Annotated in this window: 37 protein-coding genes and 1 pseudogene (1 of these 38 cut by a window edge); 20 read left to right on the forward strand and 18 right to left on the reverse strand. The window is 62.9% G+C overall.

Annotated features, from left to right (window positions below; all coding sequences use genetic code 11):
• The 5 genes from DBV08_RS09420 to DBV08_RS09440 all read left to right on the forward strand — a co-directional run.
• On the forward strand, window positions 1–790 hold the 3' portion of the coding sequence (locus tag DBV08_RS09420) for a DUF1707 domain-containing protein (protein WP_124567271.1). The gene continues 32 nt to the left of window position 1, outside the view; 790 of the gene's 822 nt are visible here — the last part of the coding sequence; the start codon falls outside the window, past its left edge; it ends in the stop codon at window positions 788–790.
• A 9-nt stretch (window positions 791–799) separates the two neighbouring features.
• Window positions 800–1,570, forward strand: a complete 771-nt coding sequence (locus DBV08_RS09425) for a DUF1707 domain-containing protein (RefSeq protein WP_124567272.1) — start codon at window positions 800–802, stop codon at window positions 1,568–1,570.
• Window positions 1,571–1,686: 116 nt separating this feature from the next.
• The gene (locus DBV08_RS09430) at window positions 1,687–2,250 is read left to right on the forward strand and encodes a PadR family transcriptional regulator (protein ID WP_003946014.1); all 564 of its coding nucleotides are present in this window, start codon (window positions 1,687–1,689) and stop codon (window positions 2,248–2,250) included.
• A complete protein-coding gene (locus DBV08_RS09435; RefSeq protein ID WP_003945979.1) occupies window positions 2,243–3,346 on the forward strand; it encodes an inositol-3-phosphate synthase in 1,104 nt (367 codons plus the stop codon). Before DBV08_RS09430 ends, DBV08_RS09435 begins: the two co-directional genes overlap by 8 nt.
• Before the next feature lie 144 nt (window positions 3,347–3,490).
• A complete protein-coding gene (locus DBV08_RS09440; protein WP_234036602.1) occupies window positions 3,491–4,549 on the forward strand; it encodes an isopenicillin N synthase family oxygenase in 1,059 nt (352 codons plus the stop codon).
• A 7-nt stretch (window positions 4,550–4,556) separates the two neighbouring features.
• On the opposite strand, the gene DBV08_RS09445 is transcribed toward DBV08_RS09440, so the two are convergent.
• Both DBV08_RS09445 and DBV08_RS09450 read right to left on the reverse strand, forming a co-directional pair.
• Window positions 4,557–6,674, reverse strand: coding sequence for an FAD-dependent oxidoreductase (locus tag DBV08_RS09445; RefSeq protein ID WP_124567273.1), 2,118 nt, complete (start codon window positions 6,672–6,674; stop codon window positions 4,557–4,559).
• Between the two features lie 59 nt (window positions 6,675–6,733).
• Window positions 6,734–8,119: a PLP-dependent aminotransferase family protein gene (locus tag DBV08_RS09450; protein WP_124567274.1), complete on the reverse strand. Its 1,386-nt coding sequence runs from the start codon at window positions 8,117–8,119 to the stop codon at window positions 6,734–6,736.
• Between the two features lie 97 nt (window positions 8,120–8,216).
• On the opposite strand from DBV08_RS09450, the gene DBV08_RS09455 reads away from it, so the two are divergent.
• Window positions 8,217–8,924 carry a pyridoxamine 5'-phosphate oxidase family protein gene (locus DBV08_RS09455; RefSeq protein ID WP_124567275.1) on the forward strand — a complete coding sequence of 236 codons (708 nt, stop codon included), beginning with the start codon at window positions 8,217–8,219 and terminating at the stop codon, window positions 8,922–8,924.
• Between the two features lie 74 nt (window positions 8,925–8,998).
• Here DBV08_RS09455 and DBV08_RS09460 read toward each other — a convergent pair.
• From DBV08_RS09460 to DBV08_RS09475, 4 genes and pseudogenes are all read right to left on the reverse strand, one after another.
• Window positions 8,999–10,244, reverse strand: a pseudogene (locus DBV08_RS09460) (DUF222 domain-containing protein).
• Between the two features lie 119 nt (window positions 10,245–10,363).
• Window positions 10,364–11,257, reverse strand: a complete 894-nt coding sequence (locus DBV08_RS09465; RefSeq protein WP_257209822.1) for a slipin family protein — start codon at window positions 11,255–11,257, stop codon at window positions 10,364–10,366.
• The gene (locus DBV08_RS09470; RefSeq protein WP_124567276.1) at window positions 11,254–11,724 is read right to left on the reverse strand and encodes an NfeD family protein; all 471 of its coding nucleotides are present in this window, start codon (window positions 11,722–11,724) and stop codon (window positions 11,254–11,256) included. Before DBV08_RS09470 ends, DBV08_RS09465 begins: the two co-directional genes overlap by 4 nt.
• A gap of 117 nt (window positions 11,725–11,841) precedes the next feature.
• A complete protein-coding gene (locus DBV08_RS09475) occupies window positions 11,842–12,591 on the reverse strand; it encodes an IclR family transcriptional regulator (RefSeq protein ID WP_030537941.1) in 750 nt (249 codons plus the stop codon).
• A 247-nt stretch (window positions 12,592–12,838) separates the two neighbouring features.
• On the opposite strand from DBV08_RS09475, the gene DBV08_RS09480 reads away from it, so the two are divergent.
• From DBV08_RS09480 to DBV08_RS09520, 9 genes are all read left to right on the forward strand, one after another.
• Window positions 12,839–13,891 (forward strand): NrtA/SsuA/CpmA family ABC transporter substrate-binding protein, encoded by a 1,053-nt coding sequence (locus DBV08_RS09480; protein ID WP_124567277.1) that lies wholly within the window; start codon window positions 12,839–12,841, stop codon window positions 13,889–13,891.
• A gap of 4 nt (window positions 13,892–13,895) precedes the next feature.
• Entirely contained in the window at window positions 13,896–14,753 is an 858-nt protein-coding gene (locus DBV08_RS09485; protein ID WP_124567278.1) for an ABC transporter permease, read from the forward strand.
• A complete protein-coding gene (locus DBV08_RS09490; protein WP_095971774.1) occupies window positions 14,750–15,592 on the forward strand; it encodes an ABC transporter ATP-binding protein in 843 nt (280 codons plus the stop codon). Before DBV08_RS09485 ends, DBV08_RS09490 begins: the two co-directional genes overlap by 4 nt.
• On the forward strand, window positions 15,576–16,619 hold the full coding sequence (locus DBV08_RS09495; protein ID WP_124567279.1) for an ABC transporter substrate-binding protein: 1,044 nt from the start codon (window positions 15,576–15,578) through the stop codon (window positions 16,617–16,619). The genes DBV08_RS09490 and DBV08_RS09495 overlap by 17 nt, the downstream gene beginning before the upstream one ends.
• Complete coding sequence (locus tag DBV08_RS09500; protein ID WP_124567280.1) at window positions 16,616–17,725, forward strand: LLM class flavin-dependent oxidoreductase; 1,110 nt, start codon at window positions 16,616–16,618, stop codon at window positions 17,723–17,725. The genes DBV08_RS09495 and DBV08_RS09500 overlap by 4 nt, the downstream gene beginning before the upstream one ends.
• Complete coding sequence (locus DBV08_RS09505; protein WP_003946051.1) at window positions 17,722–18,876, forward strand: LLM class flavin-dependent oxidoreductase; 1,155 nt, start codon at window positions 17,722–17,724, stop codon at window positions 18,874–18,876. Before DBV08_RS09500 ends, DBV08_RS09505 begins: the two co-directional genes overlap by 4 nt.
• The gene (locus tag DBV08_RS09510) at window positions 18,873–19,580 is read left to right on the forward strand and encodes a class II aldolase/adducin family protein (protein ID WP_124567281.1); all 708 of its coding nucleotides are present in this window, start codon (window positions 18,873–18,875) and stop codon (window positions 19,578–19,580) included. Before DBV08_RS09505 ends, DBV08_RS09510 begins: the two co-directional genes overlap by 4 nt.
• 41 nt (window positions 19,581–19,621) lie before the next feature.
• Window positions 19,622–20,563, forward strand: a complete 942-nt coding sequence (locus tag DBV08_RS09515; RefSeq protein WP_124567282.1) for an ABC transporter substrate-binding protein — start codon at window positions 19,622–19,624, stop codon at window positions 20,561–20,563.
• Between the two features lie 240 nt (window positions 20,564–20,803).
• Window positions 20,804–22,054 carry a reverse transcriptase family protein gene (locus DBV08_RS09520; RefSeq protein WP_124567283.1) on the forward strand — a complete coding sequence of 417 codons (1,251 nt, stop codon included), beginning with the start codon at window positions 20,804–20,806 and terminating at the stop codon, window positions 22,052–22,054.
• A gap of 13 nt (window positions 22,055–22,067) precedes the next feature.
• Here the strand turns inward: DBV08_RS09520 and DBV08_RS09525 are convergent, their stop codons facing one another.
• From DBV08_RS09525 to DBV08_RS09535, 3 genes are read right to left on the reverse strand one after another with little or no spacing between them, the layout of a single operon-like run.
• A complete protein-coding gene (locus tag DBV08_RS09525) occupies window positions 22,068–22,454 on the reverse strand; it encodes a RidA family protein (protein WP_003946047.1) in 387 nt (128 codons plus the stop codon).
• 42 nt (window positions 22,455–22,496) lie between these two features.
• Entirely contained in the window at window positions 22,497–23,309 is an 813-nt protein-coding gene (locus tag DBV08_RS09530) for an alpha/beta fold hydrolase (RefSeq protein ID WP_124567284.1), read from the reverse strand.
• Window positions 23,306–24,088 carry an IclR family transcriptional regulator gene (locus DBV08_RS09535; RefSeq protein ID WP_095971653.1) on the reverse strand — a complete coding sequence of 261 codons (783 nt, stop codon included), beginning with the start codon at window positions 24,086–24,088 and terminating at the stop codon, window positions 23,306–23,308. The genes DBV08_RS09530 and DBV08_RS09535 overlap by 4 nt, the downstream gene beginning before the upstream one ends.
• Before the next feature lie 195 nt (window positions 24,089–24,283).
• On the opposite strand from DBV08_RS09535, the gene DBV08_RS09540 reads away from it, so the two are divergent.
• The 5 genes from DBV08_RS09540 to DBV08_RS09560 are packed head-to-tail and all read left to right on the forward strand — an operon-like array spanning window position 24,284 to window position 28,708.
• Window positions 24,284–25,288, forward strand: coding sequence for an ABC transporter substrate-binding protein (locus tag DBV08_RS09540; RefSeq protein WP_124567285.1), 1,005 nt, complete (start codon window positions 24,284–24,286; stop codon window positions 25,286–25,288).
• A 10-nt stretch (window positions 25,289–25,298) separates the two neighbouring features.
• Entirely contained in the window at window positions 25,299–26,081 is a 783-nt protein-coding gene (locus tag DBV08_RS09545; RefSeq protein ID WP_185564559.1) for an ABC transporter permease, read from the forward strand.
• Window positions 26,082–26,083: 2 nt separating this feature from the next.
• On the forward strand, window positions 26,084–26,866 hold the full coding sequence (locus tag DBV08_RS09550; RefSeq protein ID WP_260395442.1) for an ABC transporter permease: 783 nt from the start codon (window positions 26,084–26,086) through the stop codon (window positions 26,864–26,866).
• The gene (locus DBV08_RS09555; protein WP_124567288.1) at window positions 26,866–27,672 is read left to right on the forward strand and encodes an ABC transporter ATP-binding protein; all 807 of its coding nucleotides are present in this window, start codon (window positions 26,866–26,868) and stop codon (window positions 27,670–27,672) included. The genes DBV08_RS09550 and DBV08_RS09555 overlap by 1 nt, the downstream gene beginning before the upstream one ends.
• Before the next feature lie 25 nt (window positions 27,673–27,697).
• Window positions 27,698–28,708, forward strand: a complete 1,011-nt coding sequence (locus DBV08_RS09560) for a YdcF family protein (RefSeq protein WP_095971648.1) — start codon at window positions 27,698–27,700, stop codon at window positions 28,706–28,708.
• 6 nt (window positions 28,709–28,714) lie between these two features.
• On the opposite strand, the gene DBV08_RS09565 is transcribed toward DBV08_RS09560, so the two are convergent.
• From DBV08_RS09565 to DBV08_RS09605, 9 genes are all read right to left on the reverse strand, one after another.
• Window positions 28,715–29,548 (reverse strand): NmrA family NAD(P)-binding protein, encoded by an 834-nt coding sequence (locus tag DBV08_RS09565; RefSeq protein WP_124567289.1) that lies wholly within the window; start codon window positions 29,546–29,548, stop codon window positions 28,715–28,717.
• A 14-nt stretch (window positions 29,549–29,562) separates the two neighbouring features.
• Window positions 29,563–31,503, reverse strand: a complete 1,941-nt coding sequence (locus DBV08_RS09570) for a hydantoinase B/oxoprolinase family protein (RefSeq protein WP_124567290.1) — start codon at window positions 31,501–31,503, stop codon at window positions 29,563–29,565.
• Window positions 31,503–33,602: a hydantoinase/oxoprolinase family protein gene (locus DBV08_RS09575; protein ID WP_124567291.1), complete on the reverse strand. Its 2,100-nt coding sequence runs from the start codon at window positions 33,600–33,602 to the stop codon at window positions 31,503–31,505. Before DBV08_RS09575 ends, DBV08_RS09570 begins: the two co-directional genes overlap by 1 nt.
• Window positions 33,603–33,883: 281 nt before the next feature.
• Window positions 33,884–34,555 carry a carbon monoxide dehydrogenase subunit G gene (locus tag DBV08_RS09580; protein WP_124567292.1) on the reverse strand — a complete coding sequence of 224 codons (672 nt, stop codon included), beginning with the start codon at window positions 34,553–34,555 and terminating at the stop codon, window positions 33,884–33,886.
• On the reverse strand, window positions 34,552–37,074 hold the full coding sequence (cutA, locus tag DBV08_RS09585) for an aerobic carbon-monoxide dehydrogenase large subunit (RefSeq protein WP_095971643.1): 2,523 nt from the start codon (window positions 37,072–37,074) through the stop codon (window positions 34,552–34,554). Before cutA ends, DBV08_RS09580 begins: the two co-directional genes overlap by 4 nt.
• On the reverse strand, window positions 37,071–37,715 hold the full coding sequence (locus DBV08_RS09590) for a (2Fe-2S)-binding protein (RefSeq protein WP_029256750.1): 645 nt from the start codon (window positions 37,713–37,715) through the stop codon (window positions 37,071–37,073). The genes cutA and DBV08_RS09590 overlap by 4 nt, the downstream gene beginning before the upstream one ends.
• A 2-nt stretch (window positions 37,716–37,717) precedes the next feature.
• Window positions 37,718–38,620: a xanthine dehydrogenase family protein subunit M gene (locus DBV08_RS09595; RefSeq protein ID WP_095971642.1), complete on the reverse strand. Its 903-nt coding sequence runs from the start codon at window positions 38,618–38,620 to the stop codon at window positions 37,718–37,720.
• An 89-nt stretch (window positions 38,621–38,709) separates the two neighbouring features.
• Window positions 38,710–40,149, reverse strand: coding sequence for a uracil-xanthine permease family protein (locus tag DBV08_RS09600; protein WP_095971641.1), 1,440 nt, complete (start codon window positions 40,147–40,149; stop codon window positions 38,710–38,712).
• 292 nt (window positions 40,150–40,441) lie between these two features.
• A partial coding sequence (locus DBV08_RS09605; protein ID WP_148090784.1) for an aminotransferase class III-fold pyridoxal phosphate-dependent enzyme occupies window positions 40,442–41,303 on the reverse strand: 862 nt, incomplete at its 5' end.

Below are 41,303 nucleotides of genomic sequence, written 5' to 3' on the forward strand. Positions count from 1 at the left end.
CACCCGTGCGCGCGACGTCGACCGTTCCGATACCTGCGCCGTTCTCGATACGGCTCTGTCCGACGGACAGATCACGGTCGACGAGCACGCGAACCGGACGGCTGCGGCCATGACCGCGACCACCCTCGGCCAGCTCGATCTACTGGTCCGCGATCTGCAGAAAGCGACGCTGCGGAACGCCGTCGCGAAAGTTCGTCGTATCGACAAGATCTGGTACCTCGCGGCCGCGTCGGCTGTCTTCGCAACCCTGATCGGGTTCCTCACCTTGTCCGCCGACGATTCACCCTCACCGCCTCCACCGGCGGCAGCCGAACCGGTCGGACCGCTTGCCCCCATTGTTAGTTCGACGCTGAACACGCTCACCGCAAGCGGGATCGGGGAATTCATCATCAGATACAGCGCCAAGTACGGCACGACGACAATCGATTCCGTCAACTTCTACGACGGCTATGCAAGCGTTACTCGCGCCGCCACTATCTCGCCGAATCTGGAGGAAGACATCGACTTTCGAGGCGGCTTCACACCACGCGACAGCACCTCGACTCGAGCAGCCAGCACTGTCACCTTCGACCTCGCTGCCGTCGACATCGACAAACTCGCCGGGTATCTGGCGGGAGCGTCCGCAAATCTCAACGTCCCCGAAGCCAAGGTCACACACATCAGCATGAGCTCATCGGGTCAGGATCCACGCGTTTCCATCTACGTGAGCAACGACCTCGGCGCGAGCGGCTCGATGGAGTTGAGCCCGGATGGCCGCCCGATCCGCTTGTCTCCCTTCACTCCTCGATAGGCCCCGGACATGCCGAACGATCTGACCAGGACCACCCGCGCTCGCAATGCCGATCGCGAGGCCACCTGCGCCGTGCTGGACTCCGCCTTCGCCGACGGGCAACTCACGGCGACCGAGCACGACGAATTGACCGAACTCGCCTCGGTGGCAGTCACTCTCGGCGATCTCGAAGACTTGACGTCGGATCTGCAGACCGAGGCGTCTCTGCCCATCCTGCGGAAGGAACCTTCGCTCGACAGCCGTTGGATCGCCCTTGCGATCATCGCTCTGTCACTGGTGTCGGCAATCGGCTTCGGAATCAAATATGTGGCGTCGGACGTCACGATCTTCTCAAGCCCCGAGCCACAGCTGCACACCGTCGACGGCCTGGGGGCGATGTTCCGTGCCATCGAAACGGAGTACGGCAGCGGACTGGTCGACGAGATGACCATCTATCCCACTTATGCACGCATAACGCGCGCCGATCCTGCCGCACCGCGCAAGGCCCTCGACAGCTACTACCGAGGCGACCTCGAGGACACGACTTCGGGAGGATCGCGCGAACTCGACGTGGCACAGATCGACGTCACACAGCTCGATCCTCGCATCGTGATCGCCCTGCTCGACGGCGCCGGAACCACGACGTCGGTGCAGAATCCGACCACACGATACGTCTCTGTCGAGAGCACCGACACCGTGCCGACCATCGAGATTCACGTCGGCAACGACCTCGAAGAGAGCGGGTACCTGACAGCCGGCCTCGACGGGGAAATCATGTCGATCTACCCGTTCACCCCCTGATCTAGCCGTGACACCTTGGTACACGTATCGGGCCGCAGTGTGGTTTTATATATCGGCGCGATATAGTTGGTTATCGCATCAGGCGGTTAGGTTCAACGACTCGGGAGGTTTGTCAGTTGCTCGAACTCGCAATCCTCGGGCTGCTCCTCGAGTCACCGATGCACGGATACGAGCTGCGTAAGCGGCTCACTGGTCTGCTCGGCGCATTCCGCGCGTTCTCGTACGGATCGCTGTACCCGGCACTGCGGCGCATGCAAGCCGACGGATTGATCTCGGAAGACGTCGACACTGCCACCGGCACTCTCAAGCGTCGGGCGCGTCGCGTCTACCAGCTCACTCCGGAAGGTCGGCAACGGTTCACCGAACTGGTCGCCGACACCGGGCCGCAGAACTACACCGACGACGGTTTCGGCGTTCACCTCGCCTTCTTCAGCCGCACCCCCGCAGAAGCGCGGATGCGGATCCTCGAAGGCAGGCGACGCCAGGTCGAGGAGCGCCGTGAGGGGCTCCGCGAGGCCGTCGGTCGGGCCAGCGGATCGCTGGACCGCTATACCCGTCAGCTCCATCAGCTCGGACTCGAATCGAGTGAACGCGAAGTGCGTTGGCTCAACGAATTGATCGCAGCCGAGCAATCGACAACAGGAACATCCCGGAAAGAAGGAGAACCCGACCATGGGTGAGAACAGCACCGCGGTGCGCGTAGCCATTGTGGGCGTGGGTAACTGCGCCTCGTCCCTGGTTCAGGGCGTCCACTACTACAAGGATGCCGACGAGACCCAGACGGTCCCCGGCCTCATGCACGTCAAGTTCGGTAAGTACCACGTCCGCGACGTGCAGTTCGTCGCTGCGTTCGACGTCGACGCCAAGAAGGTCGGCTTCGACCTCTCCGAGGCGATCCTCGCGAGCGAGAACAACACCATCAAGATCGCCGACGTCCCGCCCCTGGACGTTCCCGTTCAGCGTGGCCCGACCCTCGACGGCATCGGCAAGTACTACGCCGAGACCATCGAGCTGTCCGACGCCGAGCCCGTCGACGTCGTCAAGGCACTCAAGGACGCTCAGGTCGACGTCCTCGTCTCCTACCTGCCCGTCGGTTCCGACGACGCTGACAAGTTCTACGCACAGTGCGCGATCGACGCGGGCGTTGCATTCGTCAACGCCCTGCCCGTCTTCATCGCTTCCGATCCGGAGTGGGCTGCCAAGTTCAAGGACGCCGGCGTCCCGATCGTCGGCGACGACATCAAGAGCCAGGTCGGCGCCACCATCACCCACCGCGTGATGGCGAAACTGTTCGAAGACCGCGGCGTCGTGCTGGACCGCACCTACCAGCTCAACGTCGGTGGAAACATGGACTTCAAGAACATGCTCGAGCGTGATCGCCTGGAGTCCAAGAAGGTTTCCAAGACCCAGGCCGTGACGTCCAACCTGACCGGCGCACTTGCCGGCAAGGTTCACGACCGCAACGTCCACATCGGTCCCTCGGACTACGTGGAGTGGCTCGACGACCGCAAGTGGGCATACGTCCGCCTCGAAGGCCGCGCCTTCGGTGACGCTCCCCTGAACCTGGAGTACAAGCTCGAGGTCTGGGATTCGCCCAACTCTGCCGGCATCATCATCGACGCCGTCCGCGCCGCCAAGATCGCCAAGGACCGCGGCATCGGTGGACCGGTTTACCCGGCTTCCGCTTACCTGATGAAGTCCCCGCCGGTCCAGATGGCCGACGACAAAGCTCGCATCGAGCTCGAAGCGTTCATCATCGGAGCCGACGAGGCCTGATTTAGGTTCACGCTGATTCGGGGTCTTGCGCCAACGGCGCAAGGCCCCGATTCTGTTATCCGCAGGGTGTTTCCGCATCCGCGCGGGTAGTCACGCCTGCGGCTGCCGAATCGCCGTGCGGGTCCGGGTGCCGATCAGCGTGGAATGATGGACATCAGAACCATCACACGGATCGAGGACCCCATGTCGATTACGTCGCTGCCAGTGCTCGATCTGTCGCTGGCGCAGAACCCCGACACCGCCGAGCAGTTCCGCACTCAGCTCCGCGAGGCCACCCACGAGGTCGGATTCTTCTATCTGGTGGGCCACGGAATTCCTGACGACCTGCAGCGACGCCTCCTCTCCGTCGCACGCGAGTTCTTCGCGCTTCCGACTGCCGAGAAGCTCGCGATCGAGAACGTCCGCAGCCCGCACTTCCGTGGGTACACCAGGCTCGGCGGCGAACTGACCGAAGGCAAGCAGGACTGGCGCGAGCAGATCGACATCGGCGCCGAACAGCCCGCGGCCGAGCGCACCGACACCTCACCGGCCTGGGAGATCCTGCAGGGCCCCAACCAGTGGCCCGATGCCCTTCCCGAACTCCGCGACGTCATCACCGAGTGGAACGACACGCTCACCTCGATCGCATTGAGCCTCCTGCGCGAGTGGGCGGTAGCCCTGGGGCAGGATGCGAACATCTTCGACGACGCGTTCGCTCACGATCCGTCGATCCTCATCAAGGTCGTGCGTTACCCGGGCCGCCCGAAAGGTGCCGGCTCCCAGGGCGTCGGCGGGCACAAGGACGCGGGTGTGCTGACTCTGCTCTATGTCGAACCGGGCAAGGGCGGTCTGCAGGTCGAGCACGACGGCGACTGGATCGACGCACCGCCGATCGACGGGGCGCTGGTGGTCAACATCGGCGAACTGCTCGAGGTCGCTACCGGCGGTTACTTGAAAGCGACTGTGCACCGGGTAGTTTCACCGGAGGGCGACGGCGAACGTATCTCGGTGCCGTTCTTCTTCAACCCGAACTACGCAGCGCAGATCCCGGAGTTCGACCTACCGCCCGAGCTGGCGGCGCGCGCCACCGGCGTCACCGTGGACGCGAACAACCCGATCCACGATTCCTACGGGGCGAACGCCCTCAAGAGTCGACTACGCGCGCACCCCGATGTCGCGGCCCGATGGTGGCCGGACATCGTTGCGGCACAAAGCGCTACCTGAAGCTGAACTACAGGTCCATCGCAACTTTCCACGCCGTGTGCATCGCACCCTCGATGTAGTCGACGTTCACCGCGTCACCGACCACGTGCACGTCCGAGACGACGCCGATCAGTGCGTCGGCCAGAGGCGCTTGTGCCGACACTCCCGACGCGACGACAACCATGTCGGCCGGAGCTGTCAGTGTCTTGTCTCCGGAACGGAATTCGACGTGCTCCTTGGTGATTCGCTGCACCGTTGATTTGCGGTGAATGTTCACACCGACATGCTTGGCGTGGCGCACAGCCGTCCAGCGGCGCGGCATCGCCATCGGAATGCCCAACTGCTGGCCTTCTTCGATCAGCGTCACAGTGCGACCGCGCTCGGCCAGGAACTCCGCAAGCTCGAGTCCGACAAGCGAACCACCGATCACGACGACGTTCTTGCCCATGGGCAGAAACTTGCGGGTCACCGCTCGGATCGCGGCGGGACTCTTGGTGATACCGGACAGCTTGCCCAACTTGGCCATCGTACGAAGAAACGGCGGCACTTGGGAGACGTCGCCGACTCCGGTCATCAAGGCGCGCAACGAGTCGCCGGTATGTACGTGCGGGAGATCGCCGCCCGGAACGCTCGGCCGCCCGCGGACTGCACCGGTAGCCACTACTACGGCGTCGGGGTTCAGTGCCCGGATCGACGCAACCGAGGCTTCGGTCTTCAGTCGAACATCGACACCGAGACGCTCGATTTCCACTTTCAACCAGTTGAGCAGACGCCCGTTGTCCGGGGTAGTGAGGCTCGAGAACCACAGGGTGCCGCCGAGGCGATCGGACTTGTCCAACAACGTGACTCGGTGCCCACGTTCAGCTGCCACACGAGCCGTCTCGAGACCGCCGGGGCCCGCTCCGACCACAACAACGTGTTTCGGAGTGCTCGTCCGAACGAAGGGGAGAAGCGCTTCGTTGCCCAGAGCAGGGTTCACCGCGCACAGCGGGGTCTCGTCCCAGAAGTTCTCCTGCACACAGACGTAGCAATTGATGCATGGCCGAACCCGCTCGGGTGCACCGTCTTTGAGTTTGTTCACCAGCTGTGGGTCGGCCAGGAGCTGACGGCCCATTGCGGCGAAGTCCGTGCGACCTTCCGCGATCATCTTCTCGCCGACCTCGGGAAGCATACGGCCGACCGTGATCACGGGGATCGATATCGCCTGCTTGATTCGCGTTGCATTGTCGGTGTAGTAGCCGACCTTGTCGGGCAGAGGTCCGTCGGTGAAGTTGGCAAAAGCATTCAGTGCGGTACCGGTGACGTGGATGGCGTCAGCGCCGGCCTCTTCGAACATCGTGGCGGCCGCAGCAGCCTCGTCGACGGTCAGCCCGTCGGTCTCGCCATACTCTTGACCGGCCAGACGCACGATGACGGCAAGCGAACCGCCAACCTCCGCCTTGACTGCTCGAATGACCTCACAAGCCAGGCGAGCACGATTCTCCATGGAACCGCCGTACTCGTCGCTGCGCTGATTCGTGTACCGACTCAGGAACGCCCCGAGGACGTAGTTGTGGGCGCAGTGAATCTCGACGGCGTCACCGCCCGCCGCCTTCACCCGTCCGGCAGCCTCGGCGAACATGCGGACCAGCCAATCGAGATCTTCCTGGTCGGCCTCGTGGTAGGTCGCCTTCTTGCCCTCGTTGATGGCAGCCATCTTGCCCAGTTCTTCGGGTGTGCAATCGGCCATCGCACTCATGTCACCCGGCGGCTTCGGCATGGACGGCACCAGCTGCGGTCGGCCGTCGAGAGTATCGATGCGCGCCACCTTGCCGTGGTGTGTCATCTGCACACAGAGCTTGCTGCCTGCGTCGTGCACCGCGTCGGCCAACGCTTTCAGTCCGGGGATGAACCGGTCTTCCGAGAGCCCCGGTTCCTTGCGGCTGGTGCAGCCCAGCGGATATGCAACAGCGCAGCAACCGGTGATGATCAGACCCGTTCCACCGGCCGCGCGCGCCACGAAATGGTCGATGTCGCCCTTTTCGATTTCCCCGTCTTCACACAGATTCATGTCCATGGCAGGGAGAACGACGCGATTGGGCACGGTCATCGGGCCGATGGTGCCTGGTGCGAGCAGGTGCGGAAAGGTCTGGCTTCGGATCGTCACGAGTGGACGCTAGAACTGGACGACGCCCATCCGTTGACGCACTCCCGATCAACGAGACTTCACGCGCTGTGACGTGCGAGGCACTCGGCTACCACCTCGAGCGCATATTCGAGGTCTGCGGAATCCACTCGCCCGTAGCCGATGACCAATCCGCCGGGGTCTCCGTGCGTTCGGGTGGACTCGACCAGGGTGGGCACTTCGACGCCGTGCTGGAGTGCCTCGCGAGCGACGGTGGCTGCCAGATCCGCGTCGAGCATGAGCGTCGTGTGCATGCCGGCGCCGAGACCCCGCAGTTCACCGAACGGTGACAGCGCTTCCTCGACCGCCCGATCGCGCTCGCGGTACCGGCGCCGGGCGGTACGTACCGCCCGATCCCATTCGCCGTCACGGAGCAGGGACACGAGTGCTTGCTGCAGCGGAACCGACGGGAAGTCGCCGATTCGCTTGCGGTGTACTGCTATGCGATCGACCAGGTCGAGAGGAGCCACCAACCAGCCCAATCGAATTCCGGCGCCGAGCGTCTTGGCAACCGTTCCGAGATACACCACCCGGTCAGGAGCCAGCTGCGCAAGCGCAGGCAAAGGCGCTACGTCGTAACGGAATTCGGAGTCGTAATCGTCCTCGAACAGGACGACGTCGCGGGCGCGTGCGAACTCGATCAACTGGTTGCGCCGACCTACTGGAAGCAGCCCACCCGTCGGATACTGATGGGAAGGTGTCACGTACACGCCGCGAACATTCTCCGGCGCGGATCCGAGTTGGTCTACACGGAGACCGTGCGCATCGACCGGTACGTCCAGCAGAGACCATCCACACGCTGTTGCAGCCGAGGACGCATACCGGTACCCGGGGTCCTCCATCGCCAGGACTGCGCCACTGGTACGCAGCGCCGACAACGCCAGTCCGAGGCCGTGGGTCGCACCCGAGGTGATCAGGATTCTCTCGGGCCCAACCGACATTCCGCGGGCTCTTGCCAGCAATTCCGATAGTGCCGAACGCAATTCGTAGTCGCCCGCAGAATCGGGATCCTCGAATGGTGGCGGTTTGGCCCCGACGTCACGCCACGCCCGCCGCCACGCTGCCGATGCACGCGGCGGCGTCCACGGCACGCCCGGCCGGAGCTGCACCCTGGGCGACATCTTGTCGGCGGGCTTCGCAGGTGTAGTCGTGGGAGTCACCACGGGGGAGGGCGCCTCGGCCACGAAGGTGCCCGAGCCGTGCACAGCGACAAGCCAGCCCTCGGCGATCAACTGCTCATATGCCCGTTCCACGACGCCCCTCGCCACCGCGAGTTCCGCCGCCAGCTTCCGGGAACTGGGTAACCTCAGTCCCACTGCCGCCTTACCACTGCGGATATCAGCTCTGAGGTGGTCGGCAATCTGGATCGGGAGCGCCCGCCGATCTGTCCGGTCGAGGACGACGGCTACCGCCGAAGGAAGAAACATTCAGAACCCTCTCGGAAGTGGCAAATCGAAGTGGCCTATCGAAGTCTCCCTTGATTGGACCATGACTTGAAGCCACTTTGCCAGCAGCATTGTCTGCATGACAGATTCCGTTGTCTTTGCTGCCCCTGCTCCTGCCCCCACCGCACCTGTTCCGCTGTCCCCGACAGCACGCACGACGCACAAGCGCGCCCGCCACCACGGCGTCGCAGAACGCGCGGCACTCGTCGACGTCTTGCAGTCCGCGAAGCTGTGCCACATGGGCGTGACCGTCGGCGGAGTTCCCATGGTGTTTCCTACCGCCTACGGGTTCGACCTCGCCGGCCCTGACCGTGGCGGGTCTATCTACGTCCATGGTTCGGTGGCCTCACGGAGCTTGGCTCCCGACAGCGAAATCTGCATCACCATCACGATCCTCGACGGGCTCGTGCTGGCTCGGTCGGGGTTCCATCACTCGATGAACTACCGCAGCGGTGTCATTGTCGGATCACCTCGAGTCGTGACCGACAACGACGAGCGGGTGAAGGCTTTGGATCTGATCGTCGACCAGGTGGTCCCCGGACGTTCCCAACACTTGCGGGATCACACGCGCAAGGAAATGGCGGCAACCGTCGTTCTTGCACTGCCGTTGTACGAGGCTTCCGTCAAGGCCCGCACCGGCGGGCCCGGTGACGATGCCGCCGACATTGGTGTCGAAACCGTTTGGGCTGGAGTAGTTCCCGCAGCTACGCACTTCGGTGAACCGATCCCGTCCGAGGATCTCGACTCAGGTGTCGCGCTTCCGGACCATATCTCGACGATGCTCTGACCGCACGCACCGCACGCACCGCACGCACCGGGGCATGGTGATTCCCCGGCGCGTGCGTATCCAGTTGTCGCGGTTCAGGCTGCTGTGTGTGGGCTGTTCCCGCCGATCGGGTGCTGATACGGGTCGATCGACATGGGTGGATAGAACACCGTCTTTCGATCGGAGCAGATTTCCACTCTCCACTCGGTGTGGTGCAGCGTCCGGTGATGGTGTCCGCACAACAAGATCAGATTATCGAGATCTGTTGGGCCACCATCATTCCAATGAACGATATGGTGAGCATCGCACCACCCCGATGGTGTTCCACACCCCGGAAACGCGCACCCACCATCCTGAACGGCCAATGCTCGCCTTTGCGGCACCGTCGCCGTTCTCGCTTCCTTACCGCAGTCGAGCGGAACACCATTCTCATCCAACAAGATCCGGGTGACCGTGCAGTCGCAGGCCAGCATCCGAGCCGTGTCGATACTGATCGGGCCCACCCAATCCGTCCACGCGAACCCCAGTTCCTGAGTCGACGGCAACAGATCCTTCAACGCTTTCAGGTCGGTCATGTCTTTGGCGCTGGCGGTGACCGTGATGTGCGGTTTCACCCCACCCTCGATCGGACCCAACCCCGCTCGCTCGTAACTCGTAACGGCGCAGTAGTTCGCAAAACCCGTCGGCCCGTCGTAATGCCGGCGTGCGGGTGTCTTTGACGCCGTCTTTTTCCGGTGTCGGAGCCGACAGACTCGAGAGCAGCGTGATCAACCGGGCCCCGTTGACCGCATCCAAATCACCCTTGACTGTCACCCGCCCGTACAGGCCTTTCGAAGCGTAGAACTCATTGCGCTCCGAGTCTTCCCCGACCGGGACCCCGTCCTCACGGTTTCCGTACTGCTTCTCGATCCGCCGAATCGCCGCCCGCACCGCATCACAATCCGCGATGTTCTTCGACGCCAGATCAAGCAGAATCCTGCGGGCCTTCTCCACATCCGCCGGGGTCATGTTCTTCGGTGGATGCTGACAAAACGACGCCACCTGACGGGCCTTCAACGCATCGACATCGCCGCGGTGAAACGCATCCGCGACAACAGGTTCGAGCATCAACAACCGCGCCAACCCGACCAGCAGGCTGCACTCACCGATCTCCAGATTCGTCGAACCGTGCAACCACTGCGTGATCGCCCGAAAACCCTTCCCGCCGAGAACCTCACGGGAAAACATTTCCACGATCAGCAACACCATCCGCGACTGCAACTCGTGCCGGGCGCGCACCAGATCCAGAACCTCACTCTTGAGGCCCTCGCCATCCAGTTGCCACGCTTCCCGACTGTCCATGCTCAAAGTTAAATCGAACATACTTTCGATAGCCAGAGACAAAACGGACAACTTCGAAGAGAAGTGGACTCGAGACCTACTGAAATACATGGCCTTTCAGGACACTGGTGATAATCGTTCTACCCGAGTCGCTCGCCGATCTCTCGATCGCTAACACGATCGTTCACACCGACATCACCGTTCACTGCCGTCGAACCTGTAGCAAAGTGGCCAAAGGCTCCGGTCGGGCGGACACGTTCCTCGGCGGCCGGAGTTGCCGCAACTCCGCCGCCCATGAAGGGCCGGACAAGATCCAGAGGCAAGGGGAAGACAACGGTGGAGTTGTTCTCACTACCGATCTCGTGAAGCGTCTGCAGATAACGCAATTGCAGAGTGGTCGGATTGCGGCTGATCACCTCGGCCGCCTCGGCGAGCTTGGCCGAAGCCTGAAATTCGGCGTCGGCGTTGATGATCTTGGCTCGCCGTTCACGTTCGGCCTCAGCCTGCCGGGCGATGGCGCGCTGCATGTTGGCTGGGATCTCGACGTCCTTGATCTCCACGGTGGTGACTTTGACTCCCCACGGCTCGGTCTGCTGGTCGATGACCTTCTGCAAGTCCTCGTTGAGGCGTTCACGTTCGGATAGCAGCGAGTCCAACTCGGCCTTACCGAGAATGGAGCGCAGTGTGGTCTGGGCGATCTGCGAGGTGGCGGCCAGAAAGTCCTCGACCTCGACTATCGAACGGTCGGCGTCGACGACCCGAAAGTACGTGACGGCGGTAACCTTCACCGGAACGTTGTCGCGGGTGATCACTTCTTGGACCGGTATTTTCAGCGTGACGGTTCGCAGACTGACCCGCTCCATGCGATCGATCGCCGGCACCAGAATGACCAGGCCAGGACCCTTCAAGGTGATCAGTCGACCGAGGCGGAACACCACCGCGCGCTCGTACTCACGCAGGACTCTCACCGACATACCCACAAGGACTGCAATCAGCACGACAAACACGGACAAGACGACAAGCACGGTGGTCATAGCGGCAGCTCCCACGGTTCACGACGGCGCACTTTCAGAGTCAGGCCTCGAACCTGCTCTACGACGACGGATTCACCCACGGCGGGAACAGAATCGTCGTACCCGAATTCCATTCGAGCACGCCATAATCCGCCGTCAAGCTCGACCTGACCCTGCGCACCAGCCCAGCTGCGAACGGTCGCGTCGGAGCCGACAAGTGATTCCGTCCCGGTACGCACGGGCGCGCGGCGCGCGGTGAGCGCTTTTCGGCTCGCAACCGCCACCACGCCCAGGCCGACCACCGCGACCCCCGCCGTCACCGGGATCGCGATCGATTGGCCGATACCGTCGGACGTGAAGAGCATCCAGACGCCCGCACCGATCATGAGTGCTCCGAGCGCACCGAGCACCCCCGCGGTTGGGGCATGCGCCTCGACCACGATCAACAGGACGCCCAGCAGCAGGGCAACGACACCGATCGTCGTCATCACTCGTCTCCACGCTCGCGAGGACGCGGTCACGTCGCGTAGCCATTGTGCGATCGCGCCCTCGACTTCAACGGTAATCACGTTCGGCCGGATCTGCCACAAACGCTTCACGCCAGTTCAGAGAAGCACTTCACCGATCTGTCGCGCAGTCACCTTGGCAAGGTCGGCGAGGAACGGAATCCGTTCGTCGATCATCAGCTCGACCGGACCACGAAGCCCGAGAGCGTAACGCACAGTGCCTGATCCATCGATGATCGGAATTCCGATCGTTCGGAAATCCGGGGTCAACTCCTCGTCGTTGAATCCGTATCCTCGCTCGCGGGTCAACTCCAGTTCCCGGCGGATACCGGCAACATCGGTGATCGCGCGCTGGGTGGTCGCTTCACGTGGCAGCGCGGCGAGCTCGGAATCGTCGACATCGGACCAAGCCAGAAAGGCTTTCCCCAGGGCGCTCGCGTGCAAGGGAAGTCGAACACCCTGCAGCACATGTCCGTCGGCCTCGCGCCACCGACTGAACCCGAGCAACACCACCTCACTTCCGCTTCGCACTGCCAGGGAGGCGGATGCTCCTGTCGTCGCGGCCAATTGCTCCAAATAGGGCTCGGACAGATAGATCCGATGCTGCCGGTAGGAGACCTGTCCGTAAGCCGCCAGCGCCGCGCCGATGCGATACCGACTGGTTGCGTCGTCCTTCTCGAGGAAACCCGCGTCGACGAGCGACTGCAGCAATCGATGCGTGGTGCTGACCGCAAGCTCTTGTCGCCGCGCAACTTCCGAGACTCCCAGTTCTTCGCCACTGCGAAAACATGTGAGCATGGTCAGGGCACGGGTTACCGTCTGAACTCCCGCGCCGCGTGCGTCCGTCACGAACGATCCTTTCGCTGTGGCCTGATCGACCTGAGAATCGGACGCTAACACGGACCCAGCAGTCCGGCCATTCTTTCCATCAGGTGGAAAGGAACTACGCGAGGACCTACAAAAGCCCAGATGAACAGACTTCCGATGTTGTCAAGATTTCCAATCTCCAGAAAACAAACGGGGGTAAAACGGACACGCACCCAATAGCGTCATCGTCGTCAGTTCTGACGAATCAACGCCTGAAGGAGCCACATACATGTCCCGCTTCCGCCGACTGCCACGAGCTGCCGCTGCGCTCGCCATGATCCCGCTGGCCGGGTTGGCGGTGGCGTGTGGGTCTTACGATTCCGACAGCGCCGCAGGCAATTCCAGCGCCGACTTCACGCTCAAGGTCTTCGATCCCGGAAACTCCGGTGCCATCGCCGTCGGCAAGCGCGACGGAACCTACGACGAGGCGCTGGCACCGCTGGGCGCAAAGATCGAATGGGTCAAGACCACGCCGGGATTCAGCTCCAACCTCAAACTGTTCAACAGCGGTGAGCTCGACATCCAAACCGGCGCATACAGTCCCGTCGTCGGCGCACTGTCCAAGGACGTGGGTGTCCGCATCTTCGCCACGTCGGACCCGTACAACAAGGACCAGGCCGGCATCATCGCCACTCCGGAATCCGGCATCAAGACCGTCGCAGATCTGGCCGGCAAGCGCATTGCCGTCAACCCTGCAGGTAAGGGCGAGTACATCACGCTCAAGGCCCTGACGCAGGCCGGAGTGCCGATCGATTCCGTCGAACGTGTTCCGCTGCAACAGGCTGACGCGGCGTCGGCGTTCTCCACCGGGCAGGTCGACGCGTGGGCATCGTTCCTGATTCCGTATCAGGAGGCCAAGGCCAAGGGCGCGGTCGAGATCGCGACCGAGGCGAGCATCGACTCCGTGGACAGCACCATCATCGCCGGCCGCACCGCGATTCTCGAAGAGCATCCCGAGGTGGTCCAGAAGTTCCTCGAAGTCACCCAGGAACTCACCGCGAAGCAGCAGGCCGACCCGGCAGCGTTCGAGAACGTCTTCGAACAGACCGGTCCGCGCGCTCTCTCCGGACAGCGACTCGACGACGCGATCACCCTGGGCGGCCAGATCACCAACTTCCGCTACCCGACTGCAGCCGACGCTACCGACCTCGAATCCATCTCCACGCTGTTTGCCGAGAACAAGGTGATCCAGCAGCCGCTCAAGGGCAGTGACGTGATCTTCGACCTCCAGGGCGCTGTGGCAGGTTCAGCAGCGGCAGCGCCCACCACCGAGGGGAAGTGACCCGATGGTGACGCTGACCCGCCCCGCTCGAACGGCGCCGCAGTCAGTGGAGCATCCACAACTCGAAACGCCGCGCTACCGGCGCAATCGCACCCGACCTACGTGGATTTCGATCCCCCTCCGCTTCCTGGTTCCGGCTCTGTTGGTCGCGGGATGGTGGATCGGGTCGGCTACCGGACTGATTCGAGAGGAGATCCTGGCCGGACCTCCCGCCGTGTGGACGGCCTTCGCCGAGCTGTACCAGTCGGGCCAGTTGGTCGACTTCGGTCTCGCGTCGCTTCAACGTGCTGCACTCGGTGTTTCGGTCGGCGTGATCGTCGGATTGGTGCTCGGGGTTCTCTCCGGCCTCTCCTCGCTCGGCGAAGAACTGATCGACGGGGCCATGCAGATCAACCGCGCGGTTCCGTTCCTCGCGCTCGTTCCGCTGTTCATCGCCTGGTTCGGTATCGACGAAACCTTCAAGGTGGTGCTGATCGCGGTCGCTACCGTCGCCCCCATGTACGCGTACACCTACCTGGGCGTGCGCGGGGTCGATCGCAAGATGGTCGAAGCGGCACAAGGTTTCGGCCTGACAGGTTGGCGACTGGTGTTCGGAGCAATTCTTCCGACCGCCCTCCCCGGCGTGCTGATGGGGCTTCGGATCTGCCTCTCCCTCAGCATCACCGGATTGATCGCAGCCGAGCAGGTCGGCACCCGCGAGGGCATCGGATATCTGGTGACCCTGGCGCAGGAATACAACCGCACCGACTACATGGTTCTGTGCATCGTCATGTATGCGGCGCTGGGCCTGATTTTCGACGCCGTGGTCAGGTTGATCGAGCGGTACTCCATGCCGTGGCGGAGATTGTCGGTGGCACGATGACGAACACAGCCATCGGCTCGCTGCCATCCACCGAAGCACCTCTGCCGCCGTTGGCGACCCGTGAGCGGACCGGCACCACTGCGGCCGAGCGACGGGCCGGTTCACCAGTAGCGGTCTCACTGACCGGGGTGCGTAAGTCGTTCGGCGACAAGACCGTTCTGGGTGGCATCGACCTCGAGATCACTCGCGGCGAGTTCGTCGTCCTCCTCGGCCCCAGCGGAACGGGCAAGACGACACTGCTGCGCGTGCTCTCCGGACTGGAAGCACCGGACAGCGGTGAGGTGCTGGTCCCGCGCGACCGCACAGTCGTCTATCAAGAACCACGATTGATACCGTCGAAGCGAGTTCTCGCCAATGTCACAGTCGGACAGAAGCGCTCACGGCAGGTGACCGACAACGCACGCAACGCACTCTCCGAGGTCAACCTCGCGGACAAGCACCGTGCCTGGCCGGCCACACTCTCCGGTGGTGAGGCCCAACGCGTCGCATTGGCTCGCGCCCTCGTTCGCGAACCTGAACTGCTGCTACTCGACGAACCCTTCGCCGCGCTCGACGCCCTCACGCGACTCCAAATGCAGGATTTGGTAGGCGATCTGGTCGCCCGCCACCGTCCCGCGGTATTGCTGGTCACGCACGACGTCGACGAGGCCGTACGACTTGCCGACCGGGTACTCATTCTCGACAAGGGCGGGTTTGCCGTGGACGTCGACATCGATCTGCCACGCCCCCGCGACCGGAACGATCCCGAATCATTGCGCTACCGAGCGAGCTTCCTGAAGGAACTCGGCGTCGGACGCACCTTCCCCGACGGACAGGACAGTCATGACATCGATCGCTGATTCCGCAATCGACACACTCTGGTACACCCGCTGCCCTGTTCCCACCGCCAGCGGCCTCGCGAACAGCCTCGGATGGCTCGACCGGACGGCAACCGAATCCGGAGTGCGTTTCGGCGTACTACAAGATGCCGGACCGGAATTGGCAGTACGCCATTTCGACCACCATCTCTCCGGACTCATTCGCGAAGGTGGCAACGTCCCGGCACTGGCCGCGCGTGCCAGTGGTTCTCCGACGAGGCTCATCGGGCTCACCTGGATCGACGAGGCCCAGGCGATCCTGGTGCGTGGAGACTCCGACATCCGAGAAGCAGGCCTGCTGGCCGGCGCCCGGATCGGAATCCCGGCGTGGGCGGCCGATCAAGCCAGGAGCTTCCCCCGCGCCATGGCCTTGCACGGGTTCGCCTCCGCGCTTCGACTGGGCGAGTTGAGTTTTGCCGACGTCACCCTCGTCGAGGTTGCAACGACGGCAGCACCTGAGGTCCGCACCGCCTCCTCGACCCGCAACACGACGTGGGGTGTCGAATCCTTGCTGCGCGGCGACGTCGACGCCATCTACGTCAAGGGCGCCCGCGCCCAGGAAGTTGCCCGCGAACACGGCCTCGCCGTGGCTGTCGACCTCGATTCCACTGCATCCCTTCGTGATCGCGTCAACAACGGCACACCGCGTCCGATCACGGTTCATGCCGATCTCCTCGAACAACGCCCGGACGTCGTCGTGGGCTTCCTCGCCGAGAGTCTGCGGGCGGCAGACTGGGCGGCGGCCAACATAGACGAGGTTCGAGCCGTTCTGCAGACCGAAACGCAGTCGGGGCCCGAGGGCGTCGTGGCAGCGTACGGCGAGAATTTCCACACCGGACTGCATTTGAGCCTGTCGGACGAGCGTGTCGATCTGCTCGGCGTCCAGAAGCAGTTCCTCTATGCGCACGGCTTCCTCGCCGCCGACTTCGACCTGCAGTCCTGGGTGGCGCACGAACCCCTCGAACAGGCACGCGCACTTGTCGCCGCTCAGAAAGACACACTCAAATGACCGAGGTCTACTGGGAGCTACCCTCGCGCGGCGACGGACGCCGGGCAGTGGCCGCACTGAACAGTCGAGGCGGATTCGGCGCACAACGCCCCACCACAATCGCGACCGATGTTCGCCCCGGAAACTTCGGGCCCTTCGACGAACTGGCGCAGATCGTTCTCGCCGCCGAACTGTCTGGCGTCGACGGCGTTGTCGCACCGTACGATCCGAATGGGGAAGAATCCTGGATCGTTGCCGCCGCCGCACTACGTCAGACGCGTCATTCGCGAGTGGTCGTGGAATTTCATCCCACTTTCGGCACTCCTGTCTACGCCGCCAAAATGTCTGCGACACTTCAGCGTCTGTCGGCAGGTCGTCTCGAGTGGCGAGTGAAGGTCGATACTGACGCCGAAGATGCCACCGCTCGCGGAGACGTAGTTCGAGGAACCGACCGCTACGCGCGCGCCGCGGAGTTCCTGACCGTCGCCCGTGGCGTATGGAACGAGGAACAAATTCTGCCAGGCGGATTCGGTGGCACGGGTTACGACTTCGACGGCGAATACTACGACGTGCTCGGCGGCGGATTCCGAGGCATCTTGTCGGGACTCCCTTTTCCCCGAGTGCATCTGACCGGCGATTCTCCGGAAGCTCTGGAACTGTCCGCCCACCACGGCGACGTCCATCAGTTCACGCTCGTCGGTGACGAGCTCTCGACGCGGATCACGGCCCTCGACGACCGAGCGTCCGAACTCGGCAGGACTGTCGAGAAGGTCCTGCGCATCCCGATCGTCGCGAGAGAGACAGCCGACGAAGCCTGGGCCCGCGTCGAACGGCAACTGAGAGAATCCGATTCCACTGCGTTCGAGATCGATCGGGGCGGCATCCTCTGGTCCGGATTCGACCGCATCGGTTACGAGCACAGCATCGGTCTTGTCGGAAGCTACGAGGAAGTGGCACAGCGACTCTCGTCGTATCGAGATCTCGGCGTGGACGGTTTCGTCCTGTCGGGTCGGCCACACATCGAAGAGCTGCACCGGGCGGGCGAACATCTCCTGCACCTGGTCGATCCCGAGGGTCGGATCCGCAAGGAAGAGAAGGCCACCACAGAAGAGAAGGCCACCGCATGAGCATAGATTTCTACTGGCGGATCGGAATGGAGGGCGACCACGCGTCGCTTCGTACACCGCGTCGCTACAACCGCGGTGACGCCGGTGGATACGGGCCGGGCAACATCGCTCCCGCGATCCGGGGCGGCGAATTGGACGGATACAGCTACATCGACCACATGGCCGCGGTGGCAAAGGCTTCCGAATCCGCCGGCTTCCTCGGTGGGCTGCTGCCGTCCTTCCCGATGACCGAGGATCCGTGGGCGACCGCCGCAGCGTTGGCCGCCGAGACCACCACGTACCGTTTCATGGTTGCGTTCCAACCGGGGTTCCTTCACCCGGTCCAGGCCGCGCGGATGTCGGCCAGTCTGCAGCGCGCAACCGGTGGACGTCTGGTCTACAACATCATCAGCGGCGGAGGTGGAGCGCCTCAGCTGTGGTGGGGCGACAAGGTCGACCACGACGATCGCTACACCAGGACATCCGAGTTCCTCGATGTCCTCAAAGGTGTGTGGGACGGTGAACCTTTCGACTTCGACGGTCGCTTCTTCCAGACCCACGGCGCCGCACTGCCACCCGGACTGGCCGGCCAACCATTTCCCGAGGTGTACTTCTCCGGATCTTCGGCCGCAGCCGTCGCCGCCGCCGGACTGCACTCCGATTACTACCTTTCCTGGCTGGAGCCGTACGCCGATCTCAGAGCCAAGATCGACGGCGTGCGGGAGAACTCGGCCAAACTGGGACGCACGCCGAAATTCGCCGTACGCATCGACGTCGTAGCCCGGCACACCGAAGAAGCTGCGTGGGCCGAGATCGAGAAGGGGTGGGCCTTCGTCGACAAGGGCGCCGCCGACCGAGCAGCGCAGGGCGATTCGGTAGGAGCCGCCCGCATCAAAGGCTGGGTACCCGAACACATCACCGGCTACCGGGATCTGGAGGTGCAGCCCAACGTGTGGTGCGGTTTCAGCCTCATCCGCGGAGGCCCGGCGTTCGGACTGGTCGGCAGCTACGAGCAGGTCGCCGAAAGACTCGACGAGCTCCGGGAGCTGGGCGTCGACGCCTTCATCCTCGCCGGCAACCCGCATCTCGAAGAGGCATACCGCGTCGGCGAAGAAGTTCTTCCCCTCCTGCAGCGCACCCCGATCACACCTTCTGGACTGGAGACTCGATGACCACCACCGAAACTCGACTCGACGCCGATACTGCGGCATTCGTCGAGGAAGCGCGCAAAGCAGCAGACAAAGCATTCGACGTCTTCCGTAAGACCGGAACAGTTGCAGCCAACGGGACCGTCAACTTCGTCGAACGCGTGCCCGGCACCGAAATCGCAGTCGCCCTGAACGATCCGGGACCGTGGGCGGACGATCCGTCGGTGTCACCGGTGGTCGCCACCTTCGACGGCGAAGTGCTGTCCGGCAACGGATCAGCCGGTTTCGTCACCGGCTACGCGTCCGTCTTCCGTCAGCATCCGGAAATCACCAGCGTTGTCCACATCCACACTCCGTGGCTCGGCGGCTGGGCACAGACTCATCGGACGCTACCCATCCGCTATGCGGCTTCGCAGAGGCTGACGCTCTCCCGAGAGATTCCGCCGCACATCGATCGGTCCCGTTCTGCCGGCGATTTCATTCTCGAGCGTCTCGAACACGATCCCGATCTGGTGGCGATCTTCGAAGCCAACGGCGGGGTCAACGTCATCGGCCGCAGCGGGTTGCTCGACCTCGCGAAGTTCGTCGTCCTCCTCGAGGAAGGCGCACAGTTCCAGGCGATCGCCGAATCCCTCGGCGGTTCGGTCGAATTCGATCCGTCCAACCTCGCCGTCCAGTGGGGCCGTAGCGGGCTCGCCGACGAGGCGCGCCGACGCGGCCTCATCTAGCCACCTCCATCACTGATTCAGAACAGGAAACCGTAGATCTCATGACCGTTCGCGTCGGATACTTCCCACACAACAATTCACTGTTCGTTCTGCGCCACACCGGGATCCTCGAACGTCGTCTCCCGGACGTCGAGTGGGTGGACCTGCGTGAGCTTCCCGCCAAGCCCGCAGTCAACCCGGAGAACGCCTTGCCGACCCTGCACTCGGACTGGCTGTTCGAGGAGGGCGGATACGACGTGATCGGAACCGGATTCACGCCGCCCGTAACCGGATTGGCTCAGGGCCGCGATCTCGTCTACATCGGAATTTCCGGCCCCCGCGTGGAGAACGGGCGCCTGGTAGTCAAAGCAGAGTCCGAGATCAACACGGTAGAGGACCTGCGCGGCAAGCGAGTCGGCATCGCGCACGGATCGTGGCAGACCACACTTTTGTTGTTCGCCTTGGACCAGGCGGGGCTGACCTGGTCCGACATCGTCCCCGTCGATACCGACGTGCGCGGTGGTGGAGCGGATCTCGTCGACGGCACCATCGATGCCTGGGTAGGTGCGTACCCGGGGCTGACGGACATCGAAGCGAACCACGAGCTGCGCACGCTGATTGCCACCGACGGGCTCTTCAGCCACCCCTCACTGTGGTTCACCCGGCGCGATTTCGCGGAGACCAATCCGGAGGCCCTTCAGGCGATCATCGAGGCTCTGCAGGAATCCGATGCGTGGATCGAAGCCAATCCCCGCGAAGCCGCGCAGATCTTCGTCGACGACGTCGAGAAGCGTGGTGGGTCCGCAAGCCTCGATGCCTGGGAAGCTGCACTGCGCGGACGTCCTTTCGGCGTCAACCCGGTCACCGACGAGTTCCTCGACGAGCAGCAGCGGGCGGCCGATCTCCTGCTGAGCAACGGACTACTGCCGAAGGCGGTCACCGTCCGCGAAGCAGTCGTGCCGTGGATCAGCGAGTTCGTCGGTTCGGATCGTTCGTCGATCTGATGACCCACACCTGACAGATCAGCTTCACACGTGACAGATACCGGACGCTCTGCCATTGTGAAGAGATGCGGCGGCGCGTGGGTGAGAGTTGGTCCACGCGACCAGTCTCAGGGGTAACCCCTGGGTCGGCCAGAAGAATTGGATACCGCGTCCACCGGCGCTCGGCACGCTCCGCGTGCTTGCCGCCGCTCCGGACAAAGGATTTGGTCACCCCACGCCGCCGCATCTCGGGCTCGATCCATGCGTGACTTCGAGCTCGATCCCGAGTTGGCGCGGCGTCTGGCAGTTGCGGCCGCTGACGCTCCATGGACACTCGGTGGACTCGAGGAGGCGTTCGGAACAGTCCGCGGTGTGTCGGCGACATCGCTGGCCGTCCGGGTGCTCGATCTCATGCCCGCTCCACCGTTCGAACCTCAGACTCTGTACCGATTGCTACGCGAACTGCCGCGGCTTCGACCCGTCCCGGTCTCGATGGACACCAACGAATCCTCGGTGTGGCGGTTCGACGTCCCGCGCTACAACACCAGTGCGGACCTGGCGCGTTCACTGGATCTGACGATCTCCGAACTCGAGTGGTTCTCCGACCGTGGGGAGTGGCTGCGCACGAAACCATTGCAACTGCGCCACTACCGGCCGATGCAGATCAGCAAGAAGGCCGGGGCTCGCCTCCTCGAGATACCCAAACCCCGGTTGCGGGAAATCCAGCGCAAGATTCTGCGCCGCATCCTCGACCAGGTGCCCGCACACGACGCAGCTCATGGGTTTGTTCGCGGACGAAGTCCGCTGACTTTTGCAGCGCCGCATGCACAGTCGGAAATCGTGATCGGCGTGGATCTCATGCAATTCTTCCCGTCGATCACCGGGAACCGTGTTCACGCGGTCTTCGCCGCTCTCGGTTACCCACCCGCCGTGGCAGGAGTTCTCACCGGATTGTGCACTGTTGCAACATCTGCCGATACTCTGCGCGGCCTACCGTACGCACAGGCCTCACAGCTACGCACCGCGCATCTGCCACAAGGCGCGCCCACTTCGCCGGCACTGGCGAATCTCGTCGCGCGCACATTCGACATCCGCTCGAGCGCACTCGCACAGGCGAACTGGCTCACCTACACCCGATACGCCGACGACCTCGCATTCTCCGGAATCGAAGTAGCAGACGTCAGCACCCTTCTCTGGACGATCAAGCAGATCGCCCAGGACGAAGGGTTTGCCGTACATCCGCGAAAGACCAAGGTGATGCGCCCTCATCGACGCCAACACCTCACCGGGCTGGTGATCAACGACCAACCGTCGTATCCGCGTGACGACTACGATCGCCTGCGCGCTCTGCTGCACAATGCAGCCAATACTTCTGCGCAGGAACAGAATCGAGCGGGAATCGAGCACTTCCGCGCCCACATCTACGGCCGGATCGCGCACATCGGCGAAACCAGCACTACGCGCCGACGCACATTGCTGCGCCTGGCTGAACGTGTGGACTGGGACGACTAGTGCCCGCGAGCAGTCAGACCCTCGGGGTGTACGCCATGCATTCGACTTCCATGTGCGCACCCAGCGCCAGTCCGTCTGTTCCGAACGCACTGCGGGCCGGCAGTCTCGACGCCGGGAAGTACTCGAGATAGACCTTGTTGAACTCCTGCCAGCGAGACATGTCGTCAAGCATGACAGTGCATTTGAAGATCGCTTCGACACCGGAACCGTAGGCGATCAGCGAAGCCACGATGTTCTCCATGGTCTGGCGGGCTTGCGCTTCGAAGCCGTCGGCCAAGGTTCCGTCGGGAAGCATGCCGATCTGACCCGACAGATACAGGACGTCTCCGACGCGAACTCCGGTGGAGAACGGTGTATCGAAAGCGGGTGGGATGAACTCGACGGTCTGAGATGAATCCATTAGATCTCCTCGGAAGTGGAATATGCGTGACGAGTAGGCGCTTCAGAGCACTGGACGGGCGCGCACATCGGCCAGGAAGTGCGCCACCAACTCGTTCCACGCGTGTGGGTCCTCGAAGTAGGGGGAGTGGCCGCGGTCGGCAAGTTCGACGACTTCTGCGTGAGGCAGGAATTCGGCGGCGCTGCGAATCCGATCGGGTGTCATCAGATCGTCCAGCTCGCCCGCGATCAACAGAACCGGTGCCGCCACCGCGGCAAGCTCTTCCGGCGAGTAGTTGTGGGCCTTGAGAATTCGGAAGAACTCGGTGTCCGGTGGCCGATGACCGAAGGTGCCGAGGGCTTGGTACAGGTATGCCCTCGCCATGTCCAAGCTCGGCAACCGTCCGCCCACAGCGGGATGTTCCCCCAGGGGCCGCGCGGTGACGGGCGCCGCGGTGAGGGGCGGTGCACTGTCCGGTCCGAAGCCGACGGGAATGCCGCCGGTCGTGCAGGCCAGGACTACCGACTCCACTCTGTCCGGAACAGCGATCGCTGTTCCCAATGCGGCCCAACCGCCCATCGACTGGCCGACCACATGCGCTCGATCGACGTCCAACAGGTCCATGATTTCGATCAGATCCGAGACAGCGGCTACCGGGCCGTGGTTGCCGTTCTCGTTGGTAGACCGGCCGAATCCTCGCTGATCCCAGCTGATTACCCGATAATGCTGAGCGAAGTACGGTACCTGTTGGTACCAGACCGCGGAATTGCCCCCGAGACCGTGCGTGAGAATCAGATCCGGGCCCTCGCCGGCAGTCTCGTACCAGACCCGTTCGCCGTCTGCGACGGTGATGAAGCCCTCGGTCCGTGGAATCATCCTTCTTCTCCTGCGTCGGACGGGCGCTTGCCCGAAGTGTGGTCAGTAAGGAGTTGCTGCACTTCATCGGTCGCCCGCAGCAGGTGTTCTTCGACCATGCGCGTCGTTTTCGCGTCGAAGTCGGTGTCGAAACCGATCACCGTCAACGCGCAGAGGGGAGAGCCCTTGCGAGAAGACACTGCCCGCGAGACCGAACCGATGATGTCCTGAGATCGCTTGTGGACGACCGCGAATCCGGTTTTCTGCGTCTCGGCGATATCGGCGAGGAACCCGGTGGGGCCTTCGAGTGGATAGCCACTCTTTTCCACCATTGCCAGGTAAGGCGCCCGGGTGTTGTCCTCGAGTGCCGCCACCAACGCGAGCGGTCCCGCGAACCGGTGCGGCGGAAGTAGATCCCCGAGCATCCGAGTGATCATCTTGAGTCGCTCGGGACGCAGCGCCGCGATGATCCGAGTCCCGCCACTCTCGAGAACCTGCAGATTCACCATCATGTCCGTGCTCTCGGACAGCACCCGCATGGTCGGATCGCACAAGGCCGCCAACGAATGCGCTGCCGCTTCGTGAGAAACCTGCAGTGCAGCCGGGCCGGGGAGATAGCGACCGTCGTAGCGGAAGACCCAACCACGGTTCGCGAGTTCGCCAAGTACTCGGTGCGCAGTCGGGCGGAGCATCCCGACTTCTTCTGCCAGCTCACTGAGCTTCATCGGCGTGGTCGAGCGCGCGATGGCCTCGAGTAGATCCAGCGCTTTGTCGACGGCGGACGCAGAACCCTTCGTCATCCGATCCCCTCCCGGTGCCGTGTGAGTACCCGGCGATCCGAAATCTCGTGTTCTTGGAAAACCCTTGGCATTCGCCTAGGAAATTACTATAGTCACAACAATCGTTCCGGCGTACGGAATTCTTTGAGCGTCTTCACCTTCCCACCGGATTACCGGCAAGGAAGTCCTATCTTTCCCAGCGAGAGGCTTTCGGACATGACGGTTGGACATACCCTTCGGTCGACACCACGGTTCAGAGTTGTTGCCCTGGCAGCGGTCGCGACGGCTGCTTTGGCACTGACCGGCTGTTCGAGCGACGCCACGGCCTCCGACGACGGGGGCACCCAGACCACCACGATTCGTATCGCACCTCAACCGATCGCGGACTTCGCACCGATCTGGCTGGGTATGGAGCAGGGATTCTTCACCGCTGAGGGACTCGACATTCAGCTCGTCGAGGGCGGGGCCAGCTCCTCGGCTCAGATTCCGTTGCTGCTCAGTGGAAATGCAGATATGGCAGCCACGACTGCCGCTGCCGCAATTCAGGCACGCAGCCAGAACATGCCCGTCACCATCGTCGGAGGGCTCACGAATTTTGCCGCGAATGACGATGTCGACCAATCCGGTCTCGTTGTCGCCAAGGACAGTTCCATCAGTGGATTCCGTGACCTCGAAGGCAAAACCGTTGCGATCAGCGGTTTGAAGTCTGTCAGCGAGGCGGTCATCTCTGCCGCGGTGGAGAAATCCGGCGGAGCAGCCGACAAGGTCTCGTTCATCCAAGCGCCCATGCCCAACCTCGGTGACCTCGTTTCCAGTGGCGGAGCCGATGCAGCATTCCTCATCGATCCGTTCCTGAGCAAGGCAACCGACTCCGGGCTGAAGATCCTCGGCCACCCCTTCCCCCTGGCCGCACCCGGCGTGCCAGGAACCTCGCTGGTCGCTTCGGAATCGTTTGTCAATGCAAACCCTGACTCTCTCGCTAAATTCCGTACGGCGCTTGCCAAATCGGTCGACTACGCCAATCAGAATCCGGGCGCGGTCAAGGCTGCACTCTCGACACAAGCCAAGATTCCGCTCGACATGCTGGCCAACAGCAAGAATCCTCAGTTCGTCGCAGTAGTGGAACCGGGCACTCTCGGGGCGGAGATCGAACTGTTGGTCAAGTACGGGGTTCTGACGGAGTCGGTCGATACCGAATCCTTGCTGACCCCGGCCAACTGAGTTGTCCGCCTTGACAACCCCGAAAACACGCCGCAGGCAGGTACTGCTCGGACGGCTGCTGACGCTCTTCGCGCTGGCAGCCGCCTGGCAGGTCTTCGGAATGCTGGGCGACGAGAATGTCAAGGGTGTTCCGAAGTTCAGTGACGTGGCAGTGGCGTTCGTCGACGAACTCGGTACCTCTTCGCTGTGGACGTCATTGGGACAGACGTTGACCACAACCGCCATCGGCTTGGCGCTGTGTCTGGTGATCGGAATCCCGGCAGGACTGCTGCTCGCCGCGCACCCGTTCCTGACAGTCTCTTCGCGCTTCGTCATCGACTTCTGCCGGACCGTTCCGCCGCTCGCGATCATTCCCCTCTTTCTGTTGATCATGGGCCCGACACAACGTATGGCGGTTGCGCTGATCGTGGCGGTGAGCGTGTGGCCGATTTTGCTCCAGACCATCCACGGAGTACGCAATGTCGATCCGGAACTACTGGCCACCGCACGATCCTTCCGACTTCCACTGTGGCGCAGACTCGCTCTCGTCGTCGCGCCCGCGTCGATGCCCTACATCTTCACGGGAATTCGTATCTCGGCAACACTGAGTTTGCTACTGACCATCGGTGCCGAACTGATCGCCGGGGTTCCCGGACTCGGCAAGGAAATCCTGCTGAGCCAATCCGTCCCCGACCGAATGTTTGCACTCATCGTCGTCGCCGGAGTGCTCGGCATGCTACTCGCGTTCGCTGTGATGGCAATCGAGAATCGTTTACTTGCTTGGCATTACATCCCGAGGAGGATGACGATGTGAAGATGATGTCCGGGATTCGACTCCTCGCGTGGGAGTTGTGGCTGCCGATCTTGATCGTCGTCGTGTGGTACTTCGGATCCGCGTCGAGTAAGTCGCCGTACTTTCCGCCGTTGTCACGAATCTGGAAAGCATTTGTGGACAACTGGTTCGGTGCAGGCTTTACTCGAGATGTCGTACCCAGCCTGACCAATCTTGCCTTCGGCCTCACCGTGGCGCTGGTGCTCGGCATCGGGGCGGGTCTGCTTCTTGCTCTGTTCCCACTGGCTGCCGAGATCGCTGATCCGTTCCTCCAGTTCTTCCGCGCCATACCCGCACTCGCTGTCCTGCCGGCCCTGTTCATCGTCTTCGGTACTGGTTCCTCGGGCAACGTCGCCGCCATCGCTTTCGGCGCGGTCTGGCCGATACTCCTCAACACCCTCGACGGCATTCGCTCCATCGACCCGAGTATCCGCTTGGTGGCGCGCAGCTATCGCATCCGAACGCCCCTGCTGGTCACGCAGGTACTCCTCCCCGGAGCGATGCCTCAGATAACGGTCGGCATCCGTACCAGTCTCGCGATCGGCGTCGTCATCATGGTCGGCAGCGAAATGTACGTCTCCACTGCAGGAATCGGCCACTTCGTGATCGTCGCGCAACAGACCTTTGCCATCGCAGACATGTGGTCCGGAATCCTCCTGCTCGGAATCATCGGGTACGTGCTCAACGTCGGCTATGGCGTGATCGAACGATGGTTGCTCAGATGGCAGCCTCGGACCCACGGCGCACTCGCAGTGAAAGGAAACTGATGTCATCCACAGAATCTGCGGCATCCACCCCCGCAGTCGAACTGAACGGCCTCGGGGTGACCTACGGCGGACCTACCGGCCGCGAAGTGCTTCGCGGGATCGATCTCTCGGTCGCCCCCGGAGAAATCGTCTGCATCGTCGGACATTCCGGTATCGGCAAAAGCACCCTGATTCGGTGCATCGCCGGTTTGCAGAAGCCGACCACGGGTGAGGTCCGCATCGCCGGGATCGCGATCGACGCTCCGCCCGCCACTCTTGCGCTCGTGTCACAGGATTACGGACGCACACTGATGCCCTGGCTTCGAGTGGGCGAGAACGTTCGCCTGCCGCTGCGGGGCAACGGCCTGGCACGCAAGGTTCAGAACGAGAGGGTAACCGAGGCGCTCGCCGTCGTCGGTCTGGAAGGAGCTGCGCGTTCCTACCCCTGGCAGTTGTCCGGCGGAATGCAGCAGCGGGTAGCGATCGCCCGCGCCCTCGCCTATCGGCCGCAGGTACTACTCATGGACGAACCCTTTGCCTCGGTCGACGCCCAGACCCGCGCGGAACTCGAGGACCTGCTGCTGACGCTTCAACGTGATCTTGGCATCACCGTCCTCCTCGTCACCCACGACGTCGACGAATCGGTGTACCTGTCCGATCGAGTGGTCGTCCTCGGCGGTACGCCGGCGTTGATGCAGGACATCGTCGACGTTCCGTTGATCGGTGCTCGGGACCAACTGACCACCAAGGCGGACCCACTGTTCATCGAGTGTCGTACCAGGGTTCTGTCCGCGATCCAGCAGTCGAAGGTGGTGGCGCCCGTGTAGTGGGCGCCTCGCTTAGGCTGGCTCCGTGATCCTTCTCCTCATCGGCCTCGCGCTGCTCGGATTCTGCGGCTACCGGTTCAGGCAGGATCGGCGGAGGCTGAGCAACGGCGTCTATCTACTTCTCGGACTGATCTTCACCGGTCTGTGGATGCTGCAGTCGGGTGCGCCGGGGACCGAGGTTCCGTCGTTTGTCATCGCGACGATCGCTCTGCTCTCACCGTTGCTGGTGCTCCTGCTCGCGGGATTCCTGATCGTCAACGGGGTCACGATGCTGCGACGCGAGGGATTCAGCGTCGCGAATCTGCTCTCACTCGTCGCGGGTCTCGGACTGCTCGTTCCCTACGTGTTGCTCGCATCTGCGTTGCTGACGCAGAGGTACTGGCTCGCAGTCGTTCTCGGATCGTTCAGTCTGGTCGCGTCGTACCTGGGGTTTCTGTTCACGAGCTTTCTGCTCTACTCCTACGTCTACGGACGCCAGAAGTACCAGCCCGGGATGGACGCGATAGTGGTGCACGGCGCCGGACTCTCGGGTGCCGACGTGACGCCCCTGCTGGCCAGCCGTCTGGACAAGGCAGCGGACGTCTTTCGCGCCGAGGTGGCCGAGGGACGTTCGCCGTTGTTGGTCGTCAGCGGCGGGAAGGGATCGGACGAGGTGGTCAGCGAGGCCGAGGCAATGTGCGTCTACCTCGTCGATCACGGGATACCGCGTGAGAACGTGATGCTCGAGGACCGCTCGACCACCACGCTCGAGAACCTCGAGTACACCAGGGACCTTCTCCGTGCCAACACCACGAAGCCTCGAATGGTTCTGGTCACCAGCAACTTCCACATACTGCGAACCGCGACGTTTGCCCGGAGCCTCGATCTGGATGCGGAAGTCATCGGTTCCCACACCGCTCGGTACTACCTGCCGAGCGCGACCTTGCGCGAGTTCGCCGCCGTCACGGTGGAGCACAAGTGGCTCAACGGAACGGTCTGCCTGATCCTCGCCGCCCTGCCACCGCTGGTGGTCTGGGCGGCAGGAGGCATCGCGTAGCAAGCGTCACCGAATCAGGCTCTCGACGCCCATCGGTCGGCGACCCAAAAGCAGTTCGACGGCAGCACTGCCCGCAAGGAAGTCGTGGTGATTGTAGAACTCGAACATCGCAGCCAATCGTGAACTGGCGTTGACGTCCAGACCAGTGCCGATCTGTTCGCGCCACCGATCCACGCTGATCTGATCTATCGCGACGGTACGTGACGTCTGCTTTTCCACCATCTGTGCCACCTCCATGACACTGAGCGATTCCGGGCCGCCCACTTCGTACGTCGCTCCGTGATGCTCGCCCGGGCCCTCGCTCAGAACAACCGCGGCCACGGCCGCCACATCTGACAAACTCACGAACGAGAACTTCGTGTCCGCGCTGTACGGCAGGACGATGGTGTCGGATCGACCCGTGAGTACCGCTTCGAAATTCTGCGCGTACGCACACGGCTGCAGCACAGTCCATTTCAAGGGCGAACGATGCAGTTCGTCCTCACACCTGGCTTTGTCCAGGTGATGTGGCATGGACGGGCTGAACGGCCACGCCACGGAATGATAGACAAAATGTTCCACTCCCGCCGACGCCGCTGCCGTCAGCGCATTGCGAAGCAGTGCGGGCTCGTCGGGATGGACGTTCGGGGCGATGAAGTACACCCCTCTGCACCCCGCAAGTGCCTTGCGCAACCCACTACCCGTTTCGAGTTCTACCTCGTAGTCGCCCTCGACTCGTGCCTTTCGCACCAGTCGCCGCACTGTCACGCTCGGCGGCAGTGCAGCGACGACGGCCTCACCGGTCTTACCCGCGGCGCCGATCACCGCGATGTCGGCGCCGCGAGCAATTCCGTTCTCCATGAGAGTTTTCCGTCCTAGACGTAGTCGTAGACCGCTGAGGTGGCGCCACCGGAAAGCTGCGCGTAGCCCGGACCCCGATCGAAGAAGGGTTCGTTCTCGCCGCGCTCCGAGCGCAACTGATCCCGCAGCTCCGTGGTAGCAGCCTCGTCGACGGACGGCTCGTCACCGTCGATCACGACTACACCGTAGTCGTCGCGTGCACCTTCGACGGAAACCTTGCGCCACTGAATGTCTCGCAACACCTCTTCGATCGGGCGCTCCAGTGGATCTCCCCAACCGCCGCCACCGGTGGTACGAATCCGTACGACCTCGCCGGCCTTGATCGGCTCGGCATCGGTCAGTGCGTCGAACTCACGCTCGTTCGGTCCACCCGGATCCAGGACGACGGAGAACGGCCGACCGGCCTTGCCGCCCTTGACTCCCCAGCAGGCGAGGATCGAACGGTCCGCGATGGACATGAAGTGCGCATCCTTGAGCATGCGGATGTGCTTCTCGTATCCCAGGCCGCCGCGGTAGCGTCCGGCTCCGCCGGAATCCATGGCCAGACCCAGCTTCTCGACGATGAAGGGGAAACGGCTCTCGGTGAATTCGGTCGGCAGGTTCCGTGAGTCGGGAACGACGTGAATCGTGTCCTCACCGTCGGCGTAGTAGCGTCCGCCGGAACCGCCGCCGAGCACCTCACGCATGAGGTACGAGTGACCCTCGAAGTCCTCGCCGTACACACCGGTGTACCTGATGGTCTCCTGATCGGCGGGCATGTTGCCGTCCACAGCCTTGGCGACGACGCCGGCCAGCACACCGAGCAGGCGGAGGATGACAAACGTGCGAGCGTTGGTGGGGGCAGGGAAGATCGGGGTGATCAATGTTCCCTTCTCGGGGAACTTCATCTCGATCAGCGGTACGACGCCCTCGTTGACATCCAGTTCGGCCATACGCTCCGGGGTGTCCGCGAGGTTACGCAGAATCGGAGCCAACCACTTGATGAGGAAGTTTCCGTCCGCGTAGTCACCGCAGTGGTTGATCGGACCCTTCGCCTGCGGTCCGGTTCCGTTGAAGTCCAGGATGAGTCGCTCGCCGCCCTCGTCCTCCGGCCGCGTCTTCGTGAGCGTGATGCGCTGGATGTGGAGCATCGGCTCGTCGACGCCGTCGTGCTCGGCGTAGTCCTCCCACGTGTACTCACCGACCGGGATCTTGCTGAGGATTTCGCGGCGGTACGTCTCGGTGGTCGCGTCCATCATCGCGTCGAAGCACGACTCGACGGTGTCGACTCCGTATCGCTCGAAGAGTTCGGTGAGTCGACGCGCACCCATCAGGCACGCCGAGCACTCGGCGTCGAGGTCAGCGGCGAGTGCATCCGGCATGCGGGAGTTACGCGTCATGATGCGCAGCGCGGCCTCGTTGGGAACTCCCTGGTCCCACAGTTTGATCGGCGGAACCATCAGTCCCTCTTCGTACACCGTGGTGGCACCGGACGGCATGGAGCCGGGGCAGCAACCGCCGATGTCGTCGTGGTGACCGAATGCCTGAACGAACGCAACAACTTTCGGCTCGGCATCGGGAGTGACGCGGGCGAAGACAGGCACCGTGACGCACAGGTCGGGGAGATGGCCGATGCCACCTTCGGACAGGTAGACGTCGTTGTGGAAGTACACGTCTCCCGGCTTCATCGTCTCGAGCGGGAAGTCCCGGGCGATCGGATGGACCAGCGCGGAATACGAACGGCCCGTGAGCTTGCGGAGGTTCCGGTCGTGAATACCCGCGCGGAAGTCGTGAGCGTCACGGATCATCGGTGAGCGCGAGGTGCGCGAAATGGAGGTCTCGACCTCCATTTCCACGCTGGCGAGGTAACCGGCGACGATCTCGACCAGAATCGGATCAGGTGACGCGCCGTCGGTAGCGGTGAGTCGGTACGGCTTGGCCGCGGTGGCAGCAGCAGCATCGAGAATGGCGGTCATCACTTCACTCCGTTCGAGTCGGAAGACTTCGAGATACGAATGTTCCCGAAGGTGTCGATACGTGCCGAGAATCCGGGATGGATCGGGACAGTCGAGCTGAACTCCTCGATCACGGCCGGTCCTTCGATGACGTCACCCGCACCGAGCAGCGTGCGGTCGTAGGTAGCCGTTTCGACCCAGCTGTCGAAATACGATTGACGCGAACCGGTTCGAGCCGAGTCGGCGCCGGTGCCGGCGGGGATCTCCTTGAGCGTCGGACGCTTGATCGGGCCGATGCCACTCACGCGCAGGTTGACCCACTCGACGTGCTGCGACGGGTCTCCCCGGAAGTCGTAGCCGTACAGCTCGCGGTGCGCCTGGTGGAACGCCTCGGCCGCGTCGTCCATGATCTGCGCCGTGACGGTACCTTCCGCCACCGGGACGCGAACCTCGAAGGCCTGACCGAGGTACCGCAGATCCGCAGTACGGGAGTACTTGCGCTGCGTCTCGTCGAATCCTTCTTCGGCGAGCGCGATCTCGGCTTCGCCGGCCAACGCGTCGAACTGGCTCTGCAAGTCTTCTGCCTTCAACCGGTCGTGACGACTCACATGCGTCTGGACGTAGTCGTTGCGGACATCGACCGTCAGCAGACCGAATGCGGAGACGTTACCCGGATTGAGCGGGACAAGAACGTCTTTCAGTCCCAGGATGTCGACGAGACGGCAGGCGAGCAGGGAGCCGGAGCCGCCGAACGTCACGAGGGTGAAGTCACGAACGTCGAGGCCACGCTTGACCGTGATCTGACGCAGGGCGTTGGCCTGGTTCCACGCCGAGACCTCGAGGACGCCGACCGCACACTCCTCGAAGCCCAGACTGAGCTGTGTTGCAAGCTCTTCGAGACCCTTGCGTGCCAGTTCTGTGTCGAGAGGGATCTCGCCACCGAGCAGGTGGGGTGGGATGCGTCCGAGCAGGACGTGCGCGTCGGTGATGGTCGGTTCGCTGCCGCCCTTGCCGTAGCACAACGGGCCGGGATCGGCGCCTGCCGACTGAGGGCCGACTCGGAGGGTGTGTTCCGGCGTCATCCACGCGATCGAGCCACCGCCGGCACCGACGGTCACGACGTCGATCATCGGGATCTTCGACGGGTAGTTGCCCACTCGTCCTTCGGTGGTCAGCGCGGGCTCGCCCCGAACCACGACGGTGACGTCCGTCGATGTTCCACCGCCGTCACAGGTCAATACCTGCTCGACGCCGGCCGCATCGGCGATCAGCGCGGCACCGAGAGCACCGGCAGCCGGTCCCGAAAGTACTGTCGTAATAGGCTGGTGAACAACCTCTTTGGCCGAGAGAACACCGCCGTTGGACTTCATGACATAGAACGGAATGTCGCGGGGTTCGCCGTCGGTGGTCGAGAACTCACGCAGGCGATTCGCGATGTTGTTCACGTAGTTGCGGATGTTCGGCTTGACCGCGGCGTCCACGAGTGTGGTGATGGACCGCTCGTACTCGCGGTACTCACGCAGCACCTGGCTCGAGATGCTCACCGTCGCATCGGGGAAGACTTCGAAGAGGATGTCGCGTACGCGCTCCTCGTGCGTCGGATCGGCGTACGAGTGCATCAGGCAGACGCCGATGGTCCGGATGCCACGGTCCTTGAAGAACTGCGCTGCGCTGCGGACGCTCTCTTCGTCGAGCGGACGAATCTCGCTGCCGTCGAAGGAAAGGCGTCCACCGACGGTGCGTACGCGATCGGCGGGGACGATGCGTTCGGGCTTGACCCAGAAGTACGAGTTGCCGTAGCCGTCCGGCACCGACTGACGAGCGATTTCGAGAACGTGCTCGTAGCCCTCGGTGGTGATGAAGCCGAGATTCTCGACCTTGCCTTCGAGCAGCTTGTTGGTCGCAACCGTCGTGCCATGGCTGACCGCGCCGATCGAGTCGCCACTCTCACCGAGCTTGGCGAGTACCTTCTCGATTCCGGCGAGAAAGCCCTCGGCGGGGTCCGCCGGGGTGGACGGGGTTTTGGTGGTGACGATGGCGCCGGTTTCGTCGTCCACTGCCACGATGTCGGTGAACGTTCCGCCGGTATCGATACCGACCCGAATCTTCCTGGGTTCCACGCTTCCTCCTGGGATCTTTGGCTCGTCTCGTCTGGTACCGATCGACGGTTGTGGCCTAGCCGGTAAGTGGCTCGTACCTGACGTGTAGTGCTATTCCACAGGTTCGGAAGAGCGGATTCTTTGTCACAATTCGCCGAATCGGGGGACCAAGGTTCGGCGCACGATCACGAGCGGATCTTCGCCGGCGCCCATGTGGGTTACGCGGACGTGAAAAACGCCCCGAACCTGGTCGGTTCGGGGCGTTTCCCTCATCGTGAAACAGCTGCTGACACTCCGGTGAACTACTCGCGACACCCAGAACGGGCCAGGAATCCGCCTATAGCAACACCTGACAAAGCAATCGCCGCACCGACGACGGCGCTGACTATCACCGTGCGAGCATCGGTGCCGCCCGCTGCCGGCACACCGGCCGGAAGAACCGCTGGCGCCGTGACGGCGCCGGAAACTACCGGCGCCCCCTCGACCGCAACTGCCGGTACGGCCGCCGCCACGGCGGCAGTGACCTTCTCGGGGATTCCGTTGGCAATGACGCCGTCGATGCTCTTGAAGAACACCCCCGCCATTTTCTTGGCGACACCGGTGATCATGCGCTGCCCGACGCCGCCGACCATCCCGCCGACCACGGCGTCGGCGTCGTACGAAAGCAGCGTGCCACCCTCGTTCTCCGTCAAGGTGACCGTGACGTCCGCCTTCACTGTGCCGGGAGCACCAGCCCCCGAAGCCGTCATGACAAACGAATTCGGCCGATTCTGTTGCGACAGAACAACCTCGCCGTCGTACACGCCCTTGATCGACGCGACTCCCGCCATGATGGAGAGCTTGTAGTGATTGTCCGTGAGCTGCTCGAGCGACTGCACACCGGGAATGGTCGCGGCCAGTACACGACCGTCCTGGAGCTTGTCGTAGACCTCTTCGCGAGGTGCCGTCAGCTGCGCGGTGCCGGCGATTCTCATGCATTCTCCTCTGATGACGAACCCGCATGTGCGAGTCGAAGTTCGAACAGTTCGGACGGTGAAATGGGCATGGACGTGATCGAGATTCCTTCGGCGTCCTCGATGGCGGCCGCGATGACGGCGCTGGTCGGGATCACACCGGCTTCACCGGCGCCCTTCATTCCGAGTGGGTTGAGTCCCGACGGCGTGACGGTGTGATCCATCTCGAGCGAATCCGGCATCTCGGTGACGAACGGCATCAGGAAGTCCATGTACGACGCGTTGAGCATCTGGCCGTGCTCGTCGTAGACGATCCGCTCGTAGAGTGCGCCGCCGATACCCTGCGCGACGGCGCCCATGACCTGGCCTTCGACGATGCGGGGGTTGATCACGTTTCCGCAGTCGTGGATGACGACGTAACGACGGACCGTGATCTCGGCTGTCACGGGATCGGTTTCGACGATCGCCGCGTGCACTCCCGAAGCGAAGGTGGAACTGGGCGGCGAGTAGTAGCCGGTGGCTTCCAGACCGGGCTGCTCACCCTCGGGAATCGGCGGCTTCGACATGTCCGTGTCGGTCTTGGCGAAACCGGTAGCCAGCTTCGACTCACGGTCGAATGCATATCGTAGCGGGTTCGACAGCACGGCAACAACACTCAGCGGAACGGATGTACCCTCCACGCCGGCCTCGGTGCCGATCTTGCACACGTGGCCTTCCCGGAGTTCCAGGTCGGTTTCCGGCAGATCCAGGATTCCGGACGCGATCTTCTTCGCCTTCTCCGCGACCATCTGCGCCGCGACATGGAAGGCCGAACCAGACATGACCGCACCACGCGAGGCGAAAGTGCCGACGGCATAACCGAACCGGCGGGTGTCACCGGTGACGATCTCGACGTCGGAGACCTTGACTCCGAGGTCGTCCGCAACGATCTGGGCGAACGCGGTCTGGTGGCCTTGGCCCTGCGTCGTCAAGCCTGTTGCGGCCTTGACCTTTCCGGACGTCTCGACCACTACGTGCGCGCCTTCGTAGGGTCCGGGTCCGGTTCCCTCGACGTACGCACCGATACCGATGCCGACCGACCGACCTTCGGCGCGAGCCTTCCTCTGGTACTCGGGAAATCCGTCCCAGTCGATGAGCTTCTTGAGCTTGTCGATGCCTGCCTGGTAGTCACCCGTGTCGTAGATCAACGGGCGTCCGTCCTGGAACATCAGGCCGAAGTCGTACGGCATGTCCTCGGGGCGAATGAAGTTCGCCTCCCGCACCGCGATCTTGTCCTTGTTCAAGTACTTGGCGATGGCGTCCATGGATCGCTCCATCGCGAAGACGGCCTGCGGACGTCCGGCACCGCGGTACGGGGTCACGATGACCGTGTTGGTGTACAGCGAATAGGCGTTGACCCGGAACGACTTCGGCTTGTACGGCCCGAGAACCTGCGTCGCGGTGTTGATCATGACGATGATCCCGTACGGCAGGTAGGCGCCGTTGTCGTGCCAGAACGTGAAGTCGAAGGCCAACAGACGGCCGTCGTCGTCGAATCCGATGTCGACCTTCTGGATCTGCCCACGCTCGTGCGCACTGGAGATGAAGTGCTCTCGGCGATCCTCGACCCACTTCACCTCACAGGAGATGCCGGCCTGGCCGAGGCGTCGAGCGGCCCACGTGATCATCACTTCTTCGGGCCACGGGTGAACGATCTTGACACCGAATCCACCGCCGACGTCGGGAGCGATGCAGTGAACCTTGTTCAGTGCCATACCCAGTCGCGCGGCAATGGCGGCGCGGGCGGAGGTGGACGTCTGGGTGGAGGTCCAGAACGTGAGGGTGTTCTCGTCGCCGTCCCAGCGTGCGTAGACACCCTTGCCCTCCATCGGCATGGAAGCCGAACGCTCGATTTCGAGATCCAACGTCAGTCGGTGTGGCGCGGCGGCCAGTTCGGCATCGAGATCTCCGAACCCGTGCTGCAGGTGAGCGGCGACGTTGTCCGGAACGTCGGCGTGGACGGCGTTGGCGGCGGTGCGAGCGACGTCGATCCCCACTACCGGCTTCAACGCCTCGTAGGTGACGTCGATCTTCGCGCACGCATCCTCGGCGATGTACCGGTTGTCGGCGACGACCATCGCGATAGCTTCTCCGACGTGCTTCACCTCGTCCTTGGCGAGGGGATACCCGTTGCGCGGAGCGATGATTCCCGGATGCGGAATGAGCAGTGGCAGGTTTTCTGCCATTTCCGGAGTGTCGGCCAGGAGATCTTCGTAGGTGTAGATGGCATGTACGCCAGGCACTTCCAGCGCCTGATCGATGTCGATGTCGATGATTCGCGCATGTGCATGCGGCGACCTGACGAATGCCGCGATCAGTGCGTTGTGGCCCAGATCGTCGAGATACCTCCCCTGACCGCTGAGCAGACGCGTATCTTCTTCACGCGGAATCGGTTTGCCGAAGAACTTGCCGTCGTCGGCAACCGAATGATCGGCCGTCGAATGATCGGTAGCGGGGTGCTTCGCCCCGTTGCGCTTTGCTGGTTTGACCGGAGTACTCATGCTTTACCCGCCCGTCCTCCGACGGGATTCGTCGTTCCCCGCACCTTGCGATCCAACGCCTCCCGAGTGGACGCGTCGTCGATTCCGAGCGGGAACTGCCCGGCTCGTTCACGCTTGATCTCGGCTGCGCGCAGAACCGACGCCCTGATGTTCTGGTATCCCGTACAACGGCAGAGGTTTCCGGCTATCGCGTCCGTTGCTTCCTCACGCGTGGGATTCGGGTTCTCCTCGAGAAACGCCGCGATGGTCGTCACGAATCCCGGTGTGCAGAATCCGCATTGCAAGCCGTGACAATCCTTGAAGGCCTGCTGAACCGGATGCAAAGTACCGTCCGGCTCGACGAGGCCTTCGACGGTGGTGATCGATCGACCTTCGAGGCTGGCGGCGAGGACGAGGCACGATCGCACCGGCTTTCCGTCGAGCAGCACGGTGCACGCACCACACACGCCGTGTTCACAACCGACGTGCGTGCCCGTCTTACGGAGGTGGTGACGAATGGCATCCGAAGCCAGAGTGCGGGAGGGAAGAACGACGGTGCTCGTCACCTCGTTGAGCGTGAACGTCACGGCCACATGGTGTTCACCGGTATCTGCTGCCAACTCGGCAAGTTGATCATCGATGGAGCGATCGTTTTTGGACATAGTCACCACTTTCCTGCCAGTACTGCGTTCTCACTGAGGGCGTCCGTTGCTGCCGCGAAGCCGACCCGCGCCGTGAGCGCGGACACCAATTGCGAGCGGTACGCCGCCGTCCCGTGAATGTCTGCCTCGGTATCTATCTGCGCGCGGGCGCATTCTCCGAGAGTGCGCCATCGCGGGTCTCGCTGATCCGTCGCCGACGCCCCCGCCAGCACGTCCGTGTAGTCCACGACCTGACCCAACTCTCCGGCGGACACGTACGTCATGTGTGCTTCGGCCACCAGACCGTCGACCACGCGAATACGCGCAACGACGCCGACCAGTGCGTAGTCACCGTGACGACGCGCGATCTCGTCGATGGCGGTTCCCACGCCGGGCTCGGCGGCCGGCACCGACACCGACACCGCGATCTCGTCCGATTCCAGGCTCGACTCGAGAGGACCGGCGAAGAGATCCGTCGACGCGATCTCGCGGGTGCCACGCACCGACTGGACGGTCACGCTGCCCCCGAGCAGTGTCAGGACTGCCGGCATCTCCGCCGACGGGTCGGCGTGGACGATGGAGCCGACGCTCGTCCCGCGGTTACGGATCGTGGGGTGCGCTACCAACTGCAGAGCACGGTTCAGTAGCGGCTGAACTCGACGAGCACCTTCGTCAGCCGCCAGCACCGAGTGCGTGGCCAAGGCCTGGAACCGCACTCCTGTGTCTTCGGACGAGGTCACCGAAGCGAGGTTCGGGATCGATCCGATGTCGACGATGTGGGCGGGGGCGGCGAGGCGCATGGACAGCAGCGGCACAAGCGACTGCCCGCCGGCGAGCACCTTCCCCTCGTGAGAGACCTCGGAGAGGATTCGGCACGCGTCCTCGACCGAGGACGGTCGGTGATAAGTCAGCGGCGACGGTTTCATTACTCAATCCTGCCTCTATGAGTCACTTCACGTTTTGTGCAGATGTGACAACGGTCACGGGTCATACCTGGCATACATTCAACTTGGCATCACGTGAGCTGCGCCACGGGCTCTTCCTGTTCGTCATCTGACGCATTCGCCCCCGGGGTCGTGCTCGGCCGTCGGCCGGACGTGGGCCGGTTCAGTTCGGGGTTCCAGGACCCTACGAGCTGGCAGAAGTGGTACATCACGATCACGACGATGGTGCCGAGCGCGATGCCTCCGAGCGAGAAGGTGTCACTGAACTTCAGAGCTGTATCGCCGATACCGATGATCAGGCCGGCAGCGATCGGCATCAGATTCAGCGGATTCCCGAAGTCGACACCGTTCTCTTTCCAGATCTTGGCGCCGAGCAGACCGATCATGCCGAACAGAACCACAAGAATTCCGCCGAGAACGCCGCCGGGCGTCGCTGCCATGACTGCTCCGAACTTGGGCGAGAAGCCGAGCAGGATCGCGATGAAACCGGCAATCACGTACGCGGCGGTCGAGTACACCCGGGTCGCTGCCATGACACCGATGTTCTCGGCGTGTGTCGTCGTGGGGGAGCCGCCTACTGCGCTGGCGATGGCGGTGGCAAAACCGTCACCGGCAATTGCGCGTCCGATGTACGGGTCGAGATCGTCGCCCGTGATCTCTGCGACTGCCTTGACGTGGCCGGCGTTTTCCGCGACCAGTGCGATGACACCGGGAAGGACCAGGACGATGAACGTGAGACTGAACGAGGGAGCGTGAATACCGACGATTCCGTTGGCTTCGTCCGAGAACGGCGGCAGGCCGAACCAGGACGCCGAGTGCACCGAATCCCAGTTGACACGAAAGTGCTCGGTGGGTGCGCCACTACCACTGGCGGACGTGATCGGACCGGAGACCCGGTCCAGGACCCACGAGAAGATGTAACCGAAAACCAGCGCGACCAGAATGGCGATACGTCCCAGGAAACCGCGTAGCGCAACGCTCATCACGATCAGTGCCACCATCACGATCAGTGCCACCCACTGGTCCTGCGGCCAGTACAGCCCCGCGACAACCGGCGCCAGGTTGAAACCGATCAACATCACCACTGCGCCGGTGACCACCGGCGGTAGCGCTTTACTGATAACGCCACCGCCGAGAAAGTGGATGGCGATACCGACGAATCCCAGAACCAACCCCGACACCAGAATCGCACCGGTCACTTCCGCCGTCGTTCCGCCCTGGGCACGAATAGCGGCGACACCGCCGACAAAGGCCGCGGACGTACCGAGGTAACTGGGGACGTGCCCCTTGACCACCAGGAGGAAGAAGAGCGTACAAAATCCCGACATCATCACGGCAAGTTGAGGATTGAGGCCCATGATGATCGGGAACACGAACGTCGCGCCGAACATCGACACGACATGTTGACCACCCAACCCGATGGTTCTCGCCCAACTGAGTCGCTCGCCGGGAGCAACCACTTCACCGGGCCCGATGTTCTTTCCATCTCCGTGCAACGTCCAGATCGGCATGACGAGACCTTTCGCGAAGGAGGAAGGTGTTCGAAATGCTTTGTGCCCCAGCTCACAAACACCGTGTCTGGAGTGAAACGCTAATACAGCACCAAGATTTGGACGTGATGACAATCTGCCAGAACCCGCTCACCGAGATTGGCAACAATGGTGACAGATGATGCGGGCAGGGGTCATCGTCAGTGCTGGAGACAGTTTCGACGAAAATTGGGACCACGATAGGACGGGCCCCAACATTTTCGTCGGCTTAATGATTCCGTAACACGATGTCTGTCAACGGAAAACGAGGTACCTAACCGAGGGCTGCGAGGATCCCTGCTGCCATCTCCGCGACCTGATCATCGGTCATCACGAACGTCGGCGAAATCTGCATCGCACCCTGACCCGCAGCACGCCCCGAAATACCGTGCTCACGCAACGTCTTCACAAACGGCAACGCCTCCGCCGGATCAACCAACTGCACCGCAGCGACCGCACCGAGCCCACTACGAACCTCCGCCACCCGCGGATGCTCCGCCAACGGCTGCAGATGCCTATGCAACGACGCCTCCAGACGCTTCGACTCCCCAAGCAAATTCTCACGCTCGACAATGTCGAGGTTCGCCATCGCCGCCGCAGCAGCACCGGCATGCCCGCCGTACGTGTAACCATGACGCCACCACGAACCCGCATAGAACGGCTCCGCCACCCGCGGCGCGATGAACACCGCACCCATCGGAACATAACCCGACGTCAAACCCTTTGCCGTGGTCATCATGTCAGGCTGCAAATCGAAACGAGTGGACGCGAACCACTCGCCGCCGATACGACCGAAACCGGTCACCACCTCGTCGACGACAAACAGAATGTCGTGCTCGCGGCAGATGTCACGCACCTCCGCCAGGTACCCCTCCGGCGGAAGATACACCCCACCCGCACCGATGATCGGCTCCGCGAAGAACGCCGCGATCTTGTTCGCACCGACCCGCTCGATCAACTCGAGCAGACTCTTCGCATCATCCCAACCGACCGTCGCCGCATCCGCCATCAGCTCGCCGTAACCCTCACGGTTCACCGGAATACCCGCCAGAGCCGTTCCCGCAACATGCATTCCCTGATACGCCTTCTGACGACCGACGATGATCGCCTTCTCCGGCTGCCCCACCTCGTGCCAG

This window comes from Rhodococcus sp. KBW08 (genome assembly GCF_003852455.1).
Lineage (GTDB): Bacteria > Actinomycetota > Actinomycetes > Mycobacteriales > Mycobacteriaceae > Rhodococcus_F > Rhodococcus_F baikonurensis.

Coding starts and splice junctions, on each gene's coding strand:
- DBV08_RS09425 (WP_124567272.1), top strand. CDS start 800: ATGCCGAACGATCTGACCAGGACCACCCGCGCTCGCAATGCCGATCGC.
- DBV08_RS09435 (WP_003945979.1), top strand. CDS start 2,243: ATGGGTGAGAACAGCACCGCGGTGCGCGTAGCCATTGTGGGCGTGGGT.
- DBV08_RS09440 (WP_234036602.1), top strand. CDS start 3,491: ATGATGGACATCAGAACCATCACACGGATCGAGGACCCCATGTCGATT.
- DBV08_RS09450 (WP_124567274.1), bottom strand. CDS start 8,119: ATGTTTCTTCCTTCGGCGGTAGCCGTCGTCCTCGACCGGACAGATCGG.
- DBV08_RS09455 (WP_124567275.1), top strand. CDS start 8,217: ATGACAGATTCCGTTGTCTTTGCTGCCCCTGCTCCTGCCCCCACCGCA.
- DBV08_RS09465 (WP_257209822.1), bottom strand. CDS start 11,257: ATGACCACCGTGCTTGTCGTCTTGTCCGTGTTTGTCGTGCTGATTGCA.
- DBV08_RS09470 (WP_124567276.1), bottom strand. CDS start 11,724: ATGACGACGATCGGTGTCGTTGCCCTGCTGCTGGGCGTCCTGTTGATC.
- DBV08_RS09480 (WP_124567277.1), top strand. CDS start 12,839: ATGTCCCGCTTCCGCCGACTGCCACGAGCTGCCGCTGCGCTCGCCATG.
- DBV08_RS09485 (WP_124567278.1), top strand. CDS start 13,896: ATGGTGACGCTGACCCGCCCCGCTCGAACGGCGCCGCAGTCAGTGGAG.
- DBV08_RS09490 (WP_095971774.1), top strand. CDS start 14,750: ATGACGAACACAGCCATCGGCTCGCTGCCATCCACCGAAGCACCTCTG.
- DBV08_RS09495 (WP_124567279.1), top strand. CDS start 15,576: ATGACATCGATCGCTGATTCCGCAATCGACACACTCTGGTACACCCGC.
- DBV08_RS09500 (WP_124567280.1), top strand. CDS start 16,616: ATGACCGAGGTCTACTGGGAGCTACCCTCGCGCGGCGACGGACGCCGG.
- DBV08_RS09505 (WP_003946051.1), top strand. CDS start 17,722: ATGAGCATAGATTTCTACTGGCGGATCGGAATGGAGGGCGACCACGCG.
- DBV08_RS09510 (WP_124567281.1), top strand. CDS start 18,873: ATGACCACCACCGAAACTCGACTCGACGCCGATACTGCGGCATTCGTC.
- DBV08_RS09515 (WP_124567282.1), top strand. CDS start 19,622: ATGACCGTTCGCGTCGGATACTTCCCACACAACAATTCACTGTTCGTT.
- DBV08_RS09520 (WP_124567283.1), top strand. CDS start 20,804: ATGCGTGACTTCGAGCTCGATCCCGAGTTGGCGCGGCGTCTGGCAGTT.
- DBV08_RS09525 (WP_003946047.1), bottom strand. CDS start 22,454: ATGGATTCATCTCAGACCGTCGAGTTCATCCCACCCGCTTTCGATACA.
- DBV08_RS09530 (WP_124567284.1), bottom strand. CDS start 23,309: ATGATTCCACGGACCGAGGGCTTCATCACCGTCGCAGACGGCGAACGG.
- DBV08_RS09535 (WP_095971653.1), bottom strand. CDS start 24,088: ATGACGAAGGGTTCTGCGTCCGCCGTCGACAAAGCGCTGGATCTACTC.
- DBV08_RS09540 (WP_124567285.1), top strand. CDS start 24,284: ATGACGGTTGGACATACCCTTCGGTCGACACCACGGTTCAGAGTTGTT.
- DBV08_RS09550 (WP_260395442.1), top strand. CDS start 26,084: ATGATGTCCGGGATTCGACTCCTCGCGTGGGAGTTGTGGCTGCCGATC.
- DBV08_RS09555 (WP_124567288.1), top strand. CDS start 26,866: ATGTCATCCACAGAATCTGCGGCATCCACCCCCGCAGTCGAACTGAAC.
- DBV08_RS09565 (WP_124567289.1), bottom strand. CDS start 29,548: ATGGAGAACGGAATTGCTCGCGGCGCCGACATCGCGGTGATCGGCGCC.
- DBV08_RS09570 (WP_124567290.1), bottom strand. CDS start 31,503: ATGACCGCCATTCTCGATGCTGCTGCTGCCACCGCGGCCAAGCCGTAC.
- DBV08_RS09580 (WP_124567292.1), bottom strand. CDS start 34,555: ATGAGAATCGCCGGCACCGCGCAGCTGACGGCACCTCGCGAAGAGGTC.
- cutA (WP_095971643.1), bottom strand. CDS start 37,074: ATGAGTACTCCGGTCAAACCAGCAAAGCGCAACGGGGCGAAGCACCCC.
- DBV08_RS09590 (WP_029256750.1), bottom strand. CDS start 37,715: ATGTCCAAAAACGATCGCTCCATCGATGATCAACTTGCCGAGTTGGCA.
- DBV08_RS09595 (WP_095971642.1), bottom strand. CDS start 38,620: ATGAAACCGTCGCCGCTGACTTATCACCGACCGTCCTCGGTCGAGGAC.
- DBV08_RS09600 (WP_095971641.1), bottom strand. CDS start 40,149: ATGCCGATCTGGACGTTGCACGGAGATGGAAAGAACATCGGGCCCGGT.